Annotated in this window: 57 protein-coding genes, 3 tRNA genes, 1 pseudogene and 1 riboswitch (1 of these 62 running past the window's edge); of the genes and pseudogenes, 25 read left to right on the top strand and 36 right to left on the bottom strand. The window is 36.9% G+C overall.

Annotated elements, in window-relative coordinates; translation table 11 throughout:
* Together DI076_RS04360 and DI076_RS04355 are read left to right on the top strand one after the other, a co-directional pair.
* On the top strand, window positions 1–639 hold the 3' portion of the coding sequence (locus DI076_RS04360) for a pyridoxal phosphate-dependent aminotransferase (protein WP_108958777.1). It extends 450 nt beyond the left edge of the window; 639 of the gene's 1,089 nt are visible here — the last part of the coding sequence; the start codon falls outside the window, past its left edge; the stop codon is at window positions 637–639.
* On the top strand, window positions 621–1,379 hold the full coding sequence (locus DI076_RS04355) for a ribonuclease H-like domain-containing protein (RefSeq protein WP_108958776.1): 759 nt from the start codon (window positions 621–623) through the stop codon (window positions 1,377–1,379). The genes DI076_RS04360 and DI076_RS04355 overlap by 19 nt, the downstream gene beginning before the upstream one ends.
* Here DI076_RS04355 and DI076_RS04350 read toward each other — a convergent pair.
* The 4 genes from DI076_RS04350 to hemW all read right to left on the bottom strand — a co-directional run bounded on the left by DI076_RS04350 (window position 1,376) and on the right by hemW (window position 3,292).
* A complete protein-coding gene (locus tag DI076_RS04350) occupies window positions 1,376–1,807 on the bottom strand; it encodes a CBS domain-containing protein (protein WP_108958775.1) in 432 nt (143 codons plus the stop codon). The two genes, DI076_RS04355 and DI076_RS04350, sit on opposite strands and share 4 nt — an antisense overlap.
* Before the next feature lie 75 nt (window positions 1,808–1,882).
* Window positions 1,883–1,955, bottom strand: a tRNA-Ala gene (locus tag DI076_RS04345).
* An 11-nt stretch (window positions 1,956–1,966) separates the two neighbouring features.
* A tRNA-Ile gene (locus DI076_RS04340) sits at window positions 1,967–2,040 on the bottom strand.
* A 79-nt stretch (window positions 2,041–2,119) separates the two neighbouring features.
* Entirely contained in the window at window positions 2,120–3,292 is a 1,173-nt protein-coding gene (gene hemW, locus DI076_RS04335; RefSeq protein ID WP_108958774.1) for a radical SAM family heme chaperone HemW, read from the bottom strand.
* Between hemW and DI076_RS04330 the strand changes: the two genes are divergently transcribed.
* The 5 genes from DI076_RS04330 to DI076_RS04310 all read left to right on the top strand — a co-directional run bounded on the left by DI076_RS04330 (window position 3,260) and on the right by DI076_RS04310 (window position 6,432).
* The gene (locus DI076_RS04330) at window positions 3,260–3,778 is read left to right on the top strand and encodes a hypothetical protein (RefSeq protein ID WP_245918266.1); all 519 of its coding nucleotides are present in this window, start codon (window positions 3,260–3,262) and stop codon (window positions 3,776–3,778) included. The genes hemW and DI076_RS04330 overlap by 33 nt on opposite strands.
* Window positions 3,779–3,839: 61 nt before the next feature.
* A tRNA-Ile gene (locus DI076_RS04325) sits at window positions 3,840–3,913 on the top strand.
* A gap of 26 nt (window positions 3,914–3,939) precedes the next feature.
* On the top strand, window positions 3,940–4,515 hold the full coding sequence (locus DI076_RS04320; RefSeq protein ID WP_100727504.1) for a bifunctional nuclease family protein: 576 nt from the start codon (window positions 3,940–3,942) through the stop codon (window positions 4,513–4,515).
* Between the two features lie 187 nt (window positions 4,516–4,702).
* Window positions 4,703–5,068 (top strand): phasin-related domain-containing protein, encoded by a 366-nt coding sequence (locus tag DI076_RS04315; RefSeq protein ID WP_108958773.1) that lies wholly within the window; start codon window positions 4,703–4,705, stop codon window positions 5,066–5,068.
* An 83-nt stretch (window positions 5,069–5,151) separates the two neighbouring features.
* Window positions 5,152–6,432, top strand: a complete 1,281-nt coding sequence (locus DI076_RS04310; protein WP_108958932.1) for an MFS transporter — start codon at window positions 5,152–5,154, stop codon at window positions 6,430–6,432.
* Here DI076_RS04310 and DI076_RS04305 read toward each other — a convergent pair.
* Together DI076_RS04305 and DI076_RS04300 are read right to left on the bottom strand one after the other, a co-directional pair.
* The gene (locus DI076_RS04305; protein WP_100727507.1) at window positions 6,429–7,052 is read right to left on the bottom strand and encodes a hypothetical protein; all 624 of its coding nucleotides are present in this window, start codon (window positions 7,050–7,052) and stop codon (window positions 6,429–6,431) included. The genes DI076_RS04310 and DI076_RS04305 overlap by 4 nt on opposite strands.
* A 121-nt stretch (window positions 7,053–7,173) precedes the next feature.
* Window positions 7,174–8,331 (bottom strand): Lsa36 family surface (lipo)protein, encoded by a 1,158-nt coding sequence (locus tag DI076_RS04300; protein WP_108958772.1) that lies wholly within the window; start codon window positions 8,329–8,331, stop codon window positions 7,174–7,176.
* A gap of 109 nt (window positions 8,332–8,440) precedes the next feature.
* Here DI076_RS04300 and DI076_RS04295 point away from each other — a divergent pair, with 109 nt between their 5' ends.
* Both DI076_RS04295 and thiC read left to right on the top strand, forming a co-directional pair.
* Window positions 8,441–8,812: a PilZ domain-containing protein gene (locus DI076_RS04295; protein ID WP_108958771.1), complete on the top strand. Its 372-nt coding sequence runs from the start codon at window positions 8,441–8,443 to the stop codon at window positions 8,810–8,812.
* A 44-nt stretch (window positions 8,813–8,856) separates the two neighbouring features.
* A riboswitch (TPP riboswitch) is annotated at window positions 8,857–8,969 on the top strand.
* A gap of 118 nt (window positions 8,970–9,087) precedes the next feature.
* The gene (gene thiC, locus DI076_RS04290) at window positions 9,088–10,611 is read left to right on the top strand and encodes a phosphomethylpyrimidine synthase ThiC (protein WP_108958770.1); all 1,524 of its coding nucleotides are present in this window, start codon (window positions 9,088–9,090) and stop codon (window positions 10,609–10,611) included.
* Between the two features lie 109 nt (window positions 10,612–10,720).
* On the opposite strand, the gene DI076_RS04285 is transcribed toward thiC, so the two are convergent.
* From DI076_RS04285 to DI076_RS04270, 4 genes are all read right to left on the bottom strand, one after another.
* Window positions 10,721–11,851: an acyl-CoA dehydrogenase family protein gene (locus DI076_RS04285; protein ID WP_108958769.1), complete on the bottom strand. Its 1,131-nt coding sequence runs from the start codon at window positions 11,849–11,851 to the stop codon at window positions 10,721–10,723.
* Between the two features lie 51 nt (window positions 11,852–11,902).
* Complete coding sequence (locus tag DI076_RS04280) at window positions 11,903–14,056, bottom strand: cAMP/cGMP-dependent 3',5'-cyclic-AMP/GMP phosphodiesterase (protein ID WP_108958768.1); 2,154 nt, start codon at window positions 14,054–14,056, stop codon at window positions 11,903–11,905.
* A gap of 18 nt (window positions 14,057–14,074) precedes the next feature.
* On the bottom strand, window positions 14,075–14,386 hold the full coding sequence (trxA, locus tag DI076_RS04275; RefSeq protein WP_012389260.1) for a thioredoxin: 312 nt from the start codon (window positions 14,384–14,386) through the stop codon (window positions 14,075–14,077).
* Window positions 14,387–14,458: 72 nt separating this feature from the next.
* Window positions 14,459–15,268: a TP0443 family flagellar-associated protein gene (locus tag DI076_RS04270; RefSeq protein ID WP_108958931.1), complete on the bottom strand. Its 810-nt coding sequence runs from the start codon at window positions 15,266–15,268 to the stop codon at window positions 14,459–14,461.
* Between the two features lie 85 nt (window positions 15,269–15,353).
* Here DI076_RS04270 and DI076_RS04265 point away from each other — a divergent pair, with 85 nt between their 5' ends.
* A complete protein-coding gene (locus DI076_RS04265; RefSeq protein ID WP_100727515.1) occupies window positions 15,354–15,566 on the top strand; it encodes a hypothetical protein in 213 nt (70 codons plus the stop codon).
* Between the two features lie 79 nt (window positions 15,567–15,645).
* Here the strand turns inward: DI076_RS04265 and DI076_RS04260 are convergent, their stop codons facing one another.
* The 3 genes from DI076_RS04260 to DI076_RS04250 form a co-directional block, all read right to left on the bottom strand.
* Complete coding sequence (locus tag DI076_RS04260) at window positions 15,646–16,500, bottom strand: hypothetical protein (RefSeq protein WP_108958767.1); 855 nt, start codon at window positions 16,498–16,500, stop codon at window positions 15,646–15,648.
* Window positions 16,501–16,565: 65 nt separating this feature from the next.
* Window positions 16,566–16,922 carry an aspartate 1-decarboxylase gene (gene panD, locus DI076_RS04255; RefSeq protein WP_108958766.1) on the bottom strand — a complete coding sequence of 119 codons (357 nt, stop codon included), beginning with the start codon at window positions 16,920–16,922 and terminating at the stop codon, window positions 16,566–16,568.
* Window positions 16,919–17,452 carry a type II toxin-antitoxin system antitoxin SocA domain-containing protein gene (locus tag DI076_RS04250; RefSeq protein ID WP_100727558.1) on the bottom strand — a complete coding sequence of 178 codons (534 nt, stop codon included), beginning with the start codon at window positions 17,450–17,452 and terminating at the stop codon, window positions 16,919–16,921. Before DI076_RS04250 ends, panD begins: the two co-directional genes overlap by 4 nt.
* Between DI076_RS04250 and lipB the strand changes: the two genes are divergently transcribed.
* From lipB to murJ, 4 genes are read left to right on the top strand one after another with little or no spacing between them, the layout of a single operon-like run.
* Window positions 17,435–18,091, top strand: a complete 657-nt coding sequence (lipB, locus tag DI076_RS04245) for a lipoyl(octanoyl) transferase LipB (protein WP_108958765.1) — start codon at window positions 17,435–17,437, stop codon at window positions 18,089–18,091. The two genes, DI076_RS04250 and lipB, sit on opposite strands and share 18 nt — an antisense overlap.
* 56 nt (window positions 18,092–18,147) lie before the next feature.
* Window positions 18,148–19,137 carry an LIC_12071 family protein gene (locus tag DI076_RS04240; protein ID WP_108958764.1) on the top strand — a complete coding sequence of 330 codons (990 nt, stop codon included), beginning with the start codon at window positions 18,148–18,150 and terminating at the stop codon, window positions 19,135–19,137.
* A 3-nt stretch (window positions 19,138–19,140) separates the two neighbouring features.
* Window positions 19,141–20,016, top strand: a complete 876-nt coding sequence (locus tag DI076_RS04235; RefSeq protein WP_108958763.1) for a DUF8512 domain-containing protein — start codon at window positions 19,141–19,143, stop codon at window positions 20,014–20,016.
* Window positions 20,017–20,027: 11 nt separating this feature from the next.
* Window positions 20,028–21,659: a murein biosynthesis integral membrane protein MurJ gene (gene murJ, locus DI076_RS04230; RefSeq protein ID WP_108958762.1), complete on the top strand. Its 1,632-nt coding sequence runs from the start codon at window positions 20,028–20,030 to the stop codon at window positions 21,657–21,659.
* Window positions 21,660–21,743: 84 nt separating this feature from the next.
* On the opposite strand, the gene ileS is transcribed toward murJ, so the two are convergent.
* From ileS to DI076_RS04215, 3 genes are read right to left on the bottom strand one after another with little or no spacing between them, the layout of a single operon-like run.
* Window positions 21,744–24,494, bottom strand: coding sequence for an isoleucine--tRNA ligase (gene ileS, locus DI076_RS04225; protein WP_108958761.1), 2,751 nt, complete (start codon window positions 24,492–24,494; stop codon window positions 21,744–21,746).
* A 59-nt stretch (window positions 24,495–24,553) separates the two neighbouring features.
* The gene (locus DI076_RS04220) at window positions 24,554–25,183 is read right to left on the bottom strand and encodes a leucine-rich repeat domain-containing protein (RefSeq protein WP_108958760.1); all 630 of its coding nucleotides are present in this window, start codon (window positions 25,181–25,183) and stop codon (window positions 24,554–24,556) included.
* A gap of 13 nt (window positions 25,184–25,196) precedes the next feature.
* Entirely contained in the window at window positions 25,197–27,368 is a 2,172-nt protein-coding gene (locus tag DI076_RS04215; protein ID WP_108958759.1) for a ligand-binding sensor domain-containing protein, read from the bottom strand.
* A 278-nt stretch (window positions 27,369–27,646) separates the two neighbouring features.
* Between DI076_RS04215 and DI076_RS04210 the strand changes: the two genes are divergently transcribed.
* Window positions 27,647–29,179, top strand: coding sequence for a methyl-accepting chemotaxis protein (locus DI076_RS04210; RefSeq protein WP_174705020.1), 1,533 nt, complete (start codon window positions 27,647–27,649; stop codon window positions 29,177–29,179).
* Window positions 29,169–29,720, top strand: coding sequence for an SCO family protein (locus DI076_RS04205; RefSeq protein WP_108958757.1), 552 nt, complete (start codon window positions 29,169–29,171; stop codon window positions 29,718–29,720). The genes DI076_RS04210 and DI076_RS04205 overlap by 11 nt, the downstream gene beginning before the upstream one ends.
* Before the next feature lie 10 nt (window positions 29,721–29,730).
* Here DI076_RS04205 and speD read toward each other — a convergent pair whose 3' ends face one another.
* Complete coding sequence (gene speD, locus DI076_RS04200; RefSeq protein ID WP_108958756.1) at window positions 29,731–30,492, bottom strand: adenosylmethionine decarboxylase; 762 nt, start codon at window positions 30,490–30,492, stop codon at window positions 29,731–29,733.
* Window positions 30,493–30,585: 93 nt separating this feature from the next.
* On the opposite strand from speD, the gene DI076_RS04195 reads away from it, so the two are divergent.
* Complete coding sequence (locus tag DI076_RS04195) at window positions 30,586–32,217, top strand: glycoside hydrolase family 13 protein (RefSeq protein ID WP_108958930.1); 1,632 nt, start codon at window positions 30,586–30,588, stop codon at window positions 32,215–32,217.
* On the opposite strand, the gene DI076_RS04190 is transcribed toward DI076_RS04195, so the two are convergent.
* From DI076_RS04190 to DI076_RS04175, 4 genes are all read right to left on the bottom strand, one after another.
* Window positions 32,206–32,499: an STAS domain-containing protein gene (locus tag DI076_RS04190; protein ID WP_167396506.1), complete on the bottom strand. Its 294-nt coding sequence runs from the start codon at window positions 32,497–32,499 to the stop codon at window positions 32,206–32,208. The two genes, DI076_RS04195 and DI076_RS04190, sit on opposite strands and share 12 nt — an antisense overlap.
* A gap of 120 nt (window positions 32,500–32,619) precedes the next feature.
* Window positions 32,620–33,378, bottom strand: a complete 759-nt coding sequence (locus DI076_RS04185; RefSeq protein WP_108958754.1) for a polyprenol monophosphomannose synthase — start codon at window positions 33,376–33,378, stop codon at window positions 32,620–32,622.
* Window positions 33,379–33,403: 25 nt separating this feature from the next.
* Window positions 33,404–33,718, bottom strand: a complete 315-nt coding sequence (locus DI076_RS04180; protein WP_108958753.1) for a hypothetical protein — start codon at window positions 33,716–33,718, stop codon at window positions 33,404–33,406.
* On the bottom strand, window positions 33,715–35,322 hold the full coding sequence (locus tag DI076_RS04175) for an ArnT family glycosyltransferase (RefSeq protein WP_108958752.1): 1,608 nt from the start codon (window positions 35,320–35,322) through the stop codon (window positions 33,715–33,717). The genes DI076_RS04180 and DI076_RS04175 overlap by 4 nt, the downstream gene beginning before the upstream one ends.
* 271 nt (window positions 35,323–35,593) lie before the next feature.
* Here DI076_RS04175 and DI076_RS04170 point away from each other — a divergent pair, with 271 nt between their 5' ends.
* Window positions 35,594–36,067, top strand: coding sequence for a DinB family protein (locus tag DI076_RS04170; protein WP_245918264.1), 474 nt, complete (start codon window positions 35,594–35,596; stop codon window positions 36,065–36,067).
* Window positions 36,068–36,070: 3 nt separating this feature from the next.
* Here DI076_RS04170 and DI076_RS04165 read toward each other — a convergent pair whose 3' ends face one another.
* From DI076_RS04165 to DI076_RS04145, 5 genes are read right to left on the bottom strand one after another with little or no spacing between them, the layout of a single operon-like run.
* A complete protein-coding gene (locus DI076_RS04165; RefSeq protein ID WP_108958750.1) occupies window positions 36,071–37,591 on the bottom strand; it encodes an SDR family oxidoreductase in 1,521 nt (506 codons plus the stop codon).
* 46 nt (window positions 37,592–37,637) lie between these two features.
* Window positions 37,638–38,318, bottom strand: a complete 681-nt coding sequence (locus tag DI076_RS04160) for a hypothetical protein (protein ID WP_108958749.1) — start codon at window positions 38,316–38,318, stop codon at window positions 37,638–37,640.
* A gap of 8 nt (window positions 38,319–38,326) precedes the next feature.
* Window positions 38,327–38,584, bottom strand: a complete 258-nt coding sequence (locus DI076_RS04155) for a hypothetical protein (RefSeq protein WP_108958748.1) — start codon at window positions 38,582–38,584, stop codon at window positions 38,327–38,329.
* Window positions 38,585–38,599: 15 nt separating this feature from the next.
* A complete protein-coding gene (locus DI076_RS04150; RefSeq protein ID WP_108958747.1) occupies window positions 38,600–39,724 on the bottom strand; it encodes a methyl-accepting chemotaxis protein in 1,125 nt (374 codons plus the stop codon).
* A gap of 60 nt (window positions 39,725–39,784) precedes the next feature.
* On the bottom strand, window positions 39,785–41,587 hold the full coding sequence (locus DI076_RS04145) for an ABC transporter ATP-binding protein (protein ID WP_108958746.1): 1,803 nt from the start codon (window positions 41,585–41,587) through the stop codon (window positions 39,785–39,787).
* A gap of 113 nt (window positions 41,588–41,700) precedes the next feature.
* On the opposite strand from DI076_RS04145, the gene DI076_RS04140 reads away from it, so the two are divergent.
* Window positions 41,701–42,432, top strand: a complete 732-nt coding sequence (locus DI076_RS04140) for a pseudouridine synthase (protein WP_108958745.1) — start codon at window positions 41,701–41,703, stop codon at window positions 42,430–42,432.
* Here DI076_RS04140 and DI076_RS04135 read toward each other — a convergent pair.
* Together DI076_RS04135 and DI076_RS04130 are read right to left on the bottom strand one after the other, a co-directional pair.
* Window positions 42,422–43,252 carry an acyl-CoA thioesterase gene (locus DI076_RS04135; protein WP_108958744.1) on the bottom strand — a complete coding sequence of 277 codons (831 nt, stop codon included), beginning with the start codon at window positions 43,250–43,252 and terminating at the stop codon, window positions 42,422–42,424. The genes DI076_RS04140 and DI076_RS04135 overlap by 11 nt on opposite strands.
* A gap of 76 nt (window positions 43,253–43,328) precedes the next feature.
* Window positions 43,329–43,760, bottom strand: a complete 432-nt coding sequence (locus tag DI076_RS04130) for an LIC_13387 family protein (protein ID WP_108958743.1) — start codon at window positions 43,758–43,760, stop codon at window positions 43,329–43,331.
* A 274-nt stretch (window positions 43,761–44,034) separates the two neighbouring features.
* Between DI076_RS04130 and DI076_RS04125 the strand changes: the two genes are divergently transcribed.
* A complete protein-coding gene (locus tag DI076_RS04125) occupies window positions 44,035–44,328 on the top strand; it encodes a helix-turn-helix transcriptional regulator (RefSeq protein ID WP_245918261.1) in 294 nt (97 codons plus the stop codon).
* On the opposite strand, the gene DI076_RS04120 is transcribed toward DI076_RS04125, so the two are convergent.
* Together DI076_RS04120 and DI076_RS04115 are read right to left on the bottom strand one after the other, a co-directional pair.
* The gene (locus tag DI076_RS04120) at window positions 44,308–44,811 is read right to left on the bottom strand and encodes a MepB family protein (RefSeq protein WP_108958742.1); all 504 of its coding nucleotides are present in this window, start codon (window positions 44,809–44,811) and stop codon (window positions 44,308–44,310) included. The two genes, DI076_RS04125 and DI076_RS04120, sit on opposite strands and share 21 nt — an antisense overlap.
* Window positions 44,812–44,847: 36 nt before the next feature.
* Window positions 44,848–45,174 (bottom strand): DMT family transporter, encoded by a 327-nt coding sequence (locus DI076_RS04115; RefSeq protein ID WP_108958741.1) that lies wholly within the window; start codon window positions 45,172–45,174, stop codon window positions 44,848–44,850.
* A gap of 149 nt (window positions 45,175–45,323) precedes the next feature.
* On the opposite strand from DI076_RS04115, the gene DI076_RS04110 reads away from it, so the two are divergent.
* The 4 genes from DI076_RS04110 (at window position 45,324) to DI076_RS04095 (ending at window position 47,551) form a co-directional block, all read left to right on the top strand.
* The gene (locus DI076_RS04110; protein ID WP_108958740.1) at window positions 45,324–45,704 is read left to right on the top strand and encodes an ArsR/SmtB family transcription factor; all 381 of its coding nucleotides are present in this window, start codon (window positions 45,324–45,326) and stop codon (window positions 45,702–45,704) included.
* Window positions 45,667–46,131 carry an SRPBCC family protein gene (locus DI076_RS04105; protein WP_108958739.1) on the top strand — a complete coding sequence of 155 codons (465 nt, stop codon included), beginning with the start codon at window positions 45,667–45,669 and terminating at the stop codon, window positions 46,129–46,131. Before DI076_RS04110 ends, DI076_RS04105 begins: the two co-directional genes overlap by 38 nt.
* Before the next feature lie 44 nt (window positions 46,132–46,175).
* Window positions 46,176–46,643 carry an SRPBCC family protein gene (locus DI076_RS04100; protein WP_108958738.1) on the top strand — a complete coding sequence of 156 codons (468 nt, stop codon included), beginning with the start codon at window positions 46,176–46,178 and terminating at the stop codon, window positions 46,641–46,643.
* 308 nt (window positions 46,644–46,951) lie between these two features.
* Complete coding sequence (locus DI076_RS04095) at window positions 46,952–47,551, top strand: glutathione S-transferase family protein (protein ID WP_369689756.1); 600 nt, start codon at window positions 46,952–46,954, stop codon at window positions 47,549–47,551.
* A gap of 41 nt (window positions 47,552–47,592) precedes the next feature.
* Here the strand turns inward: DI076_RS04095 and DI076_RS04090 are convergent, their stop codons facing one another.
* The 6 genes and pseudogenes from DI076_RS04090 to DI076_RS04065 all read right to left on the bottom strand — a co-directional run bounded on the left by DI076_RS04090 (window position 47,593) and on the right by DI076_RS04065 (window position 54,126).
* Window positions 47,593–48,171: a YdeI/OmpD-associated family protein gene (locus DI076_RS04090; RefSeq protein ID WP_108958736.1), complete on the bottom strand. Its 579-nt coding sequence runs from the start codon at window positions 48,169–48,171 to the stop codon at window positions 47,593–47,595.
* Between the two features lie 1,350 nt (window positions 48,172–49,521).
* Window positions 49,522–50,337 (bottom strand): integrase core domain-containing protein, encoded by an 816-nt coding sequence (locus DI076_RS04080; RefSeq protein ID WP_245918287.1) that lies wholly within the window; start codon window positions 50,335–50,337, stop codon window positions 49,522–49,524.
* A 126-nt stretch (window positions 50,338–50,463) separates the two neighbouring features.
* Window positions 50,464–50,748 (bottom strand): annotated as a pseudogene (locus DI076_RS20270) (leucine zipper domain-containing protein); the annotation flags it as partial.
* Window positions 50,749–51,501: 753 nt separating this feature from the next.
* Window positions 51,502–52,260 carry a hypothetical protein gene (locus tag DI076_RS04075; RefSeq protein ID WP_108958734.1) on the bottom strand — a complete coding sequence of 253 codons (759 nt, stop codon included), beginning with the start codon at window positions 52,258–52,260 and terminating at the stop codon, window positions 51,502–51,504.
* Window positions 52,261–52,472: 212 nt separating this feature from the next.
* Window positions 52,473–53,492 carry a hypothetical protein gene (locus tag DI076_RS04070; RefSeq protein WP_108958733.1) on the bottom strand — a complete coding sequence of 340 codons (1,020 nt, stop codon included), beginning with the start codon at window positions 53,490–53,492 and terminating at the stop codon, window positions 52,473–52,475.
* 205 nt (window positions 53,493–53,697) lie between these two features.
* Window positions 53,698–54,126 (bottom strand): DUF2846 domain-containing protein, encoded by a 429-nt coding sequence (locus DI076_RS04065; RefSeq protein ID WP_108958732.1) that lies wholly within the window; start codon window positions 54,124–54,126, stop codon window positions 53,698–53,700.
* Window positions 54,127–55,378: 1,252 nt separating this feature from the next.
* Here DI076_RS04065 and DI076_RS04050 point away from each other — a divergent pair.
* Window positions 55,379–56,659 (top strand): WG repeat-containing protein, encoded by a 1,281-nt coding sequence (locus DI076_RS04050; RefSeq protein WP_108958729.1) that lies wholly within the window; start codon window positions 55,379–55,381, stop codon window positions 56,657–56,659.
* The last annotated feature ends 310 nt before the right edge of the window (window positions 56,660–56,969 follow it).

The raw sequence follows: 56,969 nt of genomic DNA, 5'->3' as shown, positions 1-56,969 counted from the left end.
CCTCACAATCCTTCCGGTAGGACGTTTGACACAAGTGAGTGGGACTCACTCCTTACAGTCTTACGAAGTAAAAAGAAAACCGTAGTATTCGATGAACACTACCGATTTTTACCCAAAGGTGGGGGAATGGGGAAAACGGGAGTGGATCCGAAACAGAATTTTTATGGTACAGGTTCCTTTACGAAATGTTTTGGTGTAACAGGCCTTAGGGTAGGATGGCTTATCGCTGACAAACCATTCATCAAACGTGCCAGGTCTTTTAAGGATTATTTGACTCATACGGTAAACCCGATTTCCGAACGAATCGCACTTGGACTTCTAAAGGAAAAAGAAACATTCCTCCCAAACATTCAAACACGTGTACAAAATAACATAGACCATTTTACTTCTGTTTGGCGAGATTTGCCGAAGGTAGAATCATTTTCCCCACCAGAAGGAGGTCTTGTCGGTTGGTTACAAATCCAAAATGGAATCACATCTGAAGACTACGCTGACAAACTGTTTGATCGCACTGGTGTATTTGTTTTACCTGGATCCAATTTTGAAATGGAAGGTTTCCTTCGGATTGGATTTGGTGCTAAGGAAGATGTGTTTTTAGAAGGACTGAAACGGTGGAAATCATGTACGGATCTCATTTAAGACAAAGCCTGCAACTGTTTCCAGGCATTGGGGAAAAAAAAGAAAAACAATTGTTTGGTGTTGGTGTGTATGATTGGCCTTCTCTCATCCAATACCAAAAAACAACAAACGATCCTCTTTTACCCTCAGTTTCCATTTTAGAAGAACGTTTGGAACAATTGGAAATGGAATTTCAGGAGACCAATTTTACGTTTTTTACAGATGAACTTCCAAGCCTTGAGTATTGGAGGTTATGGCAAAACTTTCCAGAGCGGTTTTGTTTTTTAGACATTGAGACCACGGGGATATCGGAATCTTCTGTGACAACGGTTGTGAGTTTGTTTCAAAACGAAACCATTCGTACGTTTGAACGGGGAAAAGATTTAGAGTTTTTATTTGATTCCATTTTTCCTGAAGACATCATCGTAACTTACAATGGCAGGCGATTTGATATTCCCTTTTTAGAAAGAGAATTTCATACCCGTGTGAAAAATCCACAACTGGATCTAATGAACCTCTTACATTCCATTGGGATCAAAGGAGGATTAAAAAAATCGGAAATCCAACTAGGCCTTGTGCGACCCGAAGCCATCGCCGGGATGGATGGAAGGGAAGCACCTCTCCTTTGGTATTCCTACCAACAAACAAACAATAAAGAAGCCCTTGATAAGTTAATCGCGTATAACAGAGAAGATACGAAAAATCTTAAAATTGTGTTAGAGAAAACAATTGATTTGTTAACGGAGAACCGGCTGTTTTAATGTGGGCCATACATATACTCTCTGAGGATATGCATCTCGGCTTGTGTTTTACTGAGTTTGGTTTTGACAGCATCTCCAATGGAAATGAGTCCTATAATTTTGTCCCCGTCAAGTACAGGCATATGGCGGAATCGTTTTGTGATCATATTATTTAAAATATCATCCACGTCTTCGTCAGGACCTGCAACCGTGAGTTGAGTGGTCATCACATCTTTTAATTTGATTTTATCCAAATTCGCATGGTCTTTGGCAACCACACGCATTAGGTCTCTCTCTGTAAAGATACCAACAAGTTTTCCTTGGAAGGTCACAATGAGTGATCCCACTTTGGCACCCACCATCATCTGAGTGGCTTCCAATACATTTCTATCTTCTTCGATGGAAAGAACGGAGGAGGCTTTGTCTTTAAGGATTTCTTTTACGGACATGACACATTTGGTGTAATGGAATTAGGAGAGATAGCAAGAAATTTTTACAGGAGGGAGGTAGAGAAAACGGGTTTTTGGAGCGTATCGGGATCGAACCGATGACCTTCTGAATGCAAATCAGATGCTCTCCCAGCTGAGCTAACGCCCCGTTTCTTTTCTTGGGCCTGACAAGACTTGAACTTGTGACCCCTCGCTTATCAAGCGAGTGCTCTAACCAACTGAGCTACAGGCCCGGGATACGAACAGTATTTTTCGAGAGGGGTCTATGGGCAATCTTTTTTTAGGATTATTTTGCCAATCCAAAGAGAAAAATCAATTGGTGATTTCCAAGATCAGATCATCTAACAAAAGTAATGCTTCCCTTTCCCATTGGAATACACCATCGGAGAGGGAACAGAGTCCTTGTTTTTCCCATTTATGAATGGTTTGGATGTAATGGGTTTGGCTTGGAGTATCTAAATAAGTTTGTATAAAATCTAAATACTGAAACGGAGAAAATAACCGAAAGAGGGTGAGGGCAAGTTCCGCATTGGGAGTTGCCACTTCGTATTGATTTTTAGGTGGTTTTTTTTGGTAGAGGTTTGCATTTCTTGGATTCCCATAACGAGAACCTTCAACGAAACCATGGGCACCAGGTCCTATGCCAAGGTAGGGTTCATAAGTCCAATACTTAAGGTTGTGTTTGGATTCAAAACCTGGTTTGGCATAATTGGAAACTTCATACCATCTGTATCCATTTCTACCCATTAACTCTGGTAAGGTGAGTAAAATTTCCGATTGGGTCCTTTCTTCCGGTTCTGTTTTTTTATGATCTTTTACATCTCGTGAATACTGGGTCCCTTTTTCCAAAGTAAGAGAATACAAACTCAAATGGGGTAAACCCGCTTCCAAAAAATATGTTAAGTCGGAAAAAAAATCAGACTCTTGTAAACCAGGAATTCCATACATCAAATCAATTCCCACACGTTTGATGGGGGAATTTGTTAATGTACTACGAAGAGAGTCATATTTTTCTTTATCATAATGCCTTCCTAAAAATTCCAAACCAATTGGATTACGCGTTTGTACACCTACATTCACACGGTTGATCCCAATCTTTGCATACTCGTCGAGTAAGTTTGGATTTAGGTCTTCTGGGTTTACTTCGATAGAAATTTCTGTGTCTTTGGCAAACTCAAATTCGGATCTAAGGAAGTGGAGGAAGTTTTCCCAAAGTTTTGTTGTGGCCTTCGATGGTGTACCACCACCAAAAAAAACAGTATCAATGGTTTTGTTTTTTAGGTTTGGAAAATGGGAAATTCGTTCTAAAACTTCTTTCTGGTAAGAAGAAAAGAGCGACATTTCATCGTTAGCTGGTCCACTGCCAATTCCTTCTGAATAAAAATCACAATAATCACATTTTTTGAAACAATAGGGGAAATGTACATAGATCCCTAAAAAGGAATTTCTGACTTGCCAGATGGTTTCATTTGTTGTTTGTTTCATGTGATGAAAGGTATTTCAATTCCTTTATTGTTCGTATTTGCCTTATCTAATACGATTCTTTCCCAGACTCTTGTGGAACCAAACCAAAACTTTTTCTGGGAATCGTTTTCATTTCAATTTCCAGAACCTGTTATTGTCAAAGTTGAGTCCACTAGCCAAAAAAAACTCACAGTCTATCCTGCCAAACGAGATGGATTTTTTATGGTTGTCAGGATTTTACCCTGGAGTGAACCCATCACGGACAAAAACCTTTGGGTTGGGTCCGTATTTCATACACCCATAGAGCCAAAACAATATGAGAGAGTCATACTTGGCAAAACCTTCCAAGTGTATGAAGCAGGCCAAGTTCGTAACCAAAATGCATTACGTAACCAAGTTTGGGTGCGAATGGATGCGAAACCCTATCTTTGGATATGGATCCAATGGAAATCAGATCGTAAGGACCTTACCGATTTTTTTGAATCCAACCGCTTTCTTTCGCTTTAATGACCAGTCACTTGTTTTGTGCTTGTCTCTCTTTATTTCCTCGAAAGATTGGAAGTCAGTGGGGCCTATAGCTCAGTTGGTTAGAGCAGCAGACTCATAATCTGCGGGTCGAAGGTTCGAGCCCTTCTGGGCCCACAAAACAGGAAAGGGAACGATATTGTATGGAGTTTTATGAAGTAAAAATTTCTGATATCAGCCTGACAAATGTTGGTTTTGCCGTTTTCCTGCGCCCAAAGGATTCGGAAGATAAACGTGTGGTTCCGATTTTCATTGGACCTCTCGAAACCCATTCCATCACTACAGTCATTGATGGCACAAAACCACCACGACCTATGACCCATGATTTGATGTTGTACATGTTAACATCACTTGGTGCCACTGTTCTGAAAATTACAATCGAAGAGATTGTGGACAGTACGTTTTATGCAAAAATCCAATTGCGAAGAGATGAGGAAATTATCACTTTGGATGCAAGGCCTTCTGACTCAATTGCCCTTGCCCTACGTGCCAATGCACCAATCTTTATCGCAAAATCTGTGTTAGATGAGACTGGTATCATCATGAAAGAAGATGAAATCCAAGGGGAAAACATCTCTTCTGAGAAAAAAATCCAAGCCCTTCCCAAATCAAACCTCCAAATCTTAGAAGAGACTTTGGAAAATGCTCTGAAAACTGAAGATTATGAAACTGCGGCAAAAATCCGCGACCAAATCAAAAAACTCATCGAAAACAGTTGATCCGATCCAACTGAAATAAGCAAGTCATCACCAATGGAGCAACCAGGTCATTGCTACGTCATTGGCCAAATTTAACTATGTCTCATAGAAATCGGAAGAGTTGGAATTTTTTTATTGTAATCCCTGTTTCTCCTTCATAGACTTGGAATCCAAAATCTAGGGTGTATCCCTTCGTTAGGAATGTTGTATGGAAAAATTGGTTATGGATGTCGTAAACGCTGGAATCGCATTGTTTCGTTCTGGTGAAGAAAAGTTAAGAACTGCAGTTGTGGATTTAGAAAAAGTTTACAATGAGTTAAAATCAAAAGGGGAACTTGATAAATCAGCGGAAACTCAAAAAATCCGTGACCTATTAAGTAAAACAATTGCTGATGCTCAAGGTGCGCTTGGAAAAACTAACGCAAGTTATGATGAAATTGTAGCAAAATTACAAACAAACTACCAATCAATTTACCAACAAATTGATACTGCAATCCCTCCTCAAGTGAAAGAGAAATTGAAACAAACGTTAGATGAACTTAAAGTTCTAATCGACAAAGCGAAATCAAAATAGTTGTTTCAAGAAATTGATGAAAATCACCAAAAGCCACAGAGTTTTCTGTGGCTTTTTTTATTTGTTTTCACAGAGTAGCCATGATGAGTCAGTCTCCTAAAAAAATACAATTCATTTTGTTTTTAATTGTTTTTACCGATATGATGGGGTTTTCCCTTTTGTTTCCTCTATTCCCAAAGACCTTAGAGTTTTTTCTATCGAAAGGAGATGATGTATTCTTTCGAACATTTTATTCATTTGCAAACATCTTATCATTTGGTGGTGAAACCAAATACACCTTTGTATTGTTTGGTGGAATTTTAGGAAGTATTTATAGTTTTTTGCAATTTTTGGCGGCACCTGTTTGGGGTAGGTTGTCAGACCATTCTGGAAGGCGTGCCATATTACTTTTCACAACGTTTGGAAATACCATAGGGTATGTGATATGGTTGTTTTCTTCCCAGTTTTGGATGTTTGTGGTGAGCAGAGTCATTACAGGGATGATGGGAGGAAATTTATCTGTCGCATCTGCAGCTATGGCTGACCAAACGGACGAAAAATCAAGGGCCGCTGGAATGGGAATTTTAGGGGCAGGGATTGGTCTTGGTTTTGTGATGGGCCCGCTTCTTGGTGGAATTAGTTCCCAATGGACGTTTTTGGATTCATTGTACCAGGAAGGGACGTTTGTGATTTTCCCTGCGTCGGCATTTTTTTCCATATTCGTTTCACTTGTTTCTATGGTGCTTGTGTATTTGTTTTTACCTGCAACCAGACCAGAGAAAGTTCAAGAAAAAGAGATCCATCCATTTTTATCCTTAAAAAAAATTGAATCTAGGAATTTGGTTCGGATTTCCTTACTCAATCTTTTGTTTGTGTTAAGTTTTTCTGGATTTGAATTTGTTGTGAATTTTTTTCTTTCCGATACATATCACTTTTCCCCCAAACAAATTGGATTTACGTTTTTATACATTGGAATCATCATCATACTAGTGCAAGGTGGTGTGGTGAGACGTTTGTCTGGTAAAATTTCAGAAAAGAAAATTTCATTGTATGGTGGGTTTATTGTGGTATTGGGAATGGCACTCTTAGTACTTTTTGGATCTGAATTTGTGGGGTTACTCGTTTCCCTTTTCTTTTTAGCATTTGGAAGTGCCCTAGTAAACCCAGGGCTTTCTTCTTTTGCTTCTTTAGAGAGTGGAAAAGGGGATCTCGGAAGGTCACTTGGGCTCTTTCGCAGTTTTGGATCCCTGGGAAGAGCTGTTTCTCCAATCGTATTCTCTTTGTTATACTTTCAGAAGGGACCTAGTTTTGCTTTTTTTGTTTCCTTACTCCTCCTTTGTGGGTTTACGATTTTACTCGGGAAACAACAAGAACGAACCACTTAAAGAAAGGATTCTAATTTAGCACGTAACATAGGAAACATGAGCTTTTCATCTAACTTCTCTCCTGTGAGAGAGGTGCGGAGTAAAAAACTATCTCGAATTTTCCCGTCAAAACTATTCGCTGTAAAACTAATGATATCAATTCCTAAATGATACAACGCTTCTGTAATTTGAAATAAAATTCCAGGAGTGTCTTTCATTCGTAAATCCATGACTGTAAAATCAGAAGAAATGGGATTGTAAAGTTTGAGGGAAGCTTCTGAGTCTCCAATTTTGCGTACAAGGATTTCTTCTTTTGCATTTTCACGAAGGTACATCGCTACTGATTTGCCTTCATAAAAAAGTGCATATAAATCAGAACGAATTTGGGATAGGAGGCTTTCTGTCATCTCAGCACCATCCCAACTGCGGATCACAAATAAGTCTTGGACATGCCCATCACTTGCTGTCTCTGCTACGGCTTCCAAAATATCCCAGCGGTGGTTGAAAAGAACCGAAGTCACTCGGTATAAAATCCCCAAATCATCCTGGGAAAGGGAAATTTTCAGGAGAGTTGTGTCCTTTCTCGGGACACAGGATATATGGAGGATCGGTTTTTTGATTTCTTGTATGACTTGTGCCATAACACTCTCCTAAAACTTTTGCATTTTGCTTAGAACTTAAACAATCCGTGCCAGGAATTGCCTGCACTGGTTCTAAAACGGTTTCATTGAAAAAGATGCAAAAATAATGCCAAAGAGTCTCTTAGAAGGCAAATTTTGCCCCTACCATTACGGATTGGACATTTTGTGCCACGACCGCTTCCACGGTGAGTTTGGTGATGAGTGCGTTGATTTCCACACCGGCAATGAGAAAATTTGTGGTGTTAGGTGCTTGTGCCTTTCCGCTGATATCCATTGATAAGGTTCCCGTCTTTGTTTGGCCAAGAGCAGATGTGGGGATGAGAGCAGCAATCTCTGGAGAGAGGGAAGCCGTGATCGCATTGGAATCAAGAGCAAGGACAAGTGGGCCAGAACGAGTTAAGTTCAGAGAGGAACTACCAAAATTCATGGAAGTTCCCCCTCCAGCAAATAGAGTAAAAAAGTAAAACAAACGAAATCCTGTGCGGATGTCTATGGGCACACTTGTGACTGTACTCGAATAATTAAAGGTAGTGGCTCCACCCCAAGTACCAACAGCGGGACCTAATGTGAGTGATTGCGTTTTATTGTCGTTATATGTGACGTCAATGACTTGCCTTTGGTAATGTAACCCAAGTCCCATGGAGATTCCTGAAAATTCAAAAAGTCCAATTCCATCAGAATAGTTTTCAATCAAGTGGTAACGAAGGGTAAAACCACCTGATGTGATGTCTCCCCCTAAATCTACATTTTTGTTTTGTGCTTCGATTGCTTTTTGTACATCACCTTGGGCAAAGTTAAATTTAAAACCATGTAAATACAAATTAAATCGATGTAAAAAGGTTTTGAGTTCTGGTTCTGTATCAGACGGTCCACCACCCATAAGCCAACCTAAGTTAACCGCAACAACAAAGTTAGGTGCAAGTGATGCACCTACATTTGGTAATTTTTGAAAACTTAAGTTTTGGTATGCTACGTTGATGTCTTCTTTTTGTTGGCCCGCGAGTGCAACACCAAGTCCCACTTGAAACCGATTCACAAGTCCTGGTCCCATCATGGAGGAATTGATGTTAGAGACTACCGCTGCTTCCGACATCGTTGTTAGAACTTTGTCTGTATACTGTAATTTTAAGGCTTGGTCTAAATTGTTGATTTGAGATTGGATGGAGGCTGGTAAAATCGTACAAGCATCTCCAGAACAGGTAACACCTGCGTCCATTCGGCTAGGGGAAACTAATGATGTTCCCAAAATTAGAAGGAGTGTGAGTGTACGATTTCTCATGAGGGTCCCATTTTACCATATATCGGAGTCTGGTCTACGTTTTCTTAACAATTGGGATGCTTAGAATTTCCGAGTTTACAAGGAGGAAAAACCATGCCAAATTTCAAATATGGCTCCTATCCAAGAAAAACGGAAATATGTCCGCGTAAAACCCCTCGAAAACGAACCAGTTGAGATCCATTTGATGGGAACGGCGTTATTAGATGTTTTGTATGCAAGTGACATCAGTATGGGTGGGGTGGGAATCGTGGCTCCTAACCATTTTGATGAATGGGATATGAACGAAACCGTGGAAATCCTTGTGGCTCTTCCTGGTGATTTGGCTGATTTTTTGGCAAAAGGTGTGATCAAACAAATTGGTAAAAAATCAAAAGAATCTGGAGTATACGGTGTCCAGTTTACTGCCATGGGCCCAAAAGGGAAACAAGACTTACAAGTGTACATCAACCGTATGGTAAGGCAAAATCGGGTTTTGAGTTAAACATATATTTTGTTGTCAAAAAATTTGAATCCCGTAGGATAAGAGATAACCGTTAGGGGTGCCTAAGGTTTTTGGTTTACCAAAAATTCGGCTGAGAAATACCCTTTTTGAACCTGATCTTGGTAATGCTTGCGAAGGGAAACGGGAAAAAATATTCCTTAGCATGTGAAAGTGGCCATGTTCATTAGAAATGGTTTTTTTAACGCTAACTTCGGTTATACTCCTTTCCCTTCTCTTCCTAACCAGTGATGAGTGATTCCGGCCAAGGAAATCTCATGTCTCAAAACCATCCAAACCATTTGCCTGTAAATGAAATGTTTACACCAGAAACCACCATTCCTTTGTCGGATGGTACAGAATTCAAAACCTACCGCACGGAAGGGATGTATTGTATCCATGAAGAAACATATGATTACAAACAAGGAATTCCGAAACTAAGAAAGTCTTGGATTGATGTTAGAGAAAGTAGGGGAGATCAAAATTTTTCCCAACTCTATTATGCAAAACGAGATATCATCACAGAAGAGATGTTATACGTGGCAAAACGGGAAGGAATGTCACCAGAATTTGTGATGAATGAAGTTAAAATTGGTAGAGCGATTATTCCTTCGAACAAACGGCATTTGGAACTCGAACCCATGATCATTGGGAAAAAGTTTTTAGTGAAAATTAATGCCAATATAGGAAATTCTGCGATTCTTTCTTCCATAGAAGACGAAGTGGAAAAACTACGTTGGGCCTTACATTGGGGAGCTGACACTGTGATGGATTTATCCACGGGAAAAAACATCCATGAAACCAGGGAATGGATCATCCGCAATTCTCCTGTTCCCATTGGAACCGTTCCTTTGTACCAAACCTTAGAGAAAGTAAAAGGAAAAGTAGAAGATTTAAACATCCAAGTATTCCTCGAAACACTGGAAGAACAAGCAGAACAAGGTGTTGATTATTTTACCATCCATGCAGGGGTGTTACGTGATTACGTCAAACTGACTGAAAAACGTATCACAGGCATTGTTTCCAGAGGTGGTTCCATTTTAGCGAAGTGGTGTAACCACCATAAGAAGGAAAACTTTCTGTATGAACATTTTGATGCTATTTCCAAAGTGATGCAAAAATATGGAGTTTCTTATTCGTTAGGTGATGGATTACGACCAGGTTGTATCAATGATGCAAACGATGCAGCTCAATTTGCGGAATTAAAAACTTTGGGGGCGTTGACAAAACGAGCTTGGGCCGATGACATCCAAGTGATGGTGGAAGGTCCAGGTCATGTTCCTATGCATCTCATCCAGGAAAACGTACGTTTGCAAGAAGAGATTTGTATGGAAGCCCCGTTTTATACACTTGGACCACTTGTGACAGACATTGCTCCAGGATATGACCATATCACATCGGCCATTGGTGCGGCGATGATTGCTTGGTATGGAACCGCTATGCTTTGTTATGTGACACCAAAAGAACATTTGGGTCTTCCGAATAAACAAGATGTAAAAGAAGGGGTGATTGCTTATAAAATTGCCGCACATGCTGCAGATCTTGCCAAAGGCCACCCTGGTGCCAAAGAACGAGATGATTTACTCAGTAAAGCTCGTTTTGAATTTCGTTGGGAAGACCAGTTTGCCCTTTCTCTTGATCCAGAACTTGCTAGGTCGTATCATGATGAATCTCTCCCACAAGATGGAATGAAAAAAGCTCATTTCTGTTCGATGTGTGGACCTCATTTTTGTTCGATGCGACTCACATCAGATTTACGCAAAGATTCGGTGGGAGTAGGTGTGGAAGATTCGAATGGTTAGTTTGTAGAGTTTATCAAGTTTATTGAATAAAAAACCCGGTCACTTGACCGGGTTCACTTAAAAGACATTCGCTTGGTTTCAGTTTGAAAATCGTAAATCTTTGTTGGAACTAAAGACCTAAACTTCTACCAATGATTTCTTTCATGATCTCAGTGGTTCCTGCATAAATGGTTTGGATCCTTGCATCGAGGTAAGCTCTTGCAATTGGATACTCCATCATATAACCATAACCACCAAAGAATTGTAAACATTCATCTGTATGGCGTTTTTGCATCTCTGTCGCATACCATTTGCACATAGAAGCTTCAGCAGTAGTGTTTTCACCTTTCATGTGTTCCATGACCACTTTGTCACAGAATACTTGTGCCATTTCTAATTCAGTTGCCATCTCTGCCATTTTGAATTTTGTATTTTGGAAAGACCCAATCTTTTGACCAAATGCTTTTCTTTCTTTGATGTATTGCAGAGTGATCGTTTGAACAAGTCTTGTTGCTTCCACAGCAGCAACTGCAAGAACCAAACGTTCTTGTGCAAGTTTTTGCATGAGGTAACGAAAACCTTGTCCTTGTTTGCCGATGAGATTTGTTTTAGGAACAATCACATCATTAAAATACAATTCAGATGTGTCTTGCGCTTTGAGACCAATTTTATCTAAGTTACGTCCACGTTCGAAACCTTTCATTCCTTCTTCAATCATGACAAGGGAAATGGTTCCGTTATCATGTTTCACAGCAGTGATGATGAGGTCTGCCAATTGTCCGTTAGAGATGAACGTTTTTTGTCCATTGACAACAAAGTGATCACCCTTATCGACAGCACTCGTTCGAAGGGATTTTAAATCAGATCCTGCACCAGGTTCAGTCATCGCAACCGCAAGGATGGATTCTCCTGAAGCACATTTTGGCAACCAACGTTTCTTTTGTTCGTCATTTGCATAGGTCGAAATGTACGGAGCGATCACATCATTGTGTAGGGAGATAAAAAATCCGCTGTTTCCAACACGAGAAGATTCTTCAATGATGATGATGTTATAAAGAAAGTCTGCACCAGACCCACCATATTCAGCTGGGACATCGGGGCAGAGTAGTCCGTTTTCACCGGCCTTTCTCCATACTTCTTTGGGTACGATATGGTTTTTTTCCCATGTTTCGTGGTGTGGTTTTACTTCTGTTTCAAAAAATTTCCGAGCCATCTCGCGGAATTGGTGGTGTTCTTCAGTAAAGGGGAGGATACGCTCCATAAAATTTGTGACTCCTTGATATGGAAATGTTACAGAAATGGCGAAATGAGGTCAATTATAAACAGTGTTCAGCTTCATATAGACACCAGGATTTTTCTTGATGTACTGGATGGCGTCTTCTTGGGAAAGCACATAGAGTTCTGTGCCTGGCCAAGCGATAAAACTGAAATGAGAGGGAAGGCCTTTGGTGAGGGAATAAATTTCTCCCACAAAATCCCCTGCACCTAGTTCCCGGATCGTTTTGTGGTTTTGCATCACCACAACCGTGCCCGAACGAACAATGTAGGCATTTTGGAAGGTTTGGCCCTCTTCAATGAGAACTGCTTCCTTTTTCACAGTTTCTAGCTTCAAAATGAGTTCTAATTGGGTGACTTGGTAACTGGTAAGGCCTCGGAAGGTTTGGGATTCCGTGAGAGTTTTCCAAGTATTGGTCTCTCGGATACTATTCAGTTTGATTAGGTTTTCGTGGAGTTTGGAACCACGGATGAACTGGAAAAAACGTGTTTTTTCAATGGTGAGGGCAAGCACGTCTGTTTCCGCATAAACATCCGCTTGTCGCACAGTGTCGAGGATAAGCGATGCTTCCCCAAAGTATTCGTAGGTTCCGTATCGTTTTACAGCAGAGTGGTCACTGGAGAGTCCTTCAAAACGAACGTTCCCTGATGCGATGATAAAAAATCGATCTCCATGGGTTCCTTTTTTAATGATTTGTGCCCCACGGCGGAATCGTTCTTCTTTGACAATTTGTAAGAACTCTTTTGCTTTTTCGATGGGGAAACCAGAGAAGATATCAATCTGCGATAAAATTTCCAGAAGTTGGAAAGCCTCTTGGTGTTTGGGGGGAGTGATCTCCGGATATAAAGTATTTTCAATTCCAAACTTAGCAAGTGTTAGATGGTTTCCGGCAGGCATATCTTTTGCCGCAATGTGATATACCGTGATTCGTTTTTGCACTTCTTCCGGAAGGGATGCCAAATAACTGATTTTGGTGTGAAGGGGAGGGACTCCTGCTTCGTGGTAAATGATCTTACGATCCCATGGAAAATCTTTTAGGAACTGGTATCTTGTTTCTGGTAAGACACCTTTTTTGTACATATCTTCGAAGGCTTCAGGGTCGTTTAAATGGTCTGAAGTATAATAAAAAGATTGGTCTTGGAAAAAAAACTCAAAACCAACCGATGGAATCGAATGCAATGCATAATGAAAATAAAACTCACCACCATTGATGATAGTTGGTCTACCAATGACAACTGGGATAAAATCAAATAAATCTGTGATTTCTTTACGTGGAATCTTTGTTAGACTGCAATATTTTTTGAGGAAGGATTCCATCACGGTTGCTGTTGCATAAATGGTGATTTTGGATTCTTCTAATATTTTTTGGAAGGTTCCTGCATCATGGTCAGCGTGGCAGTGGGTGAGAATGATGGAATTGATGAACTTGGGATTGACATTCGATTCTCGTAACCACTCGGTTGAGTTTACAGGTGGATCGACCATAATCCCTTGTCCATTCAGCCAAATGATAAATCCGGATGTATTGTCTGTTGGATCAAAACCATGTGATGGTCCAAGGCATGTGATTCCAATGAGAGGTGGTTGGAATGGTTCTTCCAATCGTTTTCCAATATCATATTTGACATGGAAATCCACTTCACCAGGGATTTTGATTTTTTTCTCTCCATCTACAACAAGGAATTCGTTTGTGGTGAGTTGTTCAATGGTGATCCCACCAAACTTTGCTTTGTGGGTATCATCAAACAAAACAAACTCCACCACTTCTTCCATCGTTTTGTAACTTCGAAAGTATGCCATTTCAGCTTTGATGTCTGGAAATCCATAACTTTCCGCACCATCTATGAATTCGGAAGATAAGTTTACTTCTTGTGGTCCCATCAGGGATTCCCCAAGAACAATGGTTAGCTGTTCTTTTTGTTCTGCGGAACAGATGATGAAGGTTTTTTTGCCACCACGAAAGAAAAAATTGAAGTAAATGGGAAATTCAAGTTCGGCAATCGAAATGCCTTTTTCCACATGGAAGAACTTATTGGGGAGGACAAACACCAGAGGGGTCTTTTTTTCGAGCCCCATGGTGTCCTTAATTGTCTCAGGAGGGGATCCAAATTGGATGTACCCTTCTGATGTATCGACTAAATATCCCCCTCTAGGGAGTGCTGTAAAACCATTCGGTTCGGAACTGACCATTAGGGGATAATTTATTTCCTACTTGTGATTTTCTATAAATTTTTTAATTTGCGGTTTTGGTAAAGCACCAATTGCTTTGTCTACTAAAACTCCATCTTTATAGAGTAGAAGGGTAGGGATGGATTGGATTCCCAACTCTTGCGCTGTCTTTTGGTTGAAATCAACATTGAGTTTTGTAATTTTGATATCCGCCATTTCTTGCGAAAGTTCGTCAAGAACAGGAGCTACCATCCTACATGGTCCACACCATTCTGCCCAACAATCTACTAAAACCACGCCATTTGCAGTTTCTGCTTTGAAATTGGCGTCATTGATTTCTGTAAGTGCCATATTTCGAAATCTCCTTTTGAAACGTATAACCTTTCTATAAACTAGACTGGATATTCTAGGGAAAAACGTCGATTATTGTTTCTTTTTTTTCTTTTTATCGTCGGATTCGAGGTCGGCGATCTTTTGTTGGAAGGACTCAATGAGTGTTTTGGTTTTTTCCAAATCCTCTGTTTCGCCAGTAATTTGGAATATTTTACGGTTCATCTCTAACATTTCTACAGAATGTTTCAAATCTGTGGAATCTTGTGTTGACATTTCAAATTTGGAACGATAGTCCTGGGCGGCTTGGTTGGCAAGTTCGATGATGAGGTTAAAATGTTCCTTACGGATATAATAATAAGGATTTTCTAAATCTTGTTCTTTTTCATACGCAATAAAATCAAATAAATTCTTTGTACAAGCGGCTACACGGAAATTGATATCAGGCCAAGACCATTTCCATTTCGAGTTTGTACCAAAGGCTGTTACTGTTTTTTTCATCGCTTGCAGTAATCCTTTGATGAGATTCAAACGTTGGGTAGGTGTGAATCTTTCGATTTTGGAAAGTTGTTCTTTGTTTTCGGATAAAGAACCATCCACATTATTCCCAACTGTTTTTTCAATGTAGGAAATGCAGTTATAAATCTCTTTTCGTGCAGTTTCTAAGTAGTTATTATTATTGATCTCTAAAATGGCAGTGGAAAGTTCATTGATCACAATACACGTGTTAATGGTTTTGATAGAATTGATCGCGAGAGAGATATTAAAATAAGGTTCCATATCCTTACTTTTTTTGGCTTGTACTTTGAAAATATTGGCTTCTTTTTTTAACTCTTCGAGGTAGTTTTTGAAATCTACCAATTTGTCATTGAAGTCAGCTTTTTTTTCCTTCGTGATTGCCATGTCTGGTTTCATTTTCGGCAGAAAGACCTGGATTTGTCCATAAAAAACGTCGACCTGGACCAGAGTTTGCCGAAACTGGAATAGAATGGACAATACCCCCCGCAAACGAAGGGACCTGCTCGATTTACTCGACACCTACAAATACATGAACCAGGCAATTTTCTGGGATTTTTTGGATTTGGATGGTCGTTGGGATTTTGCCAATGGTTGGTTACACCTAAACCACCCTGAGGACGAGTGGAGGGTTCGTGCATCGGAACAATTCCCCCCAATCCGCCCAGAAGGCACAGACCACTAAATCAGTTTTAAGTTTTCGGATGTTGTTACCGTCCAAGACCTGATCGGCCTTGGAGGTTGGAACAGAAGGAAATGTTTGGTTAGTAGGTAATCTTTATATCAGAGATATCAATGAACTTACGGAATAACAAACTGTTTGTTGGTTTTTTTGTATCAAACACAAGAACCGCTACTTTGTTAAAACTGAGAAAATTTGGTCTGTACTGAGTGTAGTGGTGGCTTGTGATGGTAGCTTTGTATTTGTTATTGTAAATGGTGTACGTGTGTTTTGGTAACGTTTCGTGCACTTGTCGCTTTTTTTCATCTGCAGTTTGAGCCACGTAGTTATAAATCACTTGTTTTTCTTTTGATGGTCCAGTTTCACCAAACAGAGTGAAGGGGAGTGCTTTTGCGTTGTTTTTACAAAGATAATCGACTACTTCAGTAAAAGTAGGTTCTGGCATTTCTGCTTCAAAACCAGCATAATGGCGTTTTTCCATTTCTGCTTTTTTCTTTGCATATGTTTCTTCACCCCAAATTTCTTTCGCAGTGAAAGGAGTTGGCATGATGTTGGAAAAGTATAATGTTCTTTCGTCTTTTTCAGGGTCTGCTTTACGCCAAGCTGGATAAGGAACAAGCCTTCTTTCATCTTGGTTCACTCGGTCCCCTTCAAAACCAGCTAAAACAAAAATCGAATATTCATTGTCTTCAGGAACTCTTGATTCCAATTCCACTTGGACATCTAAAAATTCGCCTTTCCCTGTGTCTGCATGTCGTCTAACAAAACTTACGTTCTTTAAACGGATCCTTGCATCATACATGGATAGAGGGTAAAGATCCCTGTTGTCCTTGGAAGACGCCGCGGAAACTTGTGTCCCTTGTGGATTCCCTGATTCTTGGGCAAGAAGTGCACAAGTGAGGAGGGTGAATGAAAGAGCGAATATTGTTTTGTTCATGTTCCGACTACCAATTTGGTTTATACAGTTAGTATCGTAGAAATGCCCTAGAAAAATTAGGGAATTTAGGCTTTTTTCGGCCGATTGTTCTCATCCACGAAGACAACTTTTGGTTTGTAGTCGCTTGGGAGGTCCTTTTCTTCTACTTGGCCATAGGTGATGATGATGACCTTGTCCCCTTTCATCCCAAGCCTTGCCGCAGCTCCATTCAAACAAATGGTCCCCGAACCCCGTTCTCCCACGATGAGGTAGGTTTCGAATCTGGCACCGTTATTCACGTTCACCACACTCACTTGTTCATAAGGTTTCATTCCGGCAAGTTCCATTAAGTCTAGATCGACAGTGAGACTACCTTCGTAGTGGAGTTCCGCCTCGGTAACGACGGCTCTATGGATTTTGCCTTTGCAAACAGTGATGATCATTCTGACCTCTCAAATAAAACTCTAAACATTTTGCCCGATAGATTCAAAAGGCTTTTTTGTACAAGGACGTGGATTTTCGTATTGATCCTTGCGACTGAAAACGGAATGGAATCAAATAAGGGTGTAACGACGTAATTTTCATATAAATTGGGATAATGGCGGTTTTCGTCTACCACTCGTCCCCGGAAGGCTTCCACAACTTTCATCATCACTCGTTTTTCTTCCCTAGAGAGGATGAGTCCTTCCATTGGTTTTAGAAAACGTAAGGCAAAACCTTGGATGCCATTCCCTTCAATTTTTGGAACCACCTCAATATGGCCTTTCTCTTTTAAAAACAAAAGGGCTTCGTTCAGTTTGACGGGGTAAGGAGAGTCTTCTAAGTGGATATAGTCTCCTCTTGTGATCATTTCCGCATGTTTTTGGAAATGAACACCATCCGAATAGTAGAGGAGCTTCGCCAAATCCAAGCGGGCTCTTCCATTCGGTGATTTTTCGAGGATCCAAAGGATCGCATGCAAAAGTTTCTCCATCAAAAAGGACTACCTTCCTATCTGTTTCCTTCGATTGTTTCGTACCAACGATACTTGGATTTCCAGGAAAATGCCAGGAAAAATCGAAGAGAATCCATGCTCTTTTTAGAACACAGTCCATGTTTGACAGGGGGCATAGGTGCGAAAGCGGAAAATCTTTTGGTACCAGAGGTGAGACTTAAGGAACTTGGTGTGGACTTTGTCAATTTGCCGAGAGGTGGGGATTTTACCGCGCATGAACCAGGGCAAATTGTCGGTTACCTCCACATTGACTTAAAAAAAAGGGGCTTAAGTTTAGGAGATTTTTTGCGAAACTTAAACGAAAGTTTGGTGGTCGCTGTAAAAGATACCTGGGGTTTAGAAGTGGAAGAGAATCCAAAATCACCGGGTTTGTATACAAAGGAAACGAAGAAAAAACTGATCTCAGAAGGGATTTATGCCAAATCTTATTTTACAAGTTTTGGTTTTGCCTTAAACGGAATCAATTCCCTCTTTACCTTTTCTCTCATCAACCCTTGTGGGGCAAGGTCTGAGGACATGGTTTCCTTATCTGCCTTGGGACTTTCCGAAGGGTATCCCGAAAAACGAAAAGAATTTGTGTCTCGATTCTCAAAACACTTCCTTTCCCTTCTCCAATAACCTCGAATTTCTTATGTCCTTTTTATGGATTTGGCCGAAAAGTAAAAGGGGGATCCATGAAATATTCACGTTTTTTTCTATCCTTTATACTCTTTTTTATCCTCTCGGAAACCCTTGCTCTGAGTGGGGTGGTTTGGACATTTTATGAATCCTTACAAAATGCTCTTGTCCAAGAACAGTTTATTTCTGACCACAGAGCCAGGGACTTGAGCCTTGCTCTCGCAAAAAGTGCCGAGCAAAGATTGAATAACGATGGTTATGTGGAAATTGAAAAGATGTTCCACCGTTATGTAGAACAATCCAAAAAGGATCCAGAAGAGTTTCGATTTTTAAAGATTAGTTTGTATGCTCCTGATGCTACCTTACTTGTTTCCACTGATACAATTTATACTTTGGAAGAACTCCGAAAACGAAAACCTGATGATGAGTTAGCGAAATCTACATTCTTTCGTAAGGGCGTTCGAATGAAAAAATGGGAATGGTCTGAACCAGAAAATGGTGAAAATCCCATTCTCAATTCCAAACGAGATCCGAAAGTTCGGGATGGTTTTGAATGGGTTTTAACTTACCTTCCATTAGCAAAATCAAATACAGTTCGTCTGACAACACCATTGTACAAACCAGGGACATTAGATGTTTCGGGCCTTGTGATCCTTGTGTATGAACGGGGAAACCTAGGTTTGTTATTTCAAAACCAATGGAAACTTGTGGAATGGATGGTATTGAACTACTTTCTGATTGCACTTGTTGTGAGTTTACTCCTCACAGGGGCATTTGTTGTGTATTCCTTAGTCCTCACAAAAGACCAGTTAACGGAAAAAGAATCAGGGGAGACCTTACCTCTCGTTCAGAAAAAAACATTGGAACCAATGGAAAGTTCCATCCAAGCTGTGAGTGAATTGCAGGTGCAAAATCCATCCACTGAAGGAAACCCAACAAACCCTTCGCCAGATGTTGAAGTTCTGCCTGGTGGTCCTGTGATTGACCAAATGAATAGTCAGCCAAACGAAACAAATACTGTAAGAGATGCAATTTTCTTAGGATAAACTATGGAATCAAAAGACAAAGTATTTTCCATTCAATTAAAAGGTGGTTTAGACGGAAGTAGTGCTGATGATTTTTATCGTTACTTCGAATCACAATTAAACAAAGGGTATCGAAAATTTTTATTCCAGTTAGGATCACTTGAATTCATCACATCAAATGGGATTAGTACCCTTGTGAAAATTCACAAACAAATTGTGAAATCAAATGCAGTGTATGCAATTTATGGATTAAAATCGGAAGTGGAAGATGTATTAAAATTGGTAGGTCTTTTTGATAAATTTCCTATCTTCCGTAGCCATAATGCTGCTGAATCATTCTTATTGCAGATGGATGTGTCAGGTACCGAACCAAGTGTAAAAGATCCTTCTTCCTTTCCTCAACCTTCGGATCACAAAAAAGTTGGAGAGGAATCAAAATCAGACAGTAATAAAATTCGATTTTATTTTTCAGGTAAGTCAAGGGAAGATGGAAAATCGAACCTTGGAAAGGAACCTGTTTCAACTTTAGAATCGTTGAAAGATGAAACCACGGAAACAATACCCACTCCTTCTCCTATGGAAGTTGTGCTCGAAGAAAAGATAAACCAACTCCGGTTGGAAATCAAAGAATCATTGAGTTCCGAATTGGAAAGGCGATTCTCTCATTATAAATCAGGTACATCCGTAGCCGAGTCCACCCAATTGGATAAAATTCCAAATTACATCCAATCGAAAACCAAACAATTGGAAACTGTCGAAAGGATCATCCAATGTGAAGTCTGTGGGACAAGACTTAGGTTATTTAAATTTGGTAAACATGAATGTCCAAGTTGTAAAACGCAGTTCCAGTTGAGTCCCAACGGTTCTATCCGTTTTCTTGAAAAATTAAATCCAATCTAAACTCTGGTCGTATGACAAACAAAGTCCCAGGGAACGAATCGAGTACAAAACGATCCCTTGCTTTATCTTTTTATACTTTCTTATCAAGAATTTTAGGGCTCATTCGTGACCACTTTATGGCTGTTAGTTTCGGTACAGGAATGGTAGCATCCGCCTTTAGTGTGGCCTACAGACTTCCCAATATGTTCCGAAATCTCCTGGCAGAAGGAACCTTAAGCCAATCCTTTATGCCTATTTTTTCAGAGTATGAAAAAATGGGTGTGATGGAAGCTCGTGTGATGGCAGGAACTGTCCTTAGTTTTCTTTTCCTTTGTTTGTCTATTTTTGTGACTTTTTTTTGGCTGTTTGCAGCTCAGTTTTTGCCTACTCTTGTTGGTGGTACACCCGAATATGGGAATTTAGTCGTAGAACTTTCGTTAGTTCTGTTTTTTCTCATCATGACCGCCAGTCTCTCTTCGATTTTTATGTCGATTTCCAATTCCCATCACAAATATTTTGTTCCGTCATTATCCCCAATCATCCTTAACTTTAGTTATCTGGCAGTATTTCTTTTTGTTTTTCCTTTTTATCACGAAATCAAAGACAGGGTATTTTACCTTGCCTACGGGATTGTTTGTGGTGGTGTATTACAATTACTTGTACAAGGATGGTTTGTTTACAAAAACGGGTTTGGTCCCATCTTTCGTTTGGATTTCAAACACCCAGCCATCAAAAAAATTTTTAAACTTATGTTACCTGCGGCCCTTGGCGGGAGTTTTTACCAAATTGGACTCCTAGTGGATATCTTTCTTGCCAACTACATCCAAAACCAAAACCCAGGGCTTGGTGCTGTAGTCAGTTTAGATTATTCCCAAAGACTCGTCCAACTCCCCACAGGGATCATTGGGGTTGCTCTTGCGACTACCATTCTTCCTTCTCTACTCAAAGATTTACGAGAGGGAAGGGAAGAAAATGTACCTAAAGAAATTGCGGATGTTTTATCGTTTGCATTTTTTTTAACACTGCCAGCAAGCATTGGTTTGGCGGTTCTTGGGGAAACGGTTTTGGATTCTATTTATTATGGGGGACGTTGGGACCATCTTGCCACTCTCACAGCATTTTTCCCACTAGTGTTTTATTCACTTGCGATCCCTTTTTATAGCATCAACAAAGTTCTTGTTTCTTCCTATTATGCTTTTTCCGATACAAAAACTCCACTTCGTATCCAATTGATTTCTTTTGTCTTAAGTGTTGTTGTGAGTATTAGTTTGATGTTTTTTCTAAAACACTCCGCCATTGCCCTTGCCTCGGCTCTCAGTGCCATTGTCACATCATCATTATTACTGTTTTACTTAAAAGCACACCAAGTGAGGATTCCTTTTGTGACTGTTGGGAAACGAATTTTGAAAATGGTACCTGCACTTTTTGGACTTTTCTTTTGGCTTTTGTTTTCAGAATGGGTGATCAAACCAAACTTACAAACTTGGGGAACCAATACACTTGGTCTTAGTTATGCTAGTCTCAGTCGCTTGAGTTTAACTCTTTCGATGGTTCCAGCGGTTATTTTGTATTTTGGAATTGCCACCTATACAGGCCTTTCGGAATCCGAAATCATTTTGGGTAGGTTTTTACGAAAGTGGAAACAAAAAAAGGAAAACAAATAAAAAAACCTGTCTTCCGCATGACAGTAGACAGGTTCCATTCTCAACTGAGCTTATGTTCAGTATTCTAAAATCGATCCCCTAATTTTACTTAGGGGATAGTTTGGAAACCACTGCTTCACAACGATCGCAAAGTTTTCCTTCTTTTTCCGAAACATGGCGCCAGCAGCGTGGGCATTCGTGGTGGTGGGGTTTTCGAATTTGGATAGAACCTGTTTCTCCCTTCCACTCTGAATACACTTCACTAATTTCCTTTTGATCAAAGGAAACTTCAGATACCACAAAAAATAAGCTAAGATCGTCTTTTGTAAACTCTGTGTTTTGTAAGGAATTTCCAGGGATGAAAACTTCCGCTTCGAGAGACTTTCCGAGTTTTCCAAGTTTTCTTGCTTCTTCTAACGCTTTTTGTACGTCTTCTTTTGTAGCAAAAACTGGTTTCATTTGAGCTTCAAGAGAGTCATCGATCCATTCTGTTAGGTCTGAAAAATCAGAATAAAAAACAGAATCTTTTTTCCCAAAGTTAGACCATACTTCTTCGGTTGTAAACGAAAGGATAGGTGCAAGAAGTTTGGAGAGCACTTCTAAAATCACAGCGAGTGTGTATTCAGAAGAACGTCTTGTTTTGGATTCTTTGGCATCACAATACATACGATCACGAATGATTTCAAAGTAATCTTGTGATAAATCTACCGTACAGAACACAAGTACCTTGTGGTATACTTGGTGGAACTGGTAGGTATCATACAGCTTTTTCACTTCTTCATTGAGTTTTGCAAGTTTGTGAAGGTAGTATCTGTCAATGGTTTCTAGGTCTTCTTGTTTCAGATTCCATTCGAGTGTTGTCGCACTTGTATTTCCCAGTAAATACCGGAAGGTATTACGGATTTTACGATAGGCTTCTGAGACGGTTTTGATCGAATCTTTTCCAATTTTCACATCATCCCGAAAGTCTTGTGTACTCACCCAAAGTCGTAAAATATCAGCCCCGTATTGGTTGATGATGTCTGTTGTTGGATTGATTACGTTTCCAAGAGACTTGGACATAGCATGTCCTTTTTCATCCAACACATACCCATGGGTGAGAACGGATTTATAAGGGGGAGTTTTACGAATTGCCATCGATGGCCAAAGTGAAGATTGGAACCAACCTCTATGTTGGTCCGATCCTTCCAAATACAAATCAGCTGGTTCTTTTCCAATGGAATCACCAAACACAGCAAAGCTGGAAACACCTGAATCAAACCAAACATCTAGGATATCTTTGTCTTGTTTGAGATCATATGACCCACATTTATTACATTTTGTCCCTTGTGGAAGTAAGTCTTTTGCTTCCTTTTCATACCAAACTTCGATCCCTTCTTTTTTGACAATTTGGATGAAGTGTTGGATGGTTTTGTCATCCAAATGGGTCTGACCACAAGACTTACAAGTAAAGGAAGGGATAGGTACTCCCCAATTCCTTTGTCTCGACAAACACCAGTCAGGTCTTGACTCCACCATGGAACGAATCCTTGTGATTCCCCAATCAGGAATCCATTGCACTTTGTCAATGGCCTTCAGTGATTCTTCACGGAGTCCATTATGGTCGATGGAAAAAAACCATTGTGGTGTGGCACGGAAGATGAGTGGTTTTTTACTCCTCCAACTATGTGGGTAGGAGTGAGTGAATTCAGAAAAATGGACAAGGGCATTTTTTTCTTTAAGGAGTTCTACAATCTTTGGATTTGCATCCCAAATTTTTACACCCTTCATCATTTCAAACTCGTCCGTATAACGGCCGTAATCATCAACAGGAGAAAGTGTTGGAAGCCCTGCTGCGGTTCCCACACGATAATCGTCTGTTCCATGTCCTGGTGCTGTGTGTACACAACCTGTTCCTGCATCAAGTGTCACATGGTTTCCAAAAAGTGGAATGGACTCACGATCTAAAAATGGATGGTGGAATACCATTTGTTTGAGGTCGGCATTGGATAGGGATTTGATTTTGGTAAGAGTGATCCCTGTTTTTAGTTCCACTGCTTCTTTTAATCCATCCGCAAGGATGAGACGGCCATGGCTGTCTGATTGGAAAAGAGAGTAGGGAAGTTCTTCGTTAAAACAAATTGCAAGGTTTGCTGGAAGTGTCCAAGGAGTTGTTGTCCAGATGAGGCAATATGTATCCGATTCTCCCTTCACAGGAAACTTCACATAGATAGAAGGAGAAACATGGTTTTGGTATTCGATCTCTGCTTCCGCATGAGCCGTTGCCAAATCAATACACCAATACACAGGTTTTTTCCCTTTGTAGATGTAACCCTTTTCAAAAAGAGAACCAAAAACTTCCACAATCCTTGCTTCAAATTCAGGAGCCATAGTGAGGTATTTGTGATCCTCATCCCAAAAACAAAGGAAACGATTTAAGTCTTCTCCTTGTTTGCCTACAAACTCAGCGGCATACTCTCTGCATTTTTTTCGAAGTTCACTTGGACTTGTGTTTCTTGCTTCTTTTCCAAGATTCTTTAACACTTGTACTTCGATGGGAAGTCCATGGCAATCCCAACCAGGGATCATATCCGTTTGGAAACCAGAGAGGGTTTTTGATTTAATGATGATATCTTTTAAAATTTTATTGAGGGAGTGGCCAACATGGAAATTTCCATTCGCATACGGTGGCCCGTCATGCAAAACAAAGGATGGTTTGTTTTTTCGAATTTCTCTCATCTTTTGGAAAACTTTTTCTGATTTCCAAATTTGGATTTGGCCTGGCTCACGTTTTGCCAGGTCGGCTTTCATGGGAAAATTGGTCTCAGGAAGGAGAACTGTTTTAGAATAAGGATTTTCCGTTTCTGGTTTGGCCATAGTAAGACCAGTGTTTGAACTCTAGGCCAAAGAGAAAACGGAAAAAATAATCAAATTGTTTATAGTTTTACGCGAACTTTCGGTAACTCGTCTCGGAGTCTAACAACATCGGATTTTTCCAAAAGAGTTTTTTGTAAGATGAGTTGTTTTAAAAAGGAAAGTTTTGCCAAGTTTTTAGGGAGAGTTTTGTACTCTCTCATGAGGCTAAGGTCAAGGATTTCCAAAGAGGGGAGGTTTGCGATCACTTCCACGTCCGCTTCTGTTAGTTGCACTTTGGTTTCGTCTAGTGCCAGGGTTCTTAGATGTTTCAATTTTGAAATGACTGGGGGAATTTCTTTCAATTCGGTTCTGCCAAGTAGTAATACTTCCAAGTTTTCCAAATTTCCCAGTTCTTCTGGAAGAGCAGTGAGGGGGTTTCCAAAAAGATTTAGAATCTTCAGTTGTTTTAAGTTTCCAATCTCTTTCGGTAATGTCGTGAGTGAATCGTATTGGAAAGTGAGTTCTTCTACCTTGTTTAAGTTTCCAATCGAAGTTGGTAAAACTCCCACTTCTTTATTGGAAAGATTGAGGACTCGGTCTTCTTTGTGTTCTTCAAACCAAGTGTTTGCATCCACCACTTCCTTTTTACAGCCAAAGGAAAACAAAACGACTAGAAACAAAAAATAAATGGGAGAAACAATCAACTTCATAAGACCAGAATTTTTACTTTAAATATTTATTATAGCCAAATTCCAATTCGCGGATGATAAACTGAATGTAATCCATTTGGTCGCGGTCTGATTTGTACAAACTAGCTTCTTTACGATAGTATTCTGCGAGTTGCGTACGAAATAAAATCGTACGAAAGTCTGCTTTGGAAAGTATAAGTTCCTTGGACCGATTTTTTAATTGGATGGCTTCCGGAATTTTCATCACAACAGAGATTTGTAAAATAGCATGTTCAATTTCTGCGACGATTTTGTTAGTGTCTTTTTTTTGGTCCGCAGCTGAAAGTTCCAATTTGATATCTTCTACACATTCTTCTATGTGATTACGCAATCGTTTTGTATCGTATACCTTTTCTGCGATACTATTGAATTTTTTTGGATAGATAAAAGCTTCCGCTACCTTGGCAATCGTAAGCGATCGATTTTCTTTTGGGACACCAGTTTTTTGTTTTTCTACGTTCGGTTTTGGTTTTCCATCTTTTCTATACAAATAACCCAATATCAGTCCTAAGAAAAAACTGAATAAAAATCCACTCCCTATGTATTCCAAACTGCCAATGAGTAGGGAAATGACCGTGACAATGGAAGCCAAAGTCAAGAAACTAAAGACTCCAATTGGGACATGGAATTTTTCTTGAAGAGCAGAGAACGAAATTCTTGGTTCGTTTGGAGTCTCAGTGATTTCTTCTGTATCTACTTCTTTGGATACATTTTCAATTTCTAATTTGTCAATGGATATGTCTGATCTATTTTTTAAGATGATTCGGATTTGGTCGAGGATGGGCAGTTCATTTCGATATTCAGAATTGGTTTTTGCTAATTGAAAAGTGTTTTCTTCTACTTTGGTTAGATACTTTTGGTCGAGTGCAAAGAGGACATGGTAATCATCTTCTTTCATTTCTAAACAACCATAAGTATCATATAAAGTTTTGACTATTCTTTCGATGGCTCTTTTTTTATCGGAATCGGATTTAAGATTTAATGTTTTGATTTCGGCGTATAAGTTCAGTTTGGTGAGAGTGAGTGTGTTTTTTGTATTTTCTTCGATTTTTGTGCTTAATAATTGGATCAGAGAAAATAATTCGTCTTCTGCATCTTCTTTTTTTTGTTCGGTTAAAAAACGAGAAAGTTTGTTTAAAATGATGATACTATCTTGGATTCCATTTTTGACTCGTATTGATTCTTCGTTTGTTATTTTATCAAATGGAAATTCTACCAGTAACGAACTGATTTCTTGGATGTAGTTTTGTGCTGAATTCAAAAGTTCTTCCGTTTTTTTAGGAAGTTTTGTTTCGAGTTCGGTCAGCTTTTCTAAGTAACCTTCATATTTGTTTTCTTTTGCAAATCGTTTTAGGTAGGGAAAAGCAAATTGTTTGAGTCCATCCAATTGTACTGCTAAATGTTTTATGTATTCAGGGTGAAAAGAACTGCTTGGTAATACAAAATGGTATCCTGGTACAATCTCAACCAATTTGGCAGTTTCTTTCCCTCTGGTAACAACATCTAAAATAAAATCTTTTGTTGGTAAAGGTCCAAACGGTTCCATACTCGAACGAAGGATCAATTCTAATTCCGATTCAAAACTCAGTTTGGTTGGGAAAAAATACACGTTCCCCTTTTGATCTCTTCGCAGTAATGTACTTCCTGGATTTTCTTCTTCTAATATGAGATCACGATTGGATCGATTCTTTAGTAAGATATCCACCAAATCAATGCTATATTTAAAACAAGACCTGCGAAAGGGAACTATATCTGTTTTTTCCTTGGATTGTGGAGAGATCATACTCAATCGAAACACTAATTTTTGGTCCACAAGTAGGATAAATGGATAAAAATATACGACTGGTTCTTTATTGTGTTCAGTGAGTCCCGCTAATTCTTTTAAAGCTTCTTTGATTGCCACATTGGTTTTGTGTGATTCGGTTAATTGGACCTGTTTGGATAAAAGTTCAGGAATGGAATCCAAAGTGAGAAATAGGGTAGGAGTGATTTCTGCACTTCCATGCATTTCCAATCGTCTATGGCGCACACGTAACTCTTCTAAAATCGCTTGGGAAGTGAGGGAATAACTCGCTATATTTTTTGGTAAAGAAATAAAGTATGAAGGTTCTGAAACATTGTTTGAAAGAGGACTTTCTGTTTCGCCGAAATCTGAGATTGGTTCCAAAATGTACCTGCTAAGTCACTAGTTTACAGAAGATTTTCGGAACGGCAAGAGAGAAAGTAGAAACCTAGGTATGAAAATGAAAGAAATTGAAAGATTCTACGACTCACTTGTGACTTATAACAAGAGCCATCCATGTCAAAAAATGCTTTCGATCCAATCAGTACATTCACTGAAGTAGAATATAATTAATTTAGCTAAAGTAAAAAACATGAGTCTAGGAAGATTTATTGACTGGAATTTATATCGCGTGAATCGTCCAATAGATTATGGATTTAAGATTGGCGGCAGTTCTATTAGAACGCCAAAAAAAAGTTGATACGTTTTTTGTCTGGGCAATTTTTGCTCACATTCCCCTCGTTTTTTTACTCTCCCTTGGGTACGGTGCCACTTTAATTGTTACAATTTCAGCCATCATCATTGCCACTCTTTCGTTTTTGTTCTATCGATTTTTACGTGGAAGTTTTTTCTTAAGAGCTTGGAATGGAGCTGCTCTTATGTTATTCAGTGCCCTCCTCATACAAGCACAATTTGGTCGTATTGAAATGCATTTTCACGTTTTCAGTGCCCTTGCTGTATTGTTTGTTTATGAGGACTGGCGTGTATTACTTGTTGCCGCATTGACAATCGCCATACACCACTTAGTTGGAAATTACCTCCAAGAGTTTGGTGTTGTATTTTTGAATACCAAAGTGATTGTTTATAGTTATGGTACTGGATTAGAAATTGTGATCACACATGCACTATTTGTAGTGATGGAAACTGGAATTCTCATTTATTTTTCCTACCTTTCTGTTTTGGACCTAAAATTACAAATAGAAACCCAAACAAATTTAGAAACGGTGATGGCGGGTGTTACTGCAGCAATTGATGAAGTTTCGCAAGGGACAAAATCCTACCTAGAAAACTCAAATTTGATCACAACTGCTGTTAGAAAGTTTGAATCTTCTTTCCAAGACCAATCCTCTTCCATAGAAGCAATTTCAGCAGCAACAGAAGAAACCACTGCCTCAAGCCAACTGATTTTGGAAGGATCCAATCGCCAAATCAACGAAGTAAAAACAGTAGAAGAACTCAATCGAAACTTATTCAATTTGAATGAAGGTTTTGTGAAATCATTGGAAGTGATGAGAGCAAAAATACAAGAATCTGCAGAAAGTGTCAAAAAAACGGAAACAGAATTTTCAACTTTGTACCAATCAATGGAAGTGGCAGTGGATGATTCTGAAAAAATGGAAGAAATTTTGGATCTGATTTCGGATATTGCTGAGAAAGTCAACTTACTTTCGTTAAATGCTTCTATTGAGGCAGCAAGAGCAGGTGATGCGGGAAGAGGATTTGCAGTTGTTGCTTCGGAGATTTCAAAACTTGCCGATTCTACAGCAGATGCAACTAAAAATATCTCTACTATCTCTGGTAAAATTAAATCCGCAATCCAAGTTAGTTTTAAACAATCAAATCAAATCAACCAAACAGTCCAAGGGTTTGTGAAATCCATTTTGGCATCAGAAGTGGGCATGGGTGAGTTAACAGAAAAAATTTCGGGAACACTCTCTGCATTTGAAAAACAAGAGAATGCTTTAACCACTCTCGACCAAATTGCACAAGAAATGCAACTTTCAAGCAAAGAACAATCATCCAGTATGCTTGAAATATCGGATTCGATTATGGATTTAAATTTGAAAACACAGACCAATTTGAATACAAGTTCGGAAATGATTTCGTTTATCGATAAAGGCAATGTAATCTTTGAAAATTTAAAAGATTCAGTCGAAACACTTTCTGCAATGATTGAAACAGGAAATGGCACCTAAAAAATGGATCCAAAGACTACTTTGGGTCTTTGTTGTTTTCCTTTTTCTAGGACTTAGTTCCTTACTCCATTTTTTTTCCAGTTCATACCGAAAGATCCCTTGTGAGATCTGTGAAATTCAATTTCGTACGGTACCAAAATCAAATTGGATCATCATTTATCCTGGGTTAGTTGGTTGTGGTAAAAAATGTCCTATGGCCTTGGGAAATCTCAGGCAATTTCAGTTACGATTCCCTAATTCAAATTTTTCTTTTTACTTTTTGGTAACTGACCCTAAAGAAACAGAAGAAGACATTCGTAATTATTTAGCGTATTATCAAACTTCTTTGGCAATCCAAGCCCTACGGCCAAAATCAATGGAAGAAGTTCGGTTTTATAGAAGGCTTGGAGCTTATTTACCAGAACATCCTGTTCTCAAACAAAAAGATGAACATGGAACTCAATTTTTTCTCATCCCACCAAATCGGAAAGTTGTGTATGCACTTCCCAAACTTGGTGAAAATGATTGGATCCAAATCCAAAAAGAAATGAGCAAAGAGTGAAAAATACTAATTAGTGGATCATATGATACACTTCTTTCATTTCCTCTCTTAGAAGTTTCATTTTGTTCGGAACATCTGGATGAGAGATGTCCTCAGGGTTTAACAAATAATTTTCAGGTCCAAGTTCTCGGATCATCATTTTAGTTTGCCAAGTGTTATCTTGAGGCATGTTGATGTCAGAAAGATAAGTATAATTTCTTTTGATTTCTGGTTTGATAAAATCTAAGATAGAATTGAAGTGATGATCGTTGTATATCTTTTTACCATCTGCAAGTCGGGTATACCCTCTTACCACATAGTCAATATAAACCACATCACATTCAAATGCTTCAAATAGGAAATTGATGGAGTCAAGTGGAATGATTTCCCCACAGGTCGAAATGTCAATGTCTACACGAAAAGAACAGATTCCATCTGGATCAGCCGCATCAGGGTAGGTATGTACCGTGATGTGCGATTTATCCAAATGCATACTAACCTGTGTCGATGGGATTGGATTTCCTCCACCCTTCACATCACTCATTAGAACCATAGCTGAAGCACCCACAGGATCGTAATCTTGTGCGGATACAGAGAGGATATTGGCATCAATACGTTTGACAATCTCTTTGGAGATTTCTGTAATTTTACTCGCATTGTACTTGTCGTGGATATATGTTACATATCTACTTTTTTGTTCGTCATCGAGTGTGATGCAAAAATCGTAGAGGTTAAAACTCAAAACTTTTGTCAGATTGTTAAAACCGGAAAGTTTGATTTTTTCTTTATCCATTGCTACCTGCTTGTATAAAGAACAGAAATTTGGTATTTAGGTAAGAGGCAACTGAAATAACAAGTCAGTTTTAGAAAAGTCATGGAAAACAAAATGGAATGGTGGAAACAAACTTCAATTTATCAAATTTACCCTTGGTCCTTCCAGGATTCCAACGGTGATGGAATTGGCGATTTAAAGGGAATCCTAAGACGTTTGGACGAGATCCAAACCTTAGGCGTTGAAACCATTTGGTTTTCTCCGTTTTATGTCAGTCCTGGTGAAGATTTTGGTTATGATATTGCAGATTATACAAACATTGATCCCAGATTTGGGACGATGGCCGATTGTGAACAATTGATTCGAGAAATCCATAAACGTAAGATGAGAGTGGTTTTGGATATGGTGATGAACCATACTTCTGACAAACACCCATGGTTTTTAGAATCAAAGTCATCCACATCGAATGCCAAACGAGATTTTTACATTTGGAAAAAGGGGACTAAAAAACCACCGAATAACTGGATTTCGATGGTTGGGAAATCGGGATGGAATTATGATAAAGGAACAGAGGAATACTATTATAGTAATTTTTTATCCTTCCAACCAGACTTAAATTACAGGAATCCAAGAGTTAAAAAAACCATGTTTGGCGTTCTGGATTTTTGGTTAAAAAAAGGTGTCGATGGGTTTCGTCTTGATATCTTCAATTCCATTTATAAAGATGAGAGTTTTCGGGATAATCCTTTTAGTCTAAGATTTTTTCCAACACCAGATAACCATGATGAGGCGTTTTTTCAAAAAAAACAGTATAACCTAAATCTACCGGAATCATTTTCGTTTGCAAAAGAAGTACGAAAACACATCTCCAAGTACAAACAAAAACCATTCCTCATTGGTGAGGTGAGTGGAAGTGACCAAGTATTAAAATCATTTTTAGGTGAAAAAACTGATGGTCTCAATTTGGTATTTCAGTTTGAGTTAATACACTTTTCGTACAATGCGGATTTTTTTCGCAAACTACTACAAAAAAATGAAGAAATTTTCCCAACTCCTTTTACTCCTACTTATGTATTAGGTAACCATGACCAAAGGAGATACATTGATCGGTTAGGTGGTGACATACGAAAAGCAAAACTTCTTGTTTGTTTTCAATTTATGGCAAGAGGAGTTCCGATTGTTTATTATGGAGAAGAAATTGGTAGAAAAGAAGGAAAACTCTCCAACTTTTTTGGGAAAGATCCAATTGCCAAATTGAATCGTTTTGTTCCCTTGTTTTTAACAAAACTTTTGGGAATTTACATCAATAGAGATAATTGCCGACTCCCCATGTTATGGGATGATTCCCAGAATGCTGGGTTCACAAATGGTAAACCATGGTTGCCTATCGAAACCGTACAAGCTAGTGATACTGTATTGGGACAAAAAAATGATCCAAACTCTTTGTGGAAACATTACCAAACAATGTTTCATATACGGAAGGATTTCGATGTCGTAAGAGTCGGTAGTTTGGAAATCATCCATACAGAAGAACCAGCTATTTTGAGTTTTGAAAGAAGGTTTAAAAACAAACGACTTTGTGTATTCCTCAACTTTGGTAAAAATCAAAAAGATTTGAATGTTGATATGAAAGGAAAAAAAATCTATGCTTTTGGTGGAGCCGATTGGGACGGGAAAATGATGCACCTACCAGAACATTCTGGTATCATCATTGATTTGCAATTTGCCAAGAGTTCAAACAAGTAAATGGCCACTCAGGTTTAAGATTTTTAAGATTTTTTGAATCTGAGGTTTTACGTTTGTCAGAAAGAGTCGCACACCTTGTTTTTGGAACATCATTTTTTTGTATAAAAGTAATCCAAGCACAGCAGATGAAACTTCTTCTACATTGGAAAAATCAATATAAATCACACTCAAATCATTTTGAAAGAGTTTTGTCATGTCTTCTTCAAGGCTTTGCGCAGAATACAAATCCAAACTACTAACTTCGATTCGGTAACTTTTTTCTTTTGTAAGTTCTGAAACCATTTTGTCCCTCACAGAAAGATCTACGGAATCCAATTGAAATACATTAGAGTACAGGCGAAAAAAACAGTTTTTAAATTTTTTCTTTTCCCATACATTTTCGATCCAAACACTAAAGTTTGTTTAGGGATGGATGTGGGAATTCCTTCCTTTGGATCCAAGGAAAAAGTGATGTGATTGCCTCCACTGGTACCATTTGATTGAAATCAAATCCCAAAGGAAATAAAAGATCACACCTGAATCTAATTTGGAATGCCCCCAAGTGCGAAGTCCAAATGTATAACCAATTTCTGCAATTTTATCTGTTTTCACGACACCCAAAATTTCAAAAAGAATTTTGTAACCTCTTGGGTGTAATTTATCTTTTGTGTCTAAGTAGACTGTTTTGCGAATTCCAAAAAATCCACTCATAGGATCTGAAATCTTTACAGGAAATAACCATTCTGATATTTTTGTAGCAAAGAGACTTGCTAACTTCCGTAAGACGGGGAAATTTCCATATCCTCCATCTTTACTCCTTCTTGTCGCAACTACGATATCATTGTCTCTTAAAAGTCGAATTACATCTGGAATTTTGGAGTAATCATGTTGGAAATCCGCATCAACAACAACAAATTTGTCCCCCTCCGCTTGGTTATAACCAAAGGTAACTGCTGAACTTAAACCTTTTTCCGTGAGCCTAACAAATGGTTTCACTCGTGAATCATATTTTGCTAAAACTTTGGAAACTTCAAAGGTTCCATCAGGTGAATTATCATCAACGATAATGATTTCAAATGGAAGGCCATCTTTTTCTAGGACATTCGTTATGGTTTCAACGCAGTTTTTGATATTACCTGCTTCGTTATAGGTTGGAAGTATTATGCTTGTTTTATCTTTCATGACTGGTCATTCAACTTTATACTTTTTAAAAAAGCCCCTTGGTTAAGTTTTTAATACATACTTCTCCTGCATGACAGGAGGTTAGAATCGAATTGGAACATCCATTAAACAATTGGTATTGTTTGGAACAGAGAATTTCACAGGCAAATTGAACTAATTTTGGATCTTGTTGTTTTTTTTGGTCGTCACTCAAACAGTTGTTAATCTTTTCGCACATGTATTTGCATTGTGGTGCTTCCATTTTAGTCACTTTTTGTCCAAACTTGGGAAGGTTATCTTTGGAAAAATCCCAAATCGATACAAAAAATAAGACTAGTAGAAGGATTCCGTATTTTTTCATTCTAAATTACCCTTTTTCCATAAACTGATCTCCGTTTGGAATTTTTGTTTTTCCATTTTAAAAACAGAGCCAATCAATGTTTTTGTATTCATTTGAAGGTGTTGTTTCCATTGGAACCAAGAGTTCACTCGATGAAATTCATTCGGAATTTTAGCTTCAACAAAACTGATTAGATAGTTTGATTCGGAACAATTTTCCTCAATTGTAAGTGGCAATGCAAATTTGACCTTTGCATTGATGAGTTTGTTTTGTACGTCCATCGCAGTCCAAGGATTCTCTGCCACAACACAAACAGAATTTTTACCAACTTCTTTTGCCTCCTCACGTAGATCTGGATCGGAAAGCGGTTTTAATAAGAAAAAAATGAGAATTGGGATCACTAAGATTTGTGTGATGAGTATAGCTCTCCATTGGTTTTTAACACTTTGGAAAAAACAGAGAGAACTTACGATGATAAGAACACCCAATATAGAAAAAATAAATAAAGTTGGTAATCGTAAGACAATAGAAAGTAATAATAAGATAAAATAAACAATGAGTATACTATATCGATTTATCTTCGAAAGAAGAAGTGTTTTCCATGATTCTCGTTGCATGGACGAAAGTAGGAATAAAAAGCTAATAAATGGAGTTACATAGTAAGGATCTTTACGGTTTGGAAGTAGGTGTAAACATGTAACCAATAGGATAAACACAAGTAATGTGGAAACATAAATCTGGTGTTTATTTTGTTTTGGGAAACGAATTGAATTCCAAACCAATTGTAAAAGCGGAATGGTAAATGGTATCGTGTAAATAAGCCAACCCAACCAAATTCGTAATCCTGATTGGTTGGAGGAATAAAACTTTCCTATATTTTCCGTGATAAAGAAAAATCGAAGTAAATCTTTCCCTGACGGTATTTGAAAGTACAAAAAGGAAATCCAGAGTAGTGGAATGATAAAGGTCAAAACATAAGAGAAAAGAAGGATTTTTTCTCGGATGATCTGGTTCCACTGGAATGTGATTTTCCCATTTCGAATACGAATCACTTTTACATAAAAATAACTGAAAAGTATAAAAAAAACATACACATGGATGATTGGTCCTTTTAGTAAGTACCCAATCCCTGTGACGAAACTTCCAAAAATCAGATAAGAAGTTTGTTTTGTTTGTTTGTAAAAATAAAAGGAATGAAAATAAAGAAGTAAAAAGAAGACCATTGGTCCTTCCATCATGAGAAGTCCAAAAAATTTGAGAGATAAAAAGGAGAAACCAAAGAGTAAGGTGTTGAGTAAAGTTTCAGATTTGGATTTGCTGATGGCAAATACCAAACGATATAGTAAGACCATTGTACCCATTCCAAAAATTAGAGAGACCAATCGTTCCGAAAGGTAATGAATCCCAAATATGGAATCGGAAGCCATTCCCATCCAAAAAAGCAGGGGTGGTTTGTATGGATTCGGTAAACCAGATAGAGAAGGTAAAAGGTAACTTCCTAGTTCTAAACTCTCACGAATGGACCTTATGTGCATGATTTCATCCCCTTGAGGGAATGGGGCATCAGGGACACCCAGTAAGGATCCAAATATAACGAAAAGTAATCCCAATAGTAGATAAATCATAATTACGTTAAATTCCATAAACAAAGATACTGACTAGTCAGTCAATATAATAAACATCTAGAATTTGCAAAAAGATTTAGAATTCAGAGAGAAGGATTGGAGAATTGATTCTACTTGTTTGGGATCAGGGTTTTTTGTTTCGAATCCAATTGAATCTTCCCAGAAAAAATAGAAAAAATTACGAAATGAGAGAAATTACACTTTTCATCCAATCAAAAAGCAGTCTAAACTCATTAGCATGTCATCGTGGGGAAACGACAATGGAATTCTTTTGGAACAAGGAATTGCCTTACTCTCTTCCCTTTCTGATCGAATGTATCTTCAAAAACAAAATAATTCTGAATCGAGTGTTGGTGAACATATTCGCCATGTGATAGAACATTACCAAATGTTTCTTGAGGGGATTCAGATAGGTCACATTGATTATGATAAAAGAAAACGTGACCCTTCGCTTGAAGAGAACCGACTTCATGCAATCAATCGTTTACACGAGTTATTCACTTTTTTCGAAACAAAGTATTTGCCACTTGGACAAATACTAGTTTCCCAAAATTATAATCCAGACTTACCAACTCCGATTGTCACATCCACAGTTGAGAGGGAACTATTATTTTTAGTTTCTCACACTGTTCACCATTATGCAATCATTGCATTAATATTAATAGAAGAAGAAGGTGTCATTCCACCATATTTTGGTTATTCGCCTGCTACATTGTATTCAAAATTACAGAGTAAACAGGTTTGATTTTTACCAGTCGATAGGGAAATAGTCCTTTAAAAACTTACCAATCCAATGTTTGCCTGAATTTACTCCGTCAAACAATGGATCAACGACACGTGCAGCCCCATCCACAATATCTAGGGGAGGTTGGAAATCATGAAGGTCTTGTTTTCGTTTGGCAAGTTCAATTGGATCTTCATCAGTCACCCAACCAGTATCAACAGCATTCATAAAAATGCCATCTTTTGCAAAGTCTTCTGCTGAGGTATGAGTCATCATATTCAACGCGGCTTTAGCCATGTTTGTATGGGGGTGACGGTCTTCTTTTTTAAATCGATGGAATTTCCCTTCCATTGCGGAGACATTGATGATGTGTTTTTTGCCAGTGTTGTCTTTACGCATAATACCCACCAATCGATTACAAAGAACAAAAGGTGCCACAGCATTTACCAGTTGTACTTCTAACATTTCGGAAGTATTTATTTCGCCAAGTTTCAATCGCCAACTATTTGTTTTTCGGAGGTCCACCTGTTGTAAATCAGCATCTAATTTTCCTTCGGGGAATACGGATTCCAATTCATGAGAATTGTCATGAGAATACGGGATTTGTGAAAGTGCGGCTGAAGACCTGATGCCAACACCTGGAGTTTTATGGTTCCAGCTAACGGCTAACGCAGTTGCCGTGTCTTTCATTTCCGAATCAGACCGGTAGGAGTCCAATTCATTTTTACAATGTTGGTAAAAACTTAAGAGTTTTTGCGCTTCAGAAGGTAAGTCTGAAATTGGGATTTTTTCTGTTTCCAGTAAATGAGAATAAAAGCCGGGTGGTCTTCTGACTGTTTGTGCTGCATTGTTAATCAGGATATCCAATCGTTCTAAGTGGTTTTCCAAGAATTTACAAAAAATCTCCACACTTGGTGTATGCCTTAAATCCAAACCAAAGATTTGTAATCGGTCTTTCCATAAGTGAAAATCAGATTCCTTGGAAAATCGAATCGCTGAATCATTTGGAAATCTAGTTGTCGCGATGACTCGAGCACCTGCTCGTAATAATAACAAAGTGGCTTGGTAACCAATTTTTAATCTCGAACCAGTGATGACGGCAACAGTGCCTCTTAAATCAGCGGTTTGGTAACGTTTGGAGTAATTGAGTTCCGCACAATTGGGACACATTGAGTCATAAAAAAAATGTAATTTTGTAAAAGGAGTTTTACAGATATAACAAGGTTTAGGTTGGGACAATTCAGTGGCATTATCCCATGACCATCCCGTAGAATTGGAAATTTGTAGTGGTGCTTTGAAGACAGCGGACTCCCTTGCTCTTCTAATCCCGGTCAAAGCTGTTTTTTGTTTTTCTTGGGTTTTTAAACTTTCTTTTTTTTCGATGCGAACAGTTCGATTCCGTTTTCGGACTTCATTTCGATCAGGTCTTGAAATTTTCCCACAAAGGATCATAAGCTCAAGGCGTTTTTCTTCCGGTATGGTAACGAGATCTTTTGGTGAATCTAAAAGTGTTTTTAATTCACGTATCAAAGAATCAATGTCCATAAAACCAGAATTTTAGGAACATTGGGGTAAGCAACTCTCTTTGGAATTAGATTTTTTGAATTCTAATCTTACGATTGCCAGTAAAACGTATGTTGCCATCCAAAATACATGAATTTTCCATTTCAGAATGAAGGTTTTTAACCTGCTCTCTCATATTTTGAACAAGAGAAATTACTTCTATCGTACTATTACATTGTAGTTGTGTGAATAATTTTTCTTTGTCATAGTAGAGTGCCTCTAACTGTTGTTCCAAGAGGTTCAAAACAGAATCTTCATGAATATTTTGACGGCTATCAGTCGAAATTTCCTCGATCATCAATTCTCGAATTGGTTTGGTTAAAAATTCTTGGATTTCGTTTAGGTCTTCATCATGAATGAGTGGTTCTAATGCGATTAGGATGTACGTTGTTAAAGATGCTTTAATGATTAGATTTGGATCAGCTTCTCCTGTATTAAAATTTTGGTACTGGATTTGAGTGTTGAGTTGTTTCCAATAACATTTGAGTTCAACGTATTTTGAGAAAATTAGAACGCTCAATTCTTCCTTGATTTCGACATCATCTAATATATCCAAAAATTGATGGATCATAGAATCAAACCAAAGGTGAATTTTGTTCTTATGTTCTTCGTTTTGTTCAAATCCAATCATCCATTCATTTATGTTTTCGGAGACTGAAGATTTAAAGTTTTGGTTAGAAAGTTTATCTTTTATTAATTGTAATTCCATATGAGTCTCTATTGGTTTGGATTTTTATGGAATCTATGATTCGGTATGTAAGCAGACAAAATTGATTCAATTTGAATTCGATTTGTGTTTACTTTTCTGTAATTTTCTTTAAATGAGTAGAGGCAATTTAATTCCCTTTCAAGGTTTTGGAATTCATGGATGATTGTATCGATGTCAGAATAACCCAATTCTGATTCCAGTTCTTCTTTTTCTTTGTACAATGCGACAATTTGGGATTCTAAATGTTCTTCTAAAGTTGGATCCATTATCCATTAGACGAATTACTTTTTCAAAACAGAAATAATATTGAATTCGATGAGGATACTCCAGGAACGTTTGCTTTGGCCAATCCGCACTGGTTTTAAAATTCGAACCAAATGGTTTGCGTCAATTTGTGTATAGGACTCTCCTCTTTGGATGGCAAGTAAAGCTTCGGTATTGAGTCCCTCCGCTTTCGAGCCCAATTGATCAATTTCTGGGTGTGAAGCAAAATTACCCTCATAGGTCACAAGTGAGGTAGTTCCAATTCCAAAGATTTTTTTGGGTGATAATTCTTTTTGGAGTTGTTCCAATGAAAAATCTGCTCCTAAAATCCCTGCAAATTTTGAATGTAAAAACAAATTAGTCATCAGACTTGTCATCTTGACTGTTTTGCCTTCTATAGGATAGTCATAAGGTTCCATCATTACGTCTTCACCTAAATCCCGAGGTAAGACATACCATTCATTTTCACCGGTAACATCATAACCTTGTAAAGGTTCAATTGAAATCCGACCTGTATGGCGATGACAATAGGGAACAAATCGACCTTTTGCATCGTGGCCTTCTTTGTTTTGGTATTCATGATCCTTTTCATCTATCACATTTGGCTCACAACAAATTGCATAAGCTAACTGTTGTTCATTTTGGATTAAATATTCTTGTAGGATGAGTAGGAGGTGTTCCCGCTTCATACCTATGTTCGCGTGTACCAAACTTTGGATTAAAAATTTTAAGCCATACAATGAGGTAGCCATGATATAGAATTTTGATTCTAATTCTTTTGCAATGTTGTTTGCCCATAAGTCTGCATATTCGATGATGGATTGTTTTTCCATTTCGAGTACGTCAGCATTGGCTTCTGAGTTTTCTAGATTGATTCTAGATAATATTTCCGAGATTTTTTTAGTGGCTTCTGAGGTTTGGAAGGACAATTTTGTGACTTCATTTGCTACAATTTCAAAACCTCGACCATGTTCACCAGCTCTTGCTGCTTCAATAGATGCATTTAATGCGAGTAAGTTGGTTTGTTTTGCGACTTGTTGTATAGAGGATGCAACAGAACCTATTTCTTTTGATCTTTCTCCAAATGAATCAATGAGTTCTTTGAGTTTTTTCATACCCAAATTTGAATATTTGTCATCCATCCTTAAGCCATCCTAAATTCAGATTCTGTTCTTTAATGAGTATCGGAGTTACCAGTATTCTTATTGATATCCTGCCTGTTGCAATCGAAATAGTTTTTCATATTTTCCCTTTTTCGTAAGTAAGGTTTCGTGATCTCCCCATTCCGTTTTTCTACCTTGTTCTAAAACTAGAATTTTATCCGCCATTCTTACGGTTGAAAATCGATGAGAAATCAGAATGACTGTTTTCCCCATTGTGTGTTCTCGAAAGTGTTCGAACACTTTCATTTCTGCTTCCGCATCAATAGCAGAAGTTGGTTCATCCAATATTAAAATGTCAGCTTTTGATCTCATAAATGCTCTAGACAAAGCAATCTTTTGCCATTGCCCGCCAGAAAGTTCTCTACCATCTTGGAACCATTTTCCTAAACGTGTTTGGTATCCCAAATCCAAACGAGTGACAAATTCGTGAGCCATCCCTAATTTTGCAGCACTCATCCATTGTGATTCTGATTGAATTTGTTTTACATCTCCCATTCCAATATTGTCACCAACCTTAAATTGGTATTGGACAAAATTTTGAAAGATAACTCCAAATCGTTCTCTTAATGATTCTTCTTCCCAATCAACAAGATTGATTCCATCCAAATAAATATTCCCTTTAGTAGGTGAATACAAACGAGTCAACAATTTGATTAAGGTAGTTTTTCCCGATCCATTTTCTCCAACGATTGCTAGTTTTTCACCAGCTGGAATTTCGAAACTAATATCTGTTAGTGAATCTTTTGTGGATCCTGGATATAAAAATGATACTTGGTCAAATACGATGCCAGTTTTGGTATTTGTACTTTTATGAATGCCAATTTTTTTCGGAACTGGTAAGTTTAAGAACTCCATAAGGTTATCGATATACAAATGGTCTTCGTAAATTCCACCAAATGCTGATAACGCGTTTGCAAATGTAGATTGTCCTTGGCGAAATATTACTAAATACATTGTCATTTCGCCAAGAGTGATTTGTTTTTGTAAGGCAAGACTTACAATCCAAATGTAAGATCCATAAAATGCCAACTGGCTGATTAGCCCTAAGAAAAAACTCACAACACTTTTTTTAACAGTTAGTTTCTTATCTTCTGCATATATTTTTTGAAAATTGTTTTTGTAACGATTTAAAAATTCCTTACCTAAGTTAAATAGTAAAATTTCCTTTGCGTTATCTTCTCTTGCCATTAGTGTTTCTAGATAAACTTGTTCTCTAGTTTCTTTTGCTTTCCATCGAAAGAGTCTGAAATTATGATTTGAGAACTTTGTTTCAGCTATGAAAGTTGGAATAGCAGCTATGATTAAAATGATTGAGGCCAATGGAGAAAGTTTTACAAGTAATCCAAAAAAACTAACTATAGTGATTGAGGACTGTGCGATCGTAAAGAATCGATTTACCATCGATAGAGGTTTTGAAGAAGCCTCTGATCTTGCTTGGGTCATCTGATCGTAAGTTTCTGAATTTTCAAATTGGGAAAGTTCTAAGGTGATTGCTTTTGAAAGGATTCTTTCATTGACTTCTTGGCCAAGTTTAATCCGTAGTAAGGTTGTACAAAGAAAGTATAACTTTTGTGCTCCAAAATAGATGACAGTGATGATTCCTTCAAAGTAAACATATGTTGCAGTTTCAGAATAAAATAGGTCATACCAATTACCGGATGTAATTTTTGAATGTAAGATGGAATCGATGATGAGTTTTCCGATCCAGACCAAAGTTGAAGGAAATAATCCATTTAAGATGGTCAAAATTGTAATGAGTAAAGTTAAAGTAGGGGAGCTATGGTAAGCGAGCCGAAACGCTATTTTGGATGATTGAATGATACGGAAAAAAGTATCCAACATACTGGTTAGATTGTTTTTAGAAGGATGTTTCGATAGCTTTTTTTAAGAAAATACATTGAAAAGAATGAATTCCACTTTCCGAAATTTAAATCACTTGTTTCGATGTTTATCGTATGCCGAAGGAAAGATTGGATAAAGTTCTAGGAAATTTTGGATTAGGATCTAGGTCCGATGTAAAAAAGGAAATTTACCAAGGTAATGTCAAAGTAAATGGAATCGTTGTTAAAGACCCCGGTTTTAAGATCACATTAAATGATGTTGTTGTATTTTATGACGAAACTTTGATTCGCAAAGATTTTTATTATTTCATGATGAATAAAGCTCCCGATTGTATCACTGCTACAGAAGACCCTCGGGAAAAGACTGTGATGGATTATTTAAGTGAAAGGCATCAAAACATGAATTTGTTTCCTGTTGGAAGATTGGATAAAGAAACAGAAGGGCTTTTGCTTTTTACCACAGATGGAACTTTGGCTCATTATTATACTTCTCCAAAACATTTTGTTGAGAAAGAATACTATGCAGAAATTTCAGAACCAGTAACAAAAGAAGACATCTTAAGTTTTGAAACCGGAATAGAGTTAGATGATGGATACAAAACAATTCCTGCTCGTCTGGCTATTCCTGATGAAACAAAACCTCATATAGTCACTGTTTGGTTAAAAGAAGGGAAGTATCGTCAAATCAGGAGGATGTTCCAAAGTTTGGGCAAAGAAGTTTTGTATTTGAAACGAGTAAAAATGGGTAATTTAAAGTTAGATCCGTCAATTCCTATAGGTAGTTACCGGGAGTTAACAGAAGAAGAAGAAGCCCTGCTCAAACAAAAAATACCGATCATTCAATAAATCTTTCTATTTTGTCAAAAAATGCAGCAGGTGCTCGTCTTGGTCTTGAGTTTGAAAGAGAAACAAACAGCTGTTCGTCTTTCATGCTTGCTAATAAGTTTCCTTTTGAATCTAAAATATCTTGTCTAAAATAAAAACGGATTTTTTCAAAACTTTCGATCCAACTTAAGATTTTAACATGCGTTCCTGGATCTATTGGTTTATAGATCTGTATTTCACCGCCCATAAAAAAAGTAGTAGAGTCAGTTTCTTTGATCAAATTGAGATCTACAATTTCTTTAAAAAACAGGAAACGTCCCTCTTCGAATATTTTCCAAATGGAATCAGAAGGTAAATTCCAAAAACAATTCATATCACTGAAAGGAATGTAATAATCATGTTCCACAATGTTTTGATTTGTTGGTTTGGGGTGGATCGTAAATTGATAGGGAGTGACAGTTAATTTGGGAAGCTCCGGAATTTTAATGTTATTTCCATCCTTCACCAATGTTGAGGTTGTTTCAATTTCACATGCTTTTTTGCCATTGGGACCAACAATGGATTGTTTCCATAAGAGAGTTCCATCATTCATACCATAAACTTCTGATTCAACAGTCATTTCGGAATTTACAAATTGTTGATTGAGGAATCTTACATTAGTTGAACCAGGTACATAACTAATATTAGTATTTAACATTAGTTCGATGGAGTAACCAAATTCTCTTAAAACTTCGCATCGTGCATCATATGCGAACCGTTCGTAGGTTCGACTTGTGACATGTCGATTCCAATCCAAATCAAAGTGTCGAGTGGATAAGGTTTTTCGGAAAATTTGATTCATTCCTCCTTTCTTTCCATTCTGAATGGATTGGTAAAGAAAAAATCTAGTTTAGAATCGCTAATTTGTTTATGATTTGTTAGTCGGAATTTGTTAGAAGTTGATTCTGATGCCATTCACCTATTAAAAAGAATGAAGTTAGTAGGAAAGTGATTGTTGGAACAGGAAAGATATATAGAAAACTCAATGCCGAAATGGTCGCGGTCCAAAAAATGACAATTACTAATAAAAAGGCCTTGGAAGAAGGTGTTAATTTTGTGTCAGATAAACTTAACACAAAAATACAAATTTCAAGAAGGATTGAAGCATCCAAAGCTAAACTCATTCCCTGATAAAATTCATCAATTGTATGATTGGAAAGACCATTCGGTAGTTCGACATAAGTTGTTTCCATAGTAAGTATTGTTTTTTTATTTGCTACGTTTTTTCTTGTTAGAATTTCAATTGTGAGTCCAATGAGGAAAAATACCATTAGTCCTAGTGCTGAATAAAGTTTCCATTTTGGTCTTATTTGTTTTGATCATCCTGCCTTAATTGATTCTTGAGAAGTTAAAATCTAAGTTATCATTTTTAGTTTGATAGAAATAAATGATAACAAATATTATAATAATCATATATATATGTATAACTTGAAAAAAATGAACATTTTATCCGATACAAAGGGAATCTATTTTTGATTTCAGGATTGATTCAAAATTTATTAGTCGGCATCAAAAGTTCTATAATTAGAATAATCGAATTGTAAAAACATAGTTGAACAAATTCAAATTCAAAAAGAAGGGTTTTTGATCCAAGATATTTATGATGACATAGGCTTTAGTAAAAGATATTTGGATAAATTATTCAAAATCTATATTGGTGTTCCTCCAAAAACAATTTCTTCAATTGAAAGAATTCAATGTATATATGAAACTTGGGCTAAATCAGATATTTTACATTTTCAAACTCAAGGATTGTTTGATTTATATTACGATCAGGCGCATTTTAGAATAGAATTTAAAACATATACAGGTCAGACACCTAATCAATTTTATTCTTCAAAAAATAATTTTGGAAAATTATTTTATAAAAATCTCTGATAAAATCTTAAGATAATGGTCAGCCATAATTCTATCTTTTATTTCAATGAAAAAAGGCGATTGCCACTTTTGCGTTAATATTCCTTGTTTGTTATTTGGATTATCCCATCTAGGATAAACTCTGAACCCTAATTTCCCTTTCTGTTTGCCAAAAAGGATTCCTTTTTCATCTAAAATTTCTTTGTTAAATAAAAAATATCCAATATGATCATTATGAATTGTCTCAATGATTGAGAGATTGAAAAAGTCTTTATATTGATACGGTTCGATAGGTCCACTATTACTTCTTTTCCATAGAGTAACAAAAAGGCCATTTTTCTTAGGAGTATGATTTGCTGTTCGAAAAATCACCTTCTTATTGTTACAATTGAAACTACAAGCATTGTAGTTTTTGCTCTCTTTTTCAATGATAATGTTTTCGATTTTCAATTCTAATGGATTAAAAAGATGTTTTTGAATGTTAACTAAATAATTTGGGAACATGTAGGTGAATTTGTTTGTGGTAGATAAACTTGTGGATTAGTGAGAAAGAAACTTAAGTCCTATAATCGATACCACTAAAGTAGATAGGAAAAAAAGCCTCCAAAATTCCACCGGCTCTTTGAAAAAAATAATTCCAACAATTACGGTTCCAACTGCCCCGATTCCAGTCCAAACTGCGTAACTTGTTCCAATTGGAAGAGTCTTCGTAACTTTAATCAATAAACCCATACTGATGCAAAGCGAAAGGAAAAAACCTAAATACCAATAATAAACCAAATTACCAAAGGAATCCTTTGCCTTCCCTAAGCAAAAGGCAAACAGAACTTCAAATAAACCCGCAAGAAACAGCAATATCCAGTCCATACAAACTCCACTAGAACCGATATAACATGAGCTCCTTCAAATGTAAATTGGTTTAATCAAAAGATTTTCATAGCTGATTACACAAAATAAATATTCAACTAGTTGGTTTAGTAATTGACTAAAAAAAACCAAACTAGATATTATACTAAATGGTTGAATATAAGAAAAATGAACGAATTTTGAATAAGGTGTTTGCTGCGCTTGCTGACCATACAAGAAGACAAATGTTGGCAAGGCTTAGAAAGGGTTCTTTGAGTATTTCGGAACTTGCTGAACCATTTGCGATGTCGTTTGCTGGAGTCGCAAAACACATCGAAGTTTTGACAGAAGCAAAATTGGTTCGAAAATTTCGTTCACAAGAAGACGGGCGAAGTTATCGATTGGAGCTTGAAAACCAAACATTATCGGAAGCAAGTAATTGGATACTGTATCACCAAGAGTTTTGGACAAATAAATTAGCAAGGTTAGAGGCATTTTTAGAGGAGAAGGAACATGAGCCCCCAAGTAATAAAATTAGAAAGAGAAATTAATGCAGATCTAAATCGAATTTTTCAAGCATGGTTAAATGCAGATCATCTTTCGCGTTGGTTTTTGTCCGGGGAAAATATTAGCATTGAATCTGTTTTTATCGATCCAAGACCTGGCGGAAAATTTACAATTAACATGAGTTTAGATGGAAAAATATTCCCACATACAGGCGAATATATAACCATTGAAGAGCCACACAAATTAGTATTTACTTGGTGTTCTCATGCAACAGATAACAGGGAAACACTAGTTACTGTTACATTAAAAGACATATCGAAAAAAACAAGTGATACAAATGTAACAGCGAATCAGCCAAGAACATTAGTAACCTTGGTACATGAAAAATTAATCAGCGATATCGAAATTAAAAACCATAATCATGGGTGGACAAATGTATTGGAAGCCTTAGATCTTTGGTTTCGTGACTAGATTTAACAAAGAAGAAATAAAAATATTTAAATAAGGAGTGTTGTATGGGAATTTATCACAAAATCGGAGTTAAAGCATCCGTTAATGAGGTAATGAGTGCATTGACCACTAAGTTAGGTTTGTCAAATTGGTGGACAAAAGATGTTGGGGGAATTTTTGCAAGCGGAGCTTGCGCTATAGGCGAGGTGATTACTTTTGAGTTTGGTCACGGGAATGCTATTGAAATGAAAGTACAGGAGATTTCACCTAAACAGGTGATCTGGGAATGTGTTTCTGGACCAATGGACTGGATAGGTTCTCATATTGATTTCCAATTGAATTTGGGAAAATCAACAAAAGGCGAAGAGATGACAATTCTTTACTTTCGGCATCATGATTGGAAAAGAGAATCTGAGTTTACTGCGCATTGTAGTATGAAGTGGGCTACGTTTCTTTTGAGTCTAAAGAATTTACTTGAAACTGGAAAAGGTAAACCCGCGCCGAATGATATTAAAATTGATGAAATGAACTGATTTTCAATCATTCTATAATATCTTCATTTGTTCTTTGTCATGATGCAAACATCTTTCCTTACATTCAAATTTAATCATAGAATTGAAAAAATCTTAAATTAAAATGTGATTCAAGGATTAGGATTCAATTTGCATCTTGATTAGGCGAAGGACAATTTCATCCAATAAGTTAAAAATAGAGGTTAAAAGAAATTATAATACATTGATAAATTGAATATTGCAATTTAGGGAAATTAGTTAAATTCTAGCGAAAGAATTAAAGAAATCATTGCAAATTGTATCATCATTTCTTTAATATAATGATTAAGATGGAATTATATGAATTTGCGTTGTCTGGAAATTGTTACAAAGTAAGATTAATGTTGTCTTTGTTGAATTTAAAATATGAAAGTCGAATTGTTAATGGTCCTGAAAAAGAACATAAATCTTCTTCCTTCTTGGAGATGAATCCATTTGGCCAAGTGCCAGTATTCAAAGATAATGATATTGTTTTAAGAGATAGCCAAGCTATATTAGTATACTTAGCAAAAGCATATGGAGGAAACGATTGGTTCCCTGAGAATCCTTTCGAAGCAGCAGAAATTGTAGGGTGGTTATCTACTGCTGTAAACGAAGTTTCCCGTGGGCCAAGTGCACTACGTGCGCATTTTATTCTAGGACGTCCAATCAATTTAGAGGAAGCCCAAGCTGTAACTACTAGTCTTCTGAGTGTTTTAGAGAAACGATTATCTGAATTCCAATGGTTGGCGACAAATAAGATTACCATCGCTGATATAGCAATGTATCCTTATATTGCACTTTCTCACCAAGGAAACGTGAGTTTACAAGAATATAAATCTGTTCAAGATTGGATGAGTCGAATTCAAAATTTACCTGGTTATATCAGTATGTTAGGTTTGACTCCTTAAGCCATTTTAGCTAACTAATGTTAATTCCTATAACTGAAATCTTATTGGAGTTTTTCACCGTTTGCCAACTTTGTAATGATTTCCTTTATGCGTTTTTCTCTTGTCTCCTCTTTTTTTGCAGTATGTAGCCTGAAAGCTATTGAGTATAAATATGATTTATTGAGCCCTTTGTAAAACTCTGTTGCTTTTTTGTTCTTTCGAAGTTCATTTAGAAAGTCTTCAGGAACAGACATTTTACTTGGCGAATCATATGCTTTTTCCCATCTACCATCAGCTTTTGCTTTTTCGACAGCATCCAAGCCTTCTGGTTTCATTTTCCCTTCATTGATCAGTCTTTCCACATGTCCTATATTGATTTTTGACCAAATACTTTTCGCTTTTCTTGGCGAAAATTTTTGTAACCATGCTTGTTTGTCAAACGATTGTTTTTGGCTATCAATCCAACCATAACATAGAGCCACATCGAGTGCTTCTGGATATGTAATTGTCTTCTTTCCTGATTCTTTTTTAAATATCTTGATCCAAATTCCAATGGAACTTTTATGATTTTTTTGAAGCCAGATGTCGAATGATTTTGCTGACAAAAATTCTATTATTGGTAAAGTATTTGGTATAGCCATATGATTACAATCTGATCGAAAATTTATTTACAAATGAGAACTAGATTCAAACTTTCGCAAGTAACCGGATTATTCAAAAAGTATCCCTATTTCCCGATTTAACCAAATTTTCGTTTTGTGTTGCGAAAGCAAATCCTTCTGAATAAACTAATGTGTTGCAACATAAATCGGAGCGTATTTGATATTTTTTGTTTCATAAGAGGAGAGAATAATCGTAATCTTTGATTTTTTGTTGCTTACACTGCACAGCTGCTTAGCATATAGAATCATTTTTTCTTTCTTTTTATAGTCTAAAACTCTGTCTTTAATTTCGCTTTTTTCTTTGAAAGCTTTCCATAGCTTCCACATATTCTTTTTTAGAGTATGGTCTTTTTTCAATATTTATGGCAGTTGATGTTTTCGAATTTTATGCCGAATAATCTAAAGACAATAGAATTGATTTCAATTTCTTCGTTAATTGTATATTTTAATAAATAAAATTTAGTTTCCTAGAATGGTTTAAAATAAAGAATCAATTTTCCAAAATCTTGTGGAATATAAAATTTTAAATATTCTTTGTACTTTCCAGATATCTCTTTTAGAGAACCATTTTGTATTGCGATGACATTTATATTCTTATACATATTGAAATATTGAAAATTTTCCGGCGAGTTAAGATTATTAAAAATAAATGGCTCAATGAATATTGTTTTTTTTTATAATACTTCTCCAATAAAAAGTTTATTTGTTAAATTTGAGATGTTTATTTCTCCCTCAAGAATTGTTTGCTCGAAGCAGAACTAGGAAGAATCGAAGTTGAATCCCGGATTGCATTTTTCATTGTTCGCAATTTGGGAGCAAGAAATTGCACAGATTAAAATTATTAGAGTGGAGGTACTTACAATTTTGGTTTCATAATATTATTTACGAAAATTCATAGACCGAGTGCGGTATCGAATTGAAAGAATGATGTAAAGTGATTTTAATTATTTGAAGTAACCTCATTTTGTTTTTCTTGATTTTTTTCTTCTACTATCCAATTTTTTTCAGTTTTCTCGATTCGATCTATATGGTTTAAATTATAAACGCAATTTTGAAGAGAAAATATTGCTATACTTGAAAATAAAAATTTCATATAATTTAATTCGCCATTTGCAATTGATTGATCAAATCGACAATTTCAGGCAAAGATTTCATAGATAGATTCTTTAAACTTCTGCCAAGAGAAATTGGATGGTACACATCATAACTTTCAATATTCGTTACTTCACCAATTGAATTAAACCTAGGCTTGTAAATTTTGATTTTATGAATTAGGTGAACATTTTTATCAATAAAAGAAATGGTATGACTTCAGGACATGGGTAACGGTTAAGCGTCAGGAGAGGGGTAACACTTTTTGGTTAAGTTTCTTGGTTTATGAACTTTGTATGAGTTAGGATCAGAAATGATCAAGAATAAATTTTGATCGATGAGACCTAGTTTATTAGAACCGAACCAAATGGAAACGGAATCGTTTTCTTTTTTGATTCCCACATTGAATCCGTTAAATGGATTACCAACCATAATGAGGTTTCCATTGTAATTGATATAACCTCTATCATTGACTTGCCTTTGTTTGAACCCATAAGGATAAGAAATGAGTAAATCAGCATTTGGATCGAATAGTTTGTTAGATTTCACATAGACTTGTTCAGGAGTCTTCATAGCAAGAGCTTCATGAGGTCTATTTCTGTTAAAATCGATTCTCCATTTGTCGAAGAGTTTTTGGAAGAGGGTGATGTTTCCCACAATCTCATGTTGTAATTCGCGAGCCATGTCCCTATGCATGCGCTCATGAGCGCCATTCTGGTAAGGTTTGCCAGGTTGTATGCGATCGAGCTTAATTCCAAGAGAGAGCCACCAAACAGAGAGTTTAGTGAGTCCCCAAAGGGACTGCATAGAGGCGAAAGGAGGCCCATTGTCAGAGCGAATGACATCAGGTAATCCGTAGATAGAGAATAACCTAGTAAATTCAGCTTTTACGGAAGGAATGTCGCCTTTCTTAAGAGTCTTGATAGAGAGAATGTATTTGGAGAAATCATCACAAACAGTGAGAGGGTTCACTTTTTCACGTTCAGGAGTGTACCACCAACCTTTGAAGTCAACAGTCCAAACATGGTTAGGATTGTTAGCTTTCTCTGGCATAGAGATTCTTTGCCCTGAGTTTGTAGGTCTTCTTTTTCTCTTATTATCTTGTAGTCCTGCTTTCTTAAGTATACGTTCAATAGTAGATCTGTTAGGAGCTTTACGATCAGGGAATTGTTTCTTGTAAAGTTCTAGTATTTTCTTAGCACCCCAGAACTTTCTATTGTTCTTAATCTTAATGATCTCTAGAATTGTTTCTTCAGCAATCTTAGCTGGAGAGTTTTTTGGAGTCTTCTTCCTATCCAGAAGTCCTTCTTTTCCTTCTCTTAGAAACCTTTCTTTCCACTTATACCCACACTTAGTGGAGATGCCATACTGAGCACATAGCTGAGTAAAATTGACGCCATTCTGGAACGAATCCAGAACGAATTGAAATCTTAAATCCACGGTATTAAACTCCTTCCAAGGCATCCCTAAAGCCCTCCTAAAAAGGTAATCTAAAGGGATGAATAACTTGAAAGTGTTACCCATGTCCTGAGGCATACATCAACTAATTGCAATTAACGAACTAGGCTTTCCGAAGTTGTCCGACCCTGAGTCCCAACGGGACGTTAGGGACTGGCACGTAGTTTGCGTATGCAAACGAGTGACAGAAAGCCTATGTGCCGAAGGCCAAGCGAGGGCGCAAGTCCCGAAGCGCAGCGGTTAGCGTATGTTAATTGCAGTATCCAAGTTTTAGAAAAGATAAAAATAAGAAAGAATCAAGGCCAAAAATATTGGTAAGAGATAAATAAAGTCGACTCTTTGTTTTTGATTAATTTTCGCTGAAATATCCCAAACAGAGCAAATTAAAACAGAACTGTGAGTGAAAAACGCAAAGTAATTGAATAATGAGAAAGACGAAAACAAAATAAAGACTTTGATAAAATCTCTTCAAATAACCATTCAAAATGAAACTCGGCTTTCTCAGAGCATGACAAAAAACATGTAATTTCACAAACAGCGAAAATTTGAACAGAAACTTCTAAATCACTGTTTGGACATTGCAATTAACGAACTAGACTTACCGAAGTCCTCCGACCCTGAGTCCCAACGGGACGTTAGGGACTGGCATGTAGCTTGCGAAGGCAAGGCGAATGCCAGGAGGAGGATTTGGCGTAGCCCGAGCGAGGGCTTGTCCCGAAGCGAAGCGGAAAGTCGCTGTTATACGCAGTATAGGCTTTTTTAATCACTTATGAAAGTGGATGCTGAAATGTGAGTTAAATCTAGTAGGGCCATGCGCTCTGATTCATATTTTTTCGCTAGATACATTCCTACTTCGCTTTGATTGTTTCTATTAATGTCACAGTCAGCTAAATAAATTATTGATTTTGACTCCAAATCAATCGGGTCAATGGTACCGTGTGAAAATGATCTGCGAAATTCGGATTTATTAAAAGCATTATATTTGTTTGAAAAAGGGTTTAAATAGAGCAATGCTTTATTATTCCAGTGTAAAATTGTTCCATCAAGAAATTCTCTATATTTAAAGAAAGCACTATGGTCGCAAAAATAACATTCCCTTGATTCATTTGAAGGTATTTTTACTGCGGTTCGAATCCCTAATAATGAACATTTAAATAGTGCGGCTTGGTATTCTGGTTCACGACCTGCGCATTCTAACCAAAGAACATTAAAGGAATCGCTCTGGTCTAATTCTTTAATCTGTTCAACACCGTTATAAATTATATTTGTATATTTATTCTTTCTATTTATTTGATTTGATTCAATAAAGACTCTTGAGTTTTCAATTGCGGATTTTACATTTTCGATATATTCTTTATCATCAATTTTGGTTTTAATTTCTAAAATAGTTTTTTCTTCATTTTTTCTTATTATTAAATCAGGTGTCTTTTCACTTGATTCTGGAATTTCTTCTACTTTAAATTCTCTAGTATGAAAGAATGTTTTTACCAAATTTTTGATGTTCTGATCATTATGCATTTTTTTTAATATTGAGAAGAGTTTGCCTATATTTCGTATAACGAACTAGACTTACCGAAGTCCTCCGACCCTGAGTCCCGGTAACGGGACGTTAGGGACTGGCATGTAGCTTGCGTAAGCAAGGCGAATGCCAGGAGGAGGATTTGCCGCAGGCCGAGCGAGGCCTTGTGCCGAAGCGTAGCGGAAAGTCGCTGTTAGCCGAAGTCATAAAGTTACTGTTTCTTTAAAGGCCTAGCGATATTAAATTGAGACATATATTTTTTTGGAATTCCTTCATTAATTATTGTTTCGAAAAAAGGCTTTTTATATAAATTATCAATTTTTATAAATATAGTTCTGACAATTTTTTTATCATAGTTCGATACTTTAAATTGATCAATTTCGCCTATTAAATCTTCTTTTAAAGTATAATAGTATATAATTGAATATAAAAATAGAGTATCATTATTGTGTATTTTCATATCAAAATATGGATAATCACCAGAAACGAAATCAAAGGAGGCTGAACTTTCTTTTGATGGGAATGGTAGCTCAATTATTTCATTCTCGGATATGATAATTGTTTTAAAATAAGATTGGCCTGAGCAATTTTTACATTTATCCACTGCACCTTCAAAAATTTTTCCATTTTCATAAGTATTGTGATACTCAAAGTAAGGTTCGTCAGGAATGAAACATTGTGACGTTTTATTGTTATATAAATATATATAATCTACGTTAGCATAAAGGTTAAACTTAAAGGAGTATAAATCATAGATTTCATTTAAATGAATTTTCTCATTTAATGGTTTTAATTTATTGGAAGTTTTATCTATTTCCCAGCTTTTAGCTTTATTAAAAATAAAAGTTTCTGGATTTTCTTGAATTTTGAAATACTTTATGAGAGGTGTTGAATAAAAATAATTACCGAATATATTTTCATCAAAAGTTTCTTTTGTTTTAGATAAAACGACTAGCGATGAATGTAGATAAGCTTTCCTTTCTTCATATTCAAATTCGATCCACATACCAGATTTGTTTTCAAAGTTTTGAATTACTTTAGATTTTATAAAGCCTTTGCTAGTAAAACCAGGTTCCAAGGATTTAAATGCCAAATTTTCCTCTCCAGGTTCTAAAAAAATTGGAATATACTTATCGCTATAGTTTTTGAAATATACTATTTCATCAAATTTTTCTGCATAGAGTATTGTAGATTTAATAAAAAGGAGAAGGATTAGATTAGTTTTCTTCATTTATATATCCATTTTTATGATTTCGGCTAACGAACTAGACTAACCGACGTAGGCTGGCCCTGAGTCCCGGAACGGGACGTTAGGGACTGGAACGACGCTTGCGTAAGCAAGAGGAGTGCCAGAAGCCTATGTGTCGGAGACCGAGCGAGGGCGCAAGTCCCGAAGCGAAGCGGTTAGTCGCTGTTATACGCTGTAGCGGATTCTGCTATTCAATCGGACGACAATTCATTATTTCTTTTTGTCCTACTTCAGTAGGGACTAAAGTTAAGAAAGGTTTCGCTATTACAGGTCCAGCTAATACATTTCCTTTTAAATAATAAATTTGCTCCTCTTCAATATCAATAGTAATTGAAGCAGATCCTATTGTTTCTGCACTTAGTGAGATTTCTCCAGGATCTAAAAAGAAAGCTTTATATGTTCCATTTCTCAAGTTTAAATATATTTTTTCATATGAATCTTCAATAGTATAACTAATGGCGGAACCCATAAAAAGAGAAGGCCTATAAATATAGAGTAAAGCTTTTTTCTTTTTTATTTCTTTTTCCGGCGTAAACTTTCTTTGAGAAGATTCAGACGAGTTACAATCCATTAGAAACAAGTTTAAGATAATTATAAAGATATATTTTTTATTCATTTGATATTTACCTCAAGTTTATTAAAATCAAAACATTTTTCAAAGTTTAATTTCAATTTTGTTAAGGCTATGCTTCGCATTTCAGAATAATTTGGATTATGATATAATGTCCTAAACTCGGTAATTGTGACTGTAGAGCAACTGTAAGTTTGATTATTATTTACTATAAGATCTCCATGTGCCTTTACGAAATGTCTTTGAATTGGAAATCCTAGAATTACCAATGGGTTGAATAGTACAAACAAATCGGACGGATCTGTCGGTTCATAAAGAATATTAACTTTGTATTTAATACTATTTATAGAGTTAGGTTCGTTAATTAAAAAATTTGGCAAATATTCCGGTCTGACCGAATACTGTAGCTTTCCAATGAATATATCCTTTTTTTTGTCATCTTGTAAATTATCTTTAATAAACTGTGATTGGATTGATCGACAATTCATGAGGATAAGTAGGAATATTATATATTTCTTTATCATTTTCTTCTCTAAAAGGTTGAGTTTAACGCTATAGCGTATAACGAACTAGCTAACAGACGTAGGCTGACCCTGAGCCTCGAAGAGGCGTTAGGGACTGGGACGTAGTTTGCGTATGCAAACGAGTGCCAGAAAGCCTATGTGCCGAAGGCCAAGCGAGGGCGCAAGTCCCGAAGCGCAGCGGTTAGCGTATGTTAATTGCAGTGTCCAAGTTATAGAAAAGATAAAATTAAGAAAGAACCAAGGCCAATAATGTTGGTAAGATGTAAATAAAGCCGACTCTTTGTCTTTGATTAATTTTCGCTGAAATATCCCAAACAGAGCATATTAAAACAGAACTGTGAGTGAAAAACAGCAAAGTAATGGAATAATGAGAAAGACGAAAACAAAATAAAGACTTCAATAAAATCTCTTCAAATAAACTTTCAAAATCAAACTCGGCTTTCTCACCGCTTGACAAAGAACATGTAATTTCACAAACAGCGAAAATTGGAACAGAATCTTCTAAATCACTTTTTGGACATTGCAATTAACGAACTAGACTAACCGACGTAGGCTGACCCTGAGTCCCGGAACGGGACGTTAGGGACTGGCGCGTAGCTTGCGTATGCAAGCGAGTGACAGAAAGCCTATGTGTCGCAGACCAAGCGAGGGCGAAGTCCCGAAGCGAAGCGGTTAGTTGCTGTTATGCGATGTTTTTGATGGTTAAAAAAAAATAAGACCATTTTGCTATTTGATATTGACTAAGCGAAACTTGAGAGATTCTACTAACAAATATGAAATGTATATCAATATTAATTTTAATCTTTTTTACCTCACCCTATTTCGCGCATTCCTGTCCTATTGAATTCGAAGTAAAATCAGAGCTAATTGATGATAAAGAAATTTTAGTTTTACAAAGTGAAGATAAATCATATCAGCTTAAATTTTATCAAGTGTCTTTTTTCCGAGACGGATTATCAAAAGTTAATTTTAACAAACGAATAGGTTATATAGATAAGAATATCAATTTTTTAATTCAACCAAAATTTGAAGACATTGGATTATTTTCTAATGGTTTGGCGAAATATCGTTTAGGATCAAAATGGGGTTACATCGATAAAGCTGGAAAAATTATAGTAGAACCAATTTTTGACGAAGCAGGCGAATATATCTCTAGTATTGGATTTCGCGAAGGATTAGAAAGAGTAAAGTTGAATGGAAAATGGGGATTTATTGACATCAATGGAAATATGATTATTCAACCCCATTTTGATAAAGTTAATCAGTTTAATGAGAATCAATCAGTTTATGAATTAGGTACTAAAAGAGGATTTATAAATAAGCAAGGTAAGATAATCGTTAGCCTTAATTATGATTATTTGGGCGACCTAAATGAAGGTATGTCTCCTGTACGTTTGAAAGGAAAGTATGGTTTTATTAATAAGAAAGGAAAACTTATAATTAAGCCAAGATTTGATAATATTACTAAATTTGAAGATGGTTTAGCAGGTATAAGGATAGCAGGAAAATGGGGAATGATAGATAAAAAAGGAGAAATTGTAATTAAGCCAGAATATGATGAAGATTTTAGTTTTCATAACGGGTTAGCAATTGTTCATTCAAATGGCATGGATATGTTTATCAATAAAAAAGGTAAAAATATATTTAATAGAAAATTTGATGCTGCATCTCACTTTAGTGAAGGGCTTGCTGGTGTCAGAATAAACTCAGATTGGGGCTATATAAATCGTTCAGGAAAAATGGCTATTGAACCTCAATTTTTAAATACCTACTATTTTATATTTGGTTTAGCAAGCGTAAATTATGATGGAAGATATGGATTTATTAATCAAATTGGAGATTTCATAGTTGATCCTATCTTTGAACGCTCAGGTTATGCTTTTTCTGAAGGTTTTGCAAAAGTAATGAAGAATGGGAAATGGGGTTTTGTAAATAAGAAAGGCGATTTAGTGATCAAACCAATTTTCGATGAAGTTTACGATTATTCAGAAGGACTTGCCGCTGTTAAATTAAATGAATATTGGGGATTTATTGAAAAACCAAATTGTGATTAAAAATATTTATTAGCTAATTTTTTTTTCTTATATTATCAATATTTTCAAAAATATCGCATAACGAACTAGCCTTCCCGAAGTTGTCCGACCCTGAGTCCCGGAACGGGACGTTAGGGACTGGCACGTAGCTTGCGTATGCAAGCGAGTGACAGGAGGACAATTTGGCGCAGCCCGAGCGAGGCTGAAGTGCCGAAGCGAAGCGGGAAGGTGCTGTTATGCGACGTCTTTTCCTAATCCCATAAGTTACTTAAATACTCTTTTGACCTTTCTTCACCCAAATAATTAAATTCTGTCTCCCCTCCAAATCCTT

This window comes from Leptospira ellinghausenii, assembly GCF_003114815.1.
GTDB classification, from domain to species: domain Bacteria; phylum Spirochaetota; class Leptospiria; order Leptospirales; family Leptospiraceae; genus Leptospira_A; species Leptospira_A ellinghausenii.
Note: the sequence above shows the minus strand (reverse complement) of the source record. Positions and strands in the feature narration are given on the sequence as shown.

Bases quoted from the DNA above. Each gene is read 5' to 3' on its own strand.
- DI076_RS04355 (WP_108958776.1), top strand. From the start codon at position 621: ATGTACGGATCTCATTTAAGACAAAGCCTGCAACTGTTTCCAGGCATT.
- DI076_RS04350 (WP_108958775.1), bottom strand. From the start codon at position 1,807: ATGTCCGTAAAAGAAATCCTTAAAGACAAAGCCTCCTCCGTTCTTTCC.
- hemW (WP_108958774.1), bottom strand. From the start codon at position 3,292: ATGAAACAAACAACAAATGAAACCATCTGGCAAGTCAGAAATTCCTTT.
- DI076_RS04320 (WP_100727504.1), top strand. From the start codon at position 3,940: ATGGAGTTTTATGAAGTAAAAATTTCTGATATCAGCCTGACAAATGTT.
- DI076_RS04315 (WP_108958773.1), top strand. From the start codon at position 4,703: ATGGAAAAATTGGTTATGGATGTCGTAAACGCTGGAATCGCATTGTTT.
- DI076_RS04310 (WP_108958932.1), top strand. From the start codon at position 5,152: ATGAGTCAGTCTCCTAAAAAAATACAATTCATTTTGTTTTTAATTGTT.
- DI076_RS04305 (WP_100727507.1), bottom strand. From the start codon at position 7,052: ATGGCACAAGTCATACAAGAAATCAAAAAACCGATCCTCCATATATCC.
- DI076_RS04300 (WP_108958772.1), bottom strand. From the start codon at position 8,331: ATGAGAAATCGTACACTCACACTCCTTCTAATTTTGGGAACATCATTA.
- DI076_RS04295 (WP_108958771.1), top strand. From the start codon at position 8,441: ATGGCTCCTATCCAAGAAAAACGGAAATATGTCCGCGTAAAACCCCTC.
- thiC (WP_108958770.1), top strand. From the start codon at position 9,088: ATGTCTCAAAACCATCCAAACCATTTGCCTGTAAATGAAATGTTTACA.
- DI076_RS04285 (WP_108958769.1), bottom strand. From the start codon at position 11,851: ATGGAGCGTATCCTCCCCTTTACTGAAGAACACCACCAATTCCGCGAG.
- DI076_RS04280 (WP_108958768.1), bottom strand. From the start codon at position 14,056: ATGGTCAGTTCCGAACCGAATGGTTTTACAGCACTCCCTAGAGGGGGA.
- trxA (WP_012389260.1), bottom strand. From the start codon at position 14,386: ATGGCACTTACAGAAATCAATGACGCCAATTTCAAAGCAGAAACTGCA.
- DI076_RS04270 (WP_108958931.1), bottom strand. From the start codon at position 15,268: ATGGCAATCACGAAGGAAAAAAAAGCTGACTTCAATGACAAATTGGTA.
- DI076_RS04265 (WP_100727515.1), top strand. From the start codon at position 15,354: ATGGACAATACCCCCCGCAAACGAAGGGACCTGCTCGATTTACTCGAC.
- DI076_RS04260 (WP_108958767.1), bottom strand. From the start codon at position 16,500: ATGAACAAAACAATATTCGCTCTTTCATTCACCCTCCTCACTTGTGCA.
- panD (WP_108958766.1), bottom strand. From the start codon at position 16,922: ATGATCATCACTGTTTGCAAAGGCAAAATCCATAGAGCCGTCGTTACC.
- lipB (WP_108958765.1), top strand. From the start codon at position 17,435: ATGCAAAAGTTTCTCCATCAAAAAGGACTACCTTCCTATCTGTTTCCT.
- DI076_RS04250 (WP_100727558.1), bottom strand. From the start codon at position 17,452: ATGGAGAAACTTTTGCATGCGATCCTTTGGATCCTCGAAAAATCACCG.
- DI076_RS04240 (WP_108958764.1), top strand. From the start codon at position 18,148: ATGAAATATTCACGTTTTTTTCTATCCTTTATACTCTTTTTTATCCTC.
- DI076_RS04235 (WP_108958763.1), top strand. From the start codon at position 19,141: ATGGAATCAAAAGACAAAGTATTTTCCATTCAATTAAAAGGTGGTTTA.
- murJ (WP_108958762.1), top strand. From the start codon at position 20,028: ATGACAAACAAAGTCCCAGGGAACGAATCGAGTACAAAACGATCCCTT.
- ileS (WP_108958761.1), bottom strand. From the start codon at position 24,494: ATGGCCAAACCAGAAACGGAAAATCCTTATTCTAAAACAGTTCTCCTT.
- DI076_RS04220 (WP_108958760.1), bottom strand. From the start codon at position 25,183: ATGAAGTTGATTGTTTCTCCCATTTATTTTTTGTTTCTAGTCGTTTTG.
- DI076_RS04205 (WP_108958757.1), top strand. From the start codon at position 29,169: ATGGCACCTAAAAAATGGATCCAAAGACTACTTTGGGTCTTTGTTGTT.
- speD (WP_108958756.1), bottom strand. From the start codon at position 30,492: ATGGATAAAGAAAAAATCAAACTTTCCGGTTTTAACAATCTGACAAAA.
- DI076_RS04195 (WP_108958930.1), top strand. From the start codon at position 30,586: ATGGAATGGTGGAAACAAACTTCAATTTATCAAATTTACCCTTGGTCC.
- DI076_RS04190 (WP_167396506.1), bottom strand. From the start codon at position 32,499: ATGGTTTCAGAACTTACAAAAGAAAAAAGTTACCGAATCGAAGTTAGT.
- DI076_RS04185 (WP_108958754.1), bottom strand. From the start codon at position 33,378: ATGAAAGATAAAACAAGCATAATACTTCCAACCTATAACGAAGCAGGT.
- DI076_RS04180 (WP_108958753.1), bottom strand. From the start codon at position 33,718: ATGAAAAAATACGGAATCCTTCTACTAGTCTTATTTTTTGTATCGATT.
- DI076_RS04175 (WP_108958752.1), bottom strand. From the start codon at position 35,322: ATGATTTATCTACTATTGGGATTACTTTTCGTTATATTTGGATCCTTA.
- DI076_RS04165 (WP_108958750.1), bottom strand. From the start codon at position 37,591: ATGGACATTGATTCTTTGATACGTGAATTAAAAACACTTTTAGATTCA.
- DI076_RS04160 (WP_108958749.1), bottom strand. From the start codon at position 38,318: ATGGAATTACAATTAATAAAAGATAAACTTTCTAACCAAAACTTTAAA.
- DI076_RS04155 (WP_108958748.1), bottom strand. From the start codon at position 38,584: ATGGATCCAACTTTAGAAGAACATTTAGAATCCCAAATTGTCGCATTG.
- DI076_RS04150 (WP_108958747.1), bottom strand. From the start codon at position 39,724: ATGGATGACAAATATTCAAATTTGGGTATGAAAAAACTCAAAGAACTC.
- DI076_RS04145 (WP_108958746.1), bottom strand. From the start codon at position 41,587: ATGTTGGATACTTTTTTCCGTATCATTCAATCATCCAAAATAGCGTTT.
- DI076_RS04140 (WP_108958745.1), top strand. From the start codon at position 41,701: ATGCCGAAGGAAAGATTGGATAAAGTTCTAGGAAATTTTGGATTAGGA.
- DI076_RS04135 (WP_108958744.1), bottom strand. From the start codon at position 43,252: ATGAATCAAATTTTCCGAAAAACCTTATCCACTCGACACTTTGATTTG.
- DI076_RS04120 (WP_108958742.1), bottom strand. From the start codon at position 44,811: ATGTTCCCAAATTATTTAGTTAACATTCAAAAACATCTTTTTAATCCA.
- DI076_RS04115 (WP_108958741.1), bottom strand. From the start codon at position 45,174: ATGGACTGGATATTGCTGTTTCTTGCGGGTTTATTTGAAGTTCTGTTT.
- DI076_RS04110 (WP_108958740.1), top strand. From the start codon at position 45,324: ATGGTTGAATATAAGAAAAATGAACGAATTTTGAATAAGGTGTTTGCT.
- DI076_RS04105 (WP_108958739.1), top strand. From the start codon at position 45,667: ATGAGCCCCCAAGTAATAAAATTAGAAAGAGAAATTAATGCAGATCTA.
- DI076_RS04100 (WP_108958738.1), top strand. From the start codon at position 46,176: ATGGGAATTTATCACAAAATCGGAGTTAAAGCATCCGTTAATGAGGTA.
- DI076_RS04095 (WP_369689756.1), top strand. From the start codon at position 46,952: ATGGAATTATATGAATTTGCGTTGTCTGGAAATTGTTACAAAGTAAGA.
- DI076_RS04090 (WP_108958736.1), bottom strand. From the start codon at position 48,171: ATGGCTATACCAAATACTTTACCAATAATAGAATTTTTGTCAGCAAAA.
- DI076_RS04080 (WP_245918287.1), bottom strand. From the start codon at position 50,337: ATGCCAGAGAAAGCTAACAATCCTAACCATGTTTGGACTGTTGACTTC.
- DI076_RS04075 (WP_108958734.1), bottom strand. From the start codon at position 52,260: ATGCATAATGATCAGAACATCAAAAATTTGGTAAAAACATTCTTTCAT.
- DI076_RS04070 (WP_108958733.1), bottom strand. From the start codon at position 53,492: ATGAAGAAAACTAATCTAATCCTTCTCCTTTTTATTAAATCTACAATA.
- DI076_RS04065 (WP_108958732.1), bottom strand. From the start codon at position 54,126: ATGAATAAAAAATATATCTTTATAATTATCTTAAACTTGTTTCTAATG.
- DI076_RS04050 (WP_108958729.1), top strand. From the start codon at position 55,379: ATGAAATGTATATCAATATTAATTTTAATCTTTTTTACCTCACCCTAT.